The organism is Roseovarius aestuarii (genome assembly GCF_019966515.1).
GTDB lineage: Bacteria > Pseudomonadota > Alphaproteobacteria > Rhodobacterales > Rhodobacteraceae > Roseovarius > Roseovarius aestuarii.
In genome coordinates, this window is the sequence record NZ_JAIMIB010000015.1 from 57,672 (window position 1) to 115,342 (window position 57,671).

Annotated in this window: 53 protein-coding genes and 1 pseudogene (1 of these 54 only partly in view); 28 read left to right on the plus strand and 26 right to left on the minus strand. The window is 53.2% G+C overall.

Translation table 11 applies throughout. The features are described from left to right. Both LC334_RS16595 and LC334_RS16600 read right to left on the minus strand, forming a co-directional pair. Positions 1-172, minus strand: partial view of a cell division protein ZapA gene (locus LC334_RS16595; RefSeq protein WP_085799723.1) — the 5' end (the start) only. Its footprint begins 224 nt before the window's first position; only the first 172 of its 396 coding nucleotides appear in the window; it begins with the start codon at positions 170-172; the stop codon falls past the left edge of the window. Next, a complete protein-coding gene (locus LC334_RS16600) occupies positions 172-675 on the minus strand; it encodes a hypothetical protein (RefSeq protein ID WP_085799724.1) in 504 nt (167 codons plus the stop codon). The genes LC334_RS16595 and LC334_RS16600 overlap by 1 nt, the downstream gene beginning before the upstream one ends. 189 nt (positions 676-864) lie before the next feature. Between LC334_RS16600 and tkt the strand changes: the two genes are divergently transcribed. Beyond that, positions 865-2,913: a transketolase gene (gene tkt, locus LC334_RS16605; RefSeq protein ID WP_085799725.1), complete on the plus strand. Its 2,049-nt coding sequence runs from the start codon at positions 865-867 to the stop codon at positions 2,911-2,913. 77 nt (positions 2,914-2,990) lie between these two features. Here the strand turns inward: tkt and LC334_RS16610 are convergent, their stop codons facing one another. After that, positions 2,991-4,157: an aromatic ring-hydroxylating oxygenase subunit alpha gene (locus tag LC334_RS16610; RefSeq protein WP_085799726.1), complete on the minus strand. Its 1,167-nt coding sequence runs from the start codon at positions 4,155-4,157 to the stop codon at positions 2,991-2,993. Then, the gene (locus tag LC334_RS16615) at positions 4,154-4,933 is read right to left on the minus strand and encodes a sulfotransferase-like domain-containing protein (protein ID WP_085799727.1); all 780 of its coding nucleotides are present in this window, start codon (positions 4,931-4,933) and stop codon (positions 4,154-4,156) included. Before LC334_RS16615 ends, LC334_RS16610 begins: the two co-directional genes overlap by 4 nt. A 67-nt stretch (positions 4,934-5,000) precedes the next feature. On the opposite strand from LC334_RS16615, the gene LC334_RS16620 reads away from it, so the two are divergent. The 3 genes from LC334_RS16620 to LC334_RS16630 are packed head-to-tail and all read left to right on the plus strand — an operon-like array spanning position 5,001 to position 8,650. After that, on the plus strand, positions 5,001-5,624 hold the full coding sequence (locus LC334_RS16620) for a helix-turn-helix domain-containing protein (RefSeq protein WP_085799728.1): 624 nt from the start codon (positions 5,001-5,003) through the stop codon (positions 5,622-5,624). Between the two features lie 3 nt (positions 5,625-5,627). Continuing rightward, complete coding sequence (locus LC334_RS16625) at positions 5,628-8,024, plus strand: GcvT family protein (protein WP_085799729.1); 2,397 nt, start codon at positions 5,628-5,630, stop codon at positions 8,022-8,024. Next, positions 8,021-8,650: a class I SAM-dependent DNA methyltransferase gene (locus LC334_RS16630; protein WP_085799730.1), complete on the plus strand. Its 630-nt coding sequence runs from the start codon at positions 8,021-8,023 to the stop codon at positions 8,648-8,650. The genes LC334_RS16625 and LC334_RS16630 overlap by 4 nt, the downstream gene beginning before the upstream one ends. Positions 8,651-8,798: 148 nt before the next feature. Here the strand turns inward: LC334_RS16630 and LC334_RS16635 are convergent, their stop codons facing one another. Beyond that, positions 8,799-11,195, minus strand: coding sequence for a GcvT family protein (locus LC334_RS16635; RefSeq protein WP_085799731.1), 2,397 nt, complete (start codon positions 11,193-11,195; stop codon positions 8,799-8,801). 83 nt (positions 11,196-11,278) lie between these two features. Here LC334_RS16635 and LC334_RS23205 point away from each other — a divergent pair, with 83 nt between their 5' ends. The 5 genes from LC334_RS23205 to LC334_RS16660 all read left to right on the plus strand — a co-directional run bounded on the left by LC334_RS23205 (position 11,279) and on the right by LC334_RS16660 (position 15,440). After that, positions 11,279-12,166: a MurR/RpiR family transcriptional regulator gene (locus LC334_RS23205; protein ID WP_085799732.1), complete on the plus strand. Its 888-nt coding sequence runs from the start codon at positions 11,279-11,281 to the stop codon at positions 12,164-12,166. Positions 12,167-12,170: 4 nt separating this feature from the next. After that, positions 12,171-13,004 (plus strand): transporter substrate-binding domain-containing protein, encoded by an 834-nt coding sequence (locus LC334_RS16645; protein ID WP_085799733.1) that lies wholly within the window; start codon positions 12,171-12,173, stop codon positions 13,002-13,004. Positions 13,005-13,066: 62 nt separating this feature from the next. Then, positions 13,067-13,813: an amino acid ABC transporter permease gene (locus tag LC334_RS16650; protein WP_085799734.1), complete on the plus strand. Its 747-nt coding sequence runs from the start codon at positions 13,067-13,069 to the stop codon at positions 13,811-13,813. Beyond that, entirely contained in the window at positions 13,810-14,697 is an 888-nt protein-coding gene (locus LC334_RS16655; RefSeq protein ID WP_085799735.1) for an amino acid ABC transporter permease, read from the plus strand. The genes LC334_RS16650 and LC334_RS16655 overlap by 4 nt, the downstream gene beginning before the upstream one ends. After that, positions 14,694-15,440 (plus strand): amino acid ABC transporter ATP-binding protein, encoded by a 747-nt coding sequence (locus LC334_RS16660; protein ID WP_085799736.1) that lies wholly within the window; start codon positions 14,694-14,696, stop codon positions 15,438-15,440. Before LC334_RS16655 ends, LC334_RS16660 begins: the two co-directional genes overlap by 4 nt. A gap of 83 nt (positions 15,441-15,523) precedes the next feature. Here the strand turns inward: LC334_RS16660 and LC334_RS16665 are convergent, their stop codons facing one another. The 3 genes from LC334_RS16665 to LC334_RS16675 all read right to left on the minus strand — a co-directional run bounded on the left by LC334_RS16665 (position 15,524) and on the right by LC334_RS16675 (position 18,605). Continuing rightward, positions 15,524-16,888, minus strand: coding sequence for a DNA-packaging protein (locus LC334_RS16665; RefSeq protein ID WP_085799737.1), 1,365 nt, complete (start codon positions 16,886-16,888; stop codon positions 15,524-15,526). Between the two features lie 517 nt (positions 16,889-17,405). After that, positions 17,406-17,981: a YceI family protein gene (locus LC334_RS16670; protein WP_085799805.1), complete on the minus strand. Its 576-nt coding sequence runs from the start codon at positions 17,979-17,981 to the stop codon at positions 17,406-17,408. A 120-nt stretch (positions 17,982-18,101) separates the two neighbouring features. After that, positions 18,102-18,605 (minus strand): hypothetical protein, encoded by a 504-nt coding sequence (locus tag LC334_RS16675; RefSeq protein ID WP_139836335.1) that lies wholly within the window; start codon positions 18,603-18,605, stop codon positions 18,102-18,104. 245 nt (positions 18,606-18,850) lie between these two features. Between LC334_RS16675 and rpsF the strand changes: the two genes are divergently transcribed. From rpsF to LC334_RS16705, 6 genes are all read left to right on the plus strand, one after another. After that, positions 18,851-19,204 carry a 30S ribosomal protein S6 gene (rpsF, locus tag LC334_RS16680; protein ID WP_085799739.1) on the plus strand — a complete coding sequence of 118 codons (354 nt, stop codon included), beginning with the start codon at positions 18,851-18,853 and terminating at the stop codon, positions 19,202-19,204. A 28-nt stretch (positions 19,205-19,232) separates the two neighbouring features. Further along, entirely contained in the window at positions 19,233-19,460 is a 228-nt protein-coding gene (gene rpsR / locus LC334_RS16685) for a 30S ribosomal protein S18 (RefSeq protein ID WP_013961325.1), read from the plus strand. A gap of 12 nt (positions 19,461-19,472) precedes the next feature. Further along, positions 19,473-20,108: a 50S ribosomal protein L9 gene (gene rplI / locus LC334_RS16690; protein WP_085799740.1), complete on the plus strand. Its 636-nt coding sequence runs from the start codon at positions 19,473-19,475 to the stop codon at positions 20,106-20,108. A 112-nt stretch (positions 20,109-20,220) separates the two neighbouring features. Then, complete coding sequence (locus tag LC334_RS16695; RefSeq protein ID WP_370737939.1) at positions 20,221-20,721, plus strand: helix-turn-helix domain-containing protein; 501 nt, start codon at positions 20,221-20,223, stop codon at positions 20,719-20,721. 34 nt (positions 20,722-20,755) lie between these two features. Then, entirely contained in the window at positions 20,756-21,457 is a 702-nt protein-coding gene (locus LC334_RS16700; RefSeq protein WP_085799742.1) for a LuxR family transcriptional regulator, read from the plus strand. A 118-nt stretch (positions 21,458-21,575) separates the two neighbouring features. After that, on the plus strand, positions 21,576-22,388 hold the full coding sequence (locus tag LC334_RS16705; RefSeq protein WP_085799743.1) for an acyl-homoserine-lactone synthase: 813 nt from the start codon (positions 21,576-21,578) through the stop codon (positions 22,386-22,388). 122 nt (positions 22,389-22,510) lie between these two features. Here the strand turns inward: LC334_RS16705 and tig are convergent, their stop codons facing one another. The 3 genes from tig to LC334_RS16720 form a co-directional block, all read right to left on the minus strand. Beyond that, positions 22,511-23,842: a trigger factor gene (gene tig, locus LC334_RS16710; RefSeq protein WP_085799744.1), complete on the minus strand. Its 1,332-nt coding sequence runs from the start codon at positions 23,840-23,842 to the stop codon at positions 22,511-22,513. A gap of 174 nt (positions 23,843-24,016) precedes the next feature. Beyond that, positions 24,017-24,184: a hypothetical protein gene (locus tag LC334_RS16715; RefSeq protein ID WP_176237651.1), complete on the minus strand. Its 168-nt coding sequence runs from the start codon at positions 24,182-24,184 to the stop codon at positions 24,017-24,019. Between the two features lie 438 nt (positions 24,185-24,622). After that, positions 24,623-25,573, minus strand: coding sequence for an aminotransferase class IV (locus LC334_RS16720; RefSeq protein ID WP_085799746.1), 951 nt, complete (start codon positions 25,571-25,573; stop codon positions 24,623-24,625). Between the two features lie 524 nt (positions 25,574-26,097). On the opposite strand from LC334_RS16720, the gene LC334_RS16725 reads away from it, so the two are divergent. Further along, the gene (locus tag LC334_RS16725; RefSeq protein ID WP_085799747.1) at positions 26,098-27,216 is read left to right on the plus strand and encodes a tyrosine-type recombinase/integrase; all 1,119 of its coding nucleotides are present in this window, start codon (positions 26,098-26,100) and stop codon (positions 27,214-27,216) included. Between the two features lie 405 nt (positions 27,217-27,621). Here LC334_RS16725 and LC334_RS16730 read toward each other — a convergent pair whose 3' ends face one another. Beyond that, a complete protein-coding gene (locus LC334_RS16730; protein WP_085799748.1) occupies positions 27,622-28,026 on the minus strand; it encodes a VOC family protein in 405 nt (134 codons plus the stop codon). A gap of 63 nt (positions 28,027-28,089) precedes the next feature. Here LC334_RS16730 and LC334_RS16735 point away from each other — a divergent pair, with 63 nt between their 5' ends. Together LC334_RS16735 and LC334_RS16740 are read left to right on the plus strand one after the other, a co-directional pair. After that, a complete protein-coding gene (locus LC334_RS16735; protein ID WP_223413040.1) occupies positions 28,090-28,905 on the plus strand; it encodes a hypothetical protein in 816 nt (271 codons plus the stop codon). A 5-nt stretch (positions 28,906-28,910) separates the two neighbouring features. After that, a complete protein-coding gene (locus LC334_RS16740; protein WP_085799751.1) occupies positions 28,911-30,122 on the plus strand; it encodes a cytochrome P450 in 1,212 nt (403 codons plus the stop codon). An 8-nt stretch (positions 30,123-30,130) separates the two neighbouring features. On the opposite strand, the gene LC334_RS16745 is transcribed toward LC334_RS16740, so the two are convergent. The 3 genes from LC334_RS16745 to LC334_RS16755 all read right to left on the minus strand — a co-directional run bounded on the left by LC334_RS16745 (position 30,131) and on the right by LC334_RS16755 (position 34,688). Next, positions 30,131-32,209 carry an SUMF1/EgtB/PvdO family nonheme iron enzyme gene (locus LC334_RS16745; protein ID WP_085799752.1) on the minus strand — a complete coding sequence of 693 codons (2,079 nt, stop codon included), beginning with the start codon at positions 32,207-32,209 and terminating at the stop codon, positions 30,131-30,133. A gap of 375 nt (positions 32,210-32,584) precedes the next feature. After that, on the minus strand, positions 32,585-33,436 hold the full coding sequence (locus tag LC334_RS16750; RefSeq protein WP_085799753.1) for a hypothetical protein: 852 nt from the start codon (positions 33,434-33,436) through the stop codon (positions 32,585-32,587). Position 33,437: 1 nt separating this feature from the next. Next, positions 33,438-34,688 (minus strand): TIR domain-containing protein, encoded by a 1,251-nt coding sequence (locus LC334_RS16755; protein WP_139836336.1) that lies wholly within the window; start codon positions 34,686-34,688, stop codon positions 33,438-33,440. Between the two features lie 98 nt (positions 34,689-34,786). On the opposite strand from LC334_RS16755, the gene LC334_RS16760 reads away from it, so the two are divergent. Genes LC334_RS16760 through LC334_RS16775 form a run of 4 tightly spaced genes read left to right on the plus strand, consistent with a single transcriptional unit; the run spans position 34,787 to position 37,694 of the window. Further along, positions 34,787-35,263, plus strand: coding sequence for a TIR domain-containing protein (locus LC334_RS16760; RefSeq protein WP_085799755.1), 477 nt, complete (start codon positions 34,787-34,789; stop codon positions 35,261-35,263). Continuing rightward, positions 35,250-35,897: an Nmad2 family putative nucleotide modification protein gene (locus LC334_RS16765; RefSeq protein WP_085799756.1), complete on the plus strand. Its 648-nt coding sequence runs from the start codon at positions 35,250-35,252 to the stop codon at positions 35,895-35,897. The genes LC334_RS16760 and LC334_RS16765 overlap by 14 nt, the downstream gene beginning before the upstream one ends. A gap of 7 nt (positions 35,898-35,904) precedes the next feature. Then, positions 35,905-37,023, plus strand: coding sequence for a nucleoside triphosphate pyrophosphohydrolase family protein (locus tag LC334_RS16770; RefSeq protein ID WP_085799757.1), 1,119 nt, complete (start codon positions 35,905-35,907; stop codon positions 37,021-37,023). After that, on the plus strand, positions 37,020-37,694 hold the full coding sequence (locus tag LC334_RS16775) for a uracil-DNA glycosylase (protein ID WP_085799758.1): 675 nt from the start codon (positions 37,020-37,022) through the stop codon (positions 37,692-37,694). Before LC334_RS16770 ends, LC334_RS16775 begins: the two co-directional genes overlap by 4 nt. A gap of 139 nt (positions 37,695-37,833) precedes the next feature. Here the strand turns inward: LC334_RS16775 and LC334_RS16780 are convergent, their stop codons facing one another. From LC334_RS16780 to LC334_RS16795, 4 genes and pseudogenes are all read right to left on the minus strand, one after another. Further along, a complete protein-coding gene (locus LC334_RS16780; protein WP_085799759.1) occupies positions 37,834-41,145 on the minus strand; it encodes a TIR domain-containing protein in 3,312 nt (1,103 codons plus the stop codon). Between the two features lie 48 nt (positions 41,146-41,193). After that, positions 41,194-42,162 (minus strand): CBASS cGAMP-activated phospholipase, encoded by a 969-nt coding sequence (locus LC334_RS16785; protein ID WP_085799760.1) that lies wholly within the window; start codon positions 42,160-42,162, stop codon positions 41,194-41,196. 133 nt (positions 42,163-42,295) lie between these two features. Then, positions 42,296-42,439, minus strand: a pseudogene (locus tag LC334_RS16790) (IS3 family transposase); the annotation flags it as partial. Between the two features lie 172 nt (positions 42,440-42,611). Then, positions 42,612-42,866, minus strand: a complete 255-nt coding sequence (locus LC334_RS16795) for a hypothetical protein (protein ID WP_223413041.1) — start codon at positions 42,864-42,866, stop codon at positions 42,612-42,614. Positions 42,867-42,983: 117 nt separating this feature from the next. On the opposite strand from LC334_RS16795, the gene LC334_RS16800 reads away from it, so the two are divergent. Beyond that, positions 42,984-45,260: a KAP family P-loop NTPase fold protein gene (locus LC334_RS16800; RefSeq protein WP_085799761.1), complete on the plus strand. Its 2,277-nt coding sequence runs from the start codon at positions 42,984-42,986 to the stop codon at positions 45,258-45,260. 13 nt (positions 45,261-45,273) lie between these two features. Here the strand turns inward: LC334_RS16800 and LC334_RS16805 are convergent, their stop codons facing one another. The 6 genes from LC334_RS16805 to LC334_RS16830 form a co-directional block, all read right to left on the minus strand. Next, a complete protein-coding gene (locus LC334_RS16805; protein WP_085799762.1) occupies positions 45,274-46,821 on the minus strand; it encodes a recombinase family protein in 1,548 nt (515 codons plus the stop codon). Between the two features lie 195 nt (positions 46,822-47,016). Continuing rightward, positions 47,017-48,183 (minus strand): type IV secretory system conjugative DNA transfer family protein, encoded by a 1,167-nt coding sequence (locus LC334_RS16810; protein WP_085799763.1) that lies wholly within the window; start codon positions 48,181-48,183, stop codon positions 47,017-47,019. Positions 48,184-48,450: 267 nt separating this feature from the next. After that, entirely contained in the window at positions 48,451-48,834 is a 384-nt protein-coding gene (locus tag LC334_RS16815) for a hypothetical protein (protein ID WP_223413042.1), read from the minus strand. Positions 48,835-48,875: 41 nt separating this feature from the next. After that, complete coding sequence (locus LC334_RS23300; RefSeq protein ID WP_085799806.1) at positions 48,876-49,196, minus strand: pentapeptide repeat-containing protein; 321 nt, start codon at positions 49,194-49,196, stop codon at positions 48,876-48,878. A gap of 410 nt (positions 49,197-49,606) precedes the next feature. Then, entirely contained in the window at positions 49,607-51,232 is a 1,626-nt protein-coding gene (locus LC334_RS16825) for a DUF6531 domain-containing protein (protein ID WP_263286543.1), read from the minus strand. Between the two features lie 131 nt (positions 51,233-51,363). Next, positions 51,364-54,300, minus strand: a complete 2,937-nt coding sequence (locus LC334_RS16830; RefSeq protein ID WP_085799767.1) for a WD40 repeat domain-containing protein — start codon at positions 54,298-54,300, stop codon at positions 51,364-51,366. Positions 54,301-54,814: 514 nt separating this feature from the next. Here LC334_RS16830 and LC334_RS16835 point away from each other — a divergent pair. From LC334_RS16835 to LC334_RS16850, 4 genes are all read left to right on the plus strand, one after another. Continuing rightward, on the plus strand, positions 54,815-55,345 hold the full coding sequence (locus tag LC334_RS16835) for a DUF3768 domain-containing protein (protein WP_085799768.1): 531 nt from the start codon (positions 54,815-54,817) through the stop codon (positions 55,343-55,345). Positions 55,346-55,347: 2 nt separating this feature from the next. Next, the gene (locus tag LC334_RS16840; protein WP_085799769.1) at positions 55,348-55,635 is read left to right on the plus strand and encodes a hypothetical protein; all 288 of its coding nucleotides are present in this window, start codon (positions 55,348-55,350) and stop codon (positions 55,633-55,635) included. A 399-nt stretch (positions 55,636-56,034) separates the two neighbouring features. Beyond that, positions 56,035-56,382, plus strand: coding sequence for a helix-turn-helix transcriptional regulator (locus LC334_RS16845; RefSeq protein ID WP_176237654.1), 348 nt, complete (start codon positions 56,035-56,037; stop codon positions 56,380-56,382). Next, complete coding sequence (locus LC334_RS16850) at positions 56,369-56,854, plus strand: hypothetical protein (RefSeq protein ID WP_085799771.1); 486 nt, start codon at positions 56,369-56,371, stop codon at positions 56,852-56,854. Before LC334_RS16845 ends, LC334_RS16850 begins: the two co-directional genes overlap by 14 nt. Positions 56,855-56,946: 92 nt before the next feature. On the opposite strand, the gene LC334_RS16855 is transcribed toward LC334_RS16850, so the two are convergent. Further along, positions 56,947-57,207 carry a hypothetical protein gene (locus tag LC334_RS16855; RefSeq protein WP_139836339.1) on the minus strand — a complete coding sequence of 87 codons (261 nt, stop codon included), beginning with the start codon at positions 57,205-57,207 and terminating at the stop codon, positions 56,947-56,949. 119 nt (positions 57,208-57,326) lie between these two features. Here LC334_RS16855 and LC334_RS16860 point away from each other — a divergent pair, with 119 nt between their 5' ends. Then, a complete protein-coding gene (locus LC334_RS16860; RefSeq protein WP_085799773.1) occupies positions 57,327-57,512 on the plus strand; it encodes a hypothetical protein in 186 nt (61 codons plus the stop codon). Positions 57,513-57,671: the final 159 nt, after the last annotated feature.

The following is a 57,671-nucleotide window of genomic DNA, read 5'->3' on the forward strand; positions in this document are numbered from 1 at the left end:
TCAGCCCGGCCATCAGCAGCATTCGCGCTTCGGGAATGCGCCCGATTTGCGCTGTGAGCACCGAAGCCTCCTCATCGAGCATCTTGGCTGCAGCCTTCAGATAGTGCTCTTCGCCTTCCTGACAGGCCACTTCAAAGCTTCGGCCACCAATTTCAACAGATACTTCGGGCATCAGGCATCCTCCGCTTCGCTGGTCTCAACGCCGGCCGCCCCGGCAATCAGACGGCTGAGATCGGCCATCACCAGATCAGCCTCGGCACGGTCGGCGGCCCGGGCGGCGCGCAGCCCCTCAAGCTCGGCCAGCATGGATTTGTTGATCAGATGCGGCTCGGTCACACCGGCCTCATTTGCTTCTCGCAGCGCCTTGTTGTTGTCGCGCAATTGCTGGTTGGCCTTGCGCAGCGATTGCAGCTCGTGATCGAGCTTGCGCATGGCATTGGCCTGTTCAGCGCGCGCGCCCTCTTCTGCCGCCGCACGCTCTTTCTGTTTTTGGCTCAGCGCTTTCAGCCGTTCCTCAAGCTGCAAGCTGACCAGCTTTTCATCTTCCAGCTCTTTGGTCAGCGCCTCCAACGCCTGCGCATCGCCACTGCCGGCCGAGCCCACCCCGTCCAGCCCCTGTCCAATCCGGTCCAGCGCTGCGGTGATCCGCCGCTGAAGCTCGTCTATCTGGCTCATTGCCCCACCCCCTTCAACTCATGTTTCCACACCGATGCGAATCGCGACCGGGTTTGACTAACCTTAAGTCTATTCATTTGCCGGGTAAAATGCGCCCCCATAACGTGTTGATCGTCAGGCCGGGTTGATCTTTGGGCACGGGCTGATATTCACCCGATATCTGTTGCCACTGCCAAAGGAAAACGCCCCGTGGACATCGCCGCCCTGCGCCAAGCCAATCCCGATCACTGGAACAAGGCCGCCGCCATCCGCGCGCTGACCCTTGATGCCGTTCACGCCGCCAATTCCGGCCATTCCGGGATGCCGATGGGCATGGCGGACGTCGCCACGGTTCTGTTCGAGAAACATCTGAAATTCGATGCCGCAGCGCCCAACTGGCCGGACCGTGACAGGTTCATTCTGTCGGCGGGCCACGGCTCGATGCTGCTGTATTCGCTGCTGCATCTGACCGGCTACGAAGGGATGGAGCTGGATCAGATCAAGAGCTTCCGCCAATGGGGTGCGCGAACGGCGGGGCACCCGGAAAACTTTCTGCATGACGGGATCGAGACCACCACCGGCCCGCTGGGTCAGGGCATTTCCAATGCGGTCGGCTTTGCCATGGCCGAGGAGATCCTGCGCGCGCGCTACGGTCGCAAGCTGGTCGATCACTACACCTATGCCATCGCCGGTGACGGCTGCCTGATGGAGGGCGTCAGCCACGAGGCGATCGGTCTGGCCGGTCGTCATTCCTTAGGCAAGCTGATCGTGCTGTGGGACAACAACGACATCACAATCGACGGCAAGGTATCGCTGTCGGACAAGACCGATCAGGTCAAACGCTTCCGGGCGGCGGGCTGGCAGGTTCTGGAAATCGACGGCCATAACCCGACCGAGATCGACGCGGCGCTGACGGCGGCGAAGAAAACCAAGAAGCCGACAATGATCGCCTGCAAAACCCATATCGCCATCGGGCACGCGGCGCAGGACACCTCTAAGGGCCACGGCGCGCTGACCGATGAGGCGCAGATGGCCGCCGCCAAAGCCGCCTATGGCTGGACCACCGGGCCGTTCGAGGTGCCCGATGACATCAAATCCGCCTGGGAAGCGATCGGCAGTCGCGGTGCCAGCGATCACGCAGACTGGAAAGCGCGCTTTGCCGAGGTGTCCGAACGGCGGCAGGCCGAGTTCACCCGCATTTTCGCAGGCGATGCTCCGGCCAAGCTCTCGGCCCGAATCAAGGCATTGAAAAAACAGATTTCCGAGGAAAAACCGAAAGTTGCGACCCGTAAGTCATCTGAAATGGTGCTGGAAGTGGTCAACCCGATCATGCCCGAAACCGTTGGTGGCTCTGCCGACCTGACCGGTTCGAACAACACCAAGACCGGCGATCTGGGCGTTTTCGACACCGATAACCGCAAGGGCCGCTATATCTACTGGGGCATCCGTGAACATGGCATGGCCGCGGCCATGAACGGCATGGCGCTGCATGGCGGTATCCGCCCCTATGGCGGCACCTTCATGTGCTTCACCGACTACGCCCGCCCGGCCATGCGTCTGGCGGCGCTAATGAAGGTGCCAACGGTGTTCGTGATGACCCATGACAGCATCGGTCTGGGTGAAGACGGCCCCACGCACCAGCCGGTCGAGCATCTGGCGATCAGCCGCGCCACTCCCAACACGATGGTCTTCCGGCCTTGCGATACGGTCGAGACCGCCGAGGCGTGGGAACTGGCCCTCAGTTCGAAATCCACACCGTCGGTGCTGTCACTGACCCGCCAGGGTCTGCCGACACTGCGGCATGAGCACAAGAACAAGAACCTCTCGGCCCAGGGCGCTTATGTGCTGGCCGATGCGGACGGCAAACGCCAGGCCATCCTGATCGCCACCGGTTCCGAGGTCGAGATAGCGATGAAGGCCCGCGACATGTTGCAGGCCGCAGGCATCGGCACGCGGGTTGTCTCTATGCCCTGCATGGAGCTTTTTGCCGATCAGGACGAGGCCTATCGCAAGCGCGTCCTGCCCGGCGGGCCGGTCCGCGTGGGCGTCGAGGCCGCAGTGCAGCAAGGCTGGGATCGCTGGCTTCTGGGCGAACGTGGCCGCGAGGCCAAGGCCGGGTTTGTGGGCATGGACAGTTTCGGTGCCTCCGCGCCGGCGGGCACCTTGTTCGAAAAATTCGGCATCACCGCCGAGGCCGTCGCCGAGAAGGTGAAATCACTGCTCTGTTCCACATCTCCAGAAGGCGTTCTTGCCGGTTGATCCGGCGAGAACGTCACCTGATCGTCACGACAGAGCTACGCCCGCGCCGACCGGTCCCGGAAAACGGCAGAATTTGCTCAGGACAATATCCGCTCGATCACGCGCCGCCCAAAATCATGGGTTGGCCCTTCCCAATGCGGGCTCAGACGGCCCCCGTCATAGGCGGGTGACAAGCGCCCCTGCTGTAGCAGTTCCAACATGCCCAGATCCTCGCGGTTCAGGTCGTCCCACATTTTCAGGGTCGCTTCGCGCGCCTGCTTGTAGTCGTCCGATGTCGCCGCCTCCCCGATCAGGAAGACATGCAGCTCTTCGCGGGTTTTGTCCGGCGCCACCGGATAGCTGACCAGAACCGAAAACTGATCGGGAAATACTTCGGCAGCAAAATGGGGAAAGCACAGGAACCAGAGGCCGCGTTTGGCATCTTCTTCCGACAGGCCGGGATAATGCGGCAGACCTTCGCCGCGACCTTCTTCGAGTTCGGGAAAGATATAGTCGTTGTAAAACACATGCCGGTCCCATTCGCCTGACCACCTTACATTCATCGGGGCGAATTTCAGCAGCTTTGGATGGACACAGAAGACGTGATAGCCTTCCATGTAATTCTCATAGACCAGCTTCCAGTTGGCATTCACTTCGAAGTCGAGCTTTCCCGCCCAGCTTATGGACGAGAAATCATACTGGCCGGTCCGTTCAAGCAGCGGCTTGAGCCACTGCACCAGAGGCTCGGCATCACCCGAGACATTGACGAAGATACAGCCGTTCCACGTCTCGCACCGCACCTCCATCAGGTCCAGCTTGTCACCACCACCATCCTCGAACTTATCCACCACATTGGGACCGCTGAAATGCGGGCGCGAGCGCAGCTTACCGTTCAGCCCATAGCTCCACGCATGGTAGGGGCAGGTCAGTGTCGGTTTCCTGCAGGGTTCGGTCACAAGTTTGGCGCCGCGATGCCTGCAAACATTGTGAAAGCCCCTGATCGTGCCGTCCCGGTCGCGCAGGATAATCAGGGGCACACCGCCGATCTCGATCGGCTTCATGTCGCCCGGCTCAGGCAATTCCGCCTCGGCCCCGGCAAAGACCCAGGCGCGGCGAAAGCAATGCTCCTGTTCCAGCTTCAGCCATTCATCCGACCAATAGGCCGCATTCGGCAACCCGCTGGCCTCTTCAATCGGTGCAAACGCCTGTGCCAGACCGTCTTCGCCGATAAGTTCTACTACTTTCTGTCGAATATCTGTCGTCATCCGGTCACCACCTCGGGGCGCAGCCTGTGGGTGTGAAGCGCGCGATAGTGCGCCATGAATACGTCGTAATGTCGCGAGAGGTTCTCGGGCAGATCACCAGGGTCCACGTGTTTGCGCGGGATCGGTTTCAGCCCGTCACTGTCACGCAGCGAGGCATGCCAGATCTCGTCATTGCCATCATACCACAGCACATCATCCCGCGCGCCCGGTTCCCATGACAGGGCGTCGCGGAGGAAAGGAATGCCGATGGCATCACAATAGCTGCGCACCATCCTATCAGGGTTTTCAAGCAAATCGTCGCTGTCCAGAACCGGCGGTTTTTGCCCCTGTCCGCGCAGCAGATCAAAAAGCGCTTGCTGTGGCCCAAAACCGATTTCATGCGCTTCGAACCCGTCACCCATACCGGCTTTCTCGTAAGAGCGGTGCAAAGACGCCAGCACCTTGGCCGGATCGCGAATAAGAAAACTGTGGGTGATCCGGCTCAGGAACCCATCATCCCACAGGTGGTCGGTATGATGCGGCATGTCCTTGACGAAGACCGGGCGCTTCTTGGCCGCCTCCTGAATATCATCCCAGATCTTTTCAAATGTCGCCTCGGGGCGCTGCCGCTCCGGCGGCGCGGGTCGCGGCGCGCGGGCCTCGGGGCCCTGATACCACGCCATCCCGAAAGGTTCATGGAAACAGGCCAGATCACCGCGCTGGCGCATCATCCACTCGAACGCGGTCGAGGTCGAGCGCGGCGTCGCCCAGAGAAAGTAGATCGGATGTACCTTCATGCTGCAATGATCCAACAAAATCGGCTCACTTATTGCCCTATAGGAAAATTTCTGGCAGAAAATTCTCATGAGCGTCAAGAAAAATGCGATCACACCTCAAAATTCCGCCCTGACGCAATTGGGCGACGACCTGCGCGGCTTACGTAAGGCGCAGGGGCTGACATTGGAGGATCTGGCTGCAACCAGTGGCAAATCCGTCTCGTTCATCTCCAAGATTGAACGCGGGCAGGCCAAGCCATCCGTCACCACCTTGCAGGAGCTTGCCGGGGCATTGGGCGTCCCCGTGGGGTGGTTTTTTGAAACTGACGGCCCCGCGCCTGCCGATGAACGCCCCTATATCGTGCGCGCCAACAGACGCCGCAAGCTAAGTTACTCGGGCCTGACATCAACAGATTACATGGGGTTCGAAGATCATCTGCTTTCGGCCAGTCTCGACGGGCAGCTCGCGCTTGGCATCTCGACCTACCAGCCGGGCGGAAACACCGGTGATGAGCTTTACACGCATACAGGCGAGGAGGCCGGGCTGATACTCAAAGGCCAGATCGACCTGCATATCGAGGACAAGGTTTTCCGGCTCGAGGCCGGTGACAGCTTTTCCTTCGCCGCCAGCCTGCCCCATCGCTACTCCAATCCCGGCGACAGCAAGGCGCAGATCGTCTGGGCCAATACGCCAGTCAATCTGCGAAGGTAGCCCATGCAAAGCCACGCGCGCGTCGTCGTCATCGGGGGTGGCAACATGGGGGCCGGGGTACTCTATCACCTCGCCCATATGCGCTGGACCGATTGTGTGCTGATCGAAAAGGCCGAGCTGACCAGCGGCGCCACCTGGCACGCCGCCGGTCTGGTCAGCCGGATGATTGGCGGGCAGGCCCTGGGTACGATGCATGACTACGCCGTTGATCTTTACAAACGGATCGAGGCCGAGACCGAAGTAGGCGTCAGCTGGCACGGGTGCGGCTCGCTCAGGGTAGCGACCAGCCCCGAGCATATGGACTGGATCAACCACATTCGCGATGCCGTTCTGGCCCGAGGACAGGCGGCCGAAATCATCGACGCCGCCGAAGTGGCCCGCCTGAACCCGCTTTACGACGTCAAGGCGGCCGGTGTTCTGGGCGCGATCCGCACCACCGACGATGGCCATGTGGACCCCTCCGGCACCTGCCAGGCGATGGCCAAAGGCGCGCGGCAACTGGGGGCCAAAGTGATCCGCAATTGTCGCGTTACGAATACGCGGCAGCTAGCGTCGGGCGAGTGGGAGGTGGTGACCGAGCAAGGCACGATCATCACCGAGCATGTGGTCAACGCGGGCGGCTATCATGCCCGGCAGCTTGGGGCGATGGCCGGGCTGGACCTGCCAATCACGACGATGCTGCACCATTACGTTGTCACCGATGCCGTACCCGAATTCGACGGCATGGAGCATGAAATTCCGGTCACCCGCGATGATTACTTCTGTGGCTATGTCCGTCGCGAGCAGGGATCGGTGCTCATCGGTCTCTATGACAAACAGGACCCGCAAGCTGTCTGGCTGGAGGGTTGCCCGTGGGACAGCTGCAATGAGCTTTTCGACCCCAACTGGGACGGGATCACGCCCTGGCTCGAGAACTGTTTCGAACGGATGCCCGCGCTGACGCAACGCGGCATCAAACGGGTTGTGAATGGCGGCATCACCTATACGCCGGACGGCGCGATGATGCTGGGGCCCGCGCCGGGTTTGCGAAATTACTGGCTCGCCTGCGGCGCAACCGTGGGCATTGCCTGGGGCCCGGGCGCGGGCCGCGCGCTGGCACAATGGATGATCGACGGCTCTGCCGAAATCTCCACCCGCGCCTTTGATCCGCGCCGCTTTGGTTTTTGGGCCGATGCGGATTATGCCAAATCGCGTGCGACAGAGGATTACACGCTGCGGCAAGCTATGCCCTATCCACAGCATCAGCGTGAAAGTTGCCGGGGGATCAAAACCTCTGGCGCGCATGGCCGCACGACGGCCCTAGGCGCAACATTCGAAGAGGCCGGAGGATGGGAACGCCCGCGCCTTTATGCGCAAGAACCACTGGGGTGGCGGCGCACATCCGCCTTTGATCAGGTCGCCGCCGAGTGCCGCGCCGTGCGGCAGCATGTCAGTTTGGCCGATCTTTCCGCCTTTGCCAAATTTCGTATCGACGGACCGGGGGCCGAGGGCTGGCTCAACGCCGTCTGTGCCAACCGGATGCCACCGGTGGGACGTACCTGCCTCACGCTGCTACTGAACCGCAAGGGCACAATCGAAGGCGAGGCGACGATTGCCCGCACCGGTCCCGAGAGTTTCTATTTCGTCACCGGCGCCCCATCTGAGCGGCGGGTCTGGGACTGGCTGACCCTGCACTGCGGCGTGCCGATGGACGCGGTCACGATGACAAATGCCACTGACGAGATCGGCATTCTGTGCCTCGCCGGGCCAAAGGCACGCGAGGTATTAAGCGATTGTACAGCTGATGATGTCTCTGACACGGCGTTGCGCTGGCTGAGCTGTGCGGCGCTGACGGTGTCAGGTGTGCCGCTGCTGGCCCTGCGGCTCAGTTTTACCGGCGAGCTGGCATACGAGCTGCACGCGCCAAATGAACATCTGGGCGCGCTGTGGGATACGCTGTGGGAGGCGGGGCAACCGCATGGAATCGCGGCATTTGGTTCAAAGGCGCTGGATAGTCTGCGGCTGGAAAAGTTCTATCGCGGCGGACATGAACTGGCCAATGACGCAAGCCACAAGGATGTCGCGCAGGAGCGGTTTGCCGCGACAGACAAGAATTTCGTGGGCCGCGACGGCATGCTGGTCCGCCGCCCGCGCAAACGCATTGCCCTGCTGGCTCTGGAGGGCGAAGAAACCGACGCCCTGACTGGAGAGGCCGTGTTCCAAGCTGATAAACTTGTGGGGTCGGTCACCTCGGCGGCCTATGGGCACACGATCGGACGCTCCCTCGCCATCGCCTTTTTGACCGAGGGCGCGCGAGAGCCCGGAACCGTGCTGGAGGTGAACATACTCGGCAGGCGGATCAAGGCAAAGGTGCTGCCCGATGCTCCCTGGGACGCCAAAAATGAAAGGCTGAAAGCATGAGCGACAACAAGGTTCTCAAATCCTATGCCGCCTCAAGCCCCGAGGAACAGCAGGCCAGCTATGACACATGGGCCGACAGCTACGAACGCGACCTCTGCGCGATGGGATATCGCCTGCCCGCCCTTGCCGCCGGGGTCTTTGCGCGTTTTGTCCCACCTGATACCGGCCCTATTCTGGACGCAGGCTGCGGCGGCGGCATTCAGGCCGAGGTGCTGGCGCTTTTGGGCTACGGCCCACTGATCGGGCTGGACCTTTCCGAGGGGATGCTGAATGTCGCGCGGCAAAAAGGCATCTATGCCGAACTGCACCAGGGTGCCTTGGGCCCTCAATTGGACCTGCCTGATAACAGCATGGGGGCGGTTCTTTGTATTGGGACGATCACGCCGAACCATGCCCCACCCGAAAGCTTCGACGGGTTAATCCGCGTGGCCCGCCCCGGTGCGCCCATCGTGTTCAGCCTGCGTGATGATCGGGGCCAGGACCCCGAATACCCTACCCGCGTTTCAGCACTAATCCAGTCCGGAGCCTGGCACGAGGTCTGGACCAGCGACAGCTACCGCTCCATGCCCTATGGCGCCGAGACGGTCACACACCGCCTGCATGTATACCGAAAGACCGATGCCTGACGTTCCAGGCCAGAAGCCTCAGTGTTTCAGATAAGGGCACGGGTCAGGTTTTCCTATCGGTCCAATAGTCGTTCATGCGTTGACGATCTGCCGCGCTCCGCTCTACCCGAGGCAGCGTTTCGCCGGGCAGTCAATGATGGCACCTCTTTCATCCGCGCATCAAACGTCCATCGGGATCATAGAGCGGGCCGTTGGTGATCGTGGCGCCATGCATCATCCCGGCAATGTTAGCCTCAACCCGCATCCCGTCCCTGAGCGGTTCGGAAACGCTCCCCAGTGCGACGGGCCTGCCGACCCGATAGCCAAACGCGCATGAAGAGGTCTGGCCGATTATCCTACTGTTCAGATAAATTGGCTCATGACCGATAGGCGTTACGGATATCTCATCAAAGCAGAGCGAGACGATTTTCCGGATGACACCGGAGGCTGCCCGCTCCTGCAAGGCCTCAAAGCCGATAAATCCGCCGGATTTGCGCGTAGCAAAAGACAGCCCGGCCTCGGGCGGCGAGATATCGCTGTCAAGCTCGTGACCCATGGCGCAGAAACCCTTCTCGATCCGCATGGAGGTCTGCGCATAAAGGCCGGCGGCGGATGCACCGGCCCGGGTGAGCGCGGCATAGATCGCCTTGGTATCCCGGGCCTTGCAGGTGATCTCCCACCCCGCCTCGCCCACATAGGACATGCGCGCCGCCCGCGCTTGCACACCAGCGAGCTGTACGGTCCTGTGCTGGAAATATGTCAGCTCATTCAACTCGGTAGCCCCCAGCTCCGATGCGATCCGCGCCGCATCCGGACCCATCAGGCCAAGCACGGCATATTTCTCGGTGCTGTCTTCCAGCGCCACCTCAAACTCCTCGGCATGGCTTCGAAACCAGGCCAGGTCGCGCTTGATCGCATTTGTCCCGGTGAACAGGCGATAGTGATCCTGCGCAATCCGCTGCGCTGTCAGATCGCTTTCAAATGTGCCGCGATCGTTCAGCACCGCGGAGTAGATGACCGACCCCGGCCCGCGATTCATATGACTGGCGCAGGTCTTCAGCAGGAACGCTTCGGCGTCCGGCCCCGTCACCTCAATCTTGCCAAAGGAAGAGGCGTCGAAAACAGCAGCGTGCCGGCTTGCCGCCGCCACCTCGGCCTGAACGTTTTCAAACCAATCTGGTCGGTCAAAGCGCAATTGAGGTTCAGCTATCTTGCTGAAATAAAGCGGCCGCTCCCAGCCATAGAACTGGCCCATATGCGCGCCTGCCTGACGATATTCCTGATCCAGCGGCAGGGTTCGCAGGTTACGTGCCGTCTTTAGCTGCTTGCCGGGGTAGGCGATATCATAATGCGTGCCCAGTATCTCGGGCGCGCGGGCCATCAGGTGGTCGATATTGTTAAAGACCGGCGCAAAACGCTTGGCGTCAGCTTCGGTCAGATCATAGGCGGTGTGACCATACACGATGCAATGGGCCAGGTTCATCCCTGCCCCGCCGCCCGAGGCCATGCCGACCGAATTCATCCCGCACCCCAGGAACAGCCCACGGGTTTCGGCAACCTCCCCCAGCATGAACGTACCATCCGGGGTGAAACTTTCCGGCCCGTTCAGAAGCATCTTGACCTCCGCCGTCTCCAGCGGTGGCAGGCGGTGCAGCGCCAGCTCCATCATCGGTTCGAAATGATCCCAATCCTCGGGTAAGAGGCCGAATTCAAAACCCTCATCCAGAACACCCGGTGCGATTGGTTTGCCCATCGGCTCGAAACACCCGACCAACAGCCCGCCGCTGTCATCGCGGATATAGAGGTGGCTGTCATGGTCGCTGAGCGTGGGCATGTTACCGGTAATGCCGTCAATCGGCTTGGTCAGCAGATAGAAATGTTCGCAGGCCAGTGCAGGCACTTCGGCGCCTGTCATCGCGCCCAGTTCACGCGACCAGAGACCCGAACAGAGCGCGATCGCGTCGCACATCACCGTACCTTGTGTCGTTTCCACGCCTCTGATGCGCCCGTTTTCCGTGAGTATTCCAGTCACACCAATCTGTTCGAAAATCCCTGCACCCAGACCTCTGGCCGCCTTGACCAGCGCGGCACAAACATCACTGGGCGACACCCGTCCGTCATCCGGCGACCACACCGCGCCCAGCACGTCATTGGCATTCATCAACGGCCAGCGTTCTTTTGCTTCTGCCGCAGTAACCGACGTGGCATCAATCCCGTAGGCATGGGCCAAAGCCTCCTGCCGCTTGATATGGATCAGCCGGTCGGGATTGGTGGCGATCGATAATGAGCCCTTCTGAATCCAGCCCACGGATTGGCCGGTTTCCCTTTCCAGTTGACTATAGAGATCGACCGAATACTGGATCATCCGGGTCAGGTTGCGCGAATGCCGCAGCGCTCGGACCTGCGCTGCCGAATGCCAGGTTGTGCCCGAAGTCAGGCGATTGCGCTCCAGCAGCACCGCATCCCCCACCCCCATCTTGGCGAGGTGATAGAGCGTCGAACACCCCATGATCCCGCCGCCAATCACGACAACGCTGGCATGGTCGGGTGGAGCGGGTTGGGACATGGCAGCCTCGGCTTGACGATTCTTGTATCGTATGTTTCATTCATACCCATGATTGAAATGAATGCAACAAACCTGCCCGCGCCGTGTCTCAGTCGAAGCTGAAAGAACTGACACCGGGCAAACTCCAGACGCTCAGCCCGCAATTGCGCAAGGCTGCGCGGTATGTCGTCGAACACCCGGATGAAATCGCGACCCGGTCACAGCGTTTTGTTGCCGATACCGCCAAACTGCCCGCACCCACCTTCACCCGGCTGGCCCATGCCATCGGCTATGAAAGCTATGACGGTCTGCGCGAAACCTGCCGGATCGAGGTTTTGCAAAACCGCACCGTGCTGGCGGAAAAAGCGCGCAAACTCGTCGATACCAACAAGGAAGACGCGGGTTTCACCGTGCGCCATGCCGCTGCGACCATTCGCAACACCGAGGCGCTGATCGCCAGCCTCGATCCAACCACGCTCGACGCCGCCGCCCAGATGCTTTCGCGGGCGCGACGCGTGGCTCTGCTTGGTGTCATGAGCGCCCGGCCAATCATGGACTACGCCATGTATCTGGCCAACATGTCTCTGCCGGGTTGGCGGATACCGGGGCGCAGCGGTCATGGGCTGGCCAGCGATCTTGCCGACCTGAACGAACGGGATGTCGCCATCGTGTTCAGCATCGAGCCCTATGCCGCGCAAGCCGTCGATCTTGCCCGGAATGTGACTGAACAGGGCGTACCGCTGCTGACACTGACCGACAACCCCCTGTCGCCAGTCGCCGAACACGCGCGCCATTGCTTCTATATCGGGACGGAAAGTCCGCAATTTTTCCCCTCCCATGTCGCCGCAATGGTTTTTTTCGAGGCGATTATCGGTATGGTCATTCAGATGAAGGGAAACGAGGCGCAGCAACGCATTGCCGCAGTCGAACGGCAAAATCACAGATTAGGAGAATACTGGCAGGACAAACCCGCCAGAACAAAGGGAGTGTAAAGGAATGAAAAAGCTTATTAATTCAACGGTCAGTGGTTTGGCCCTTGCGGCAATGGCCGCGGGCAGCGTCAGCGCGCAATGCACCAATGACGTCTGGAACAAGGTGATGGAGCGCGGCAAGGTCGTGATCGGCGTCAAGGCTGATTACAAGCCTTGGGGGTTCCGCGACGAAAACGGCAATCTCGTGGGCATGGAAATCGACATGGCCAATGACGTCGCCGCCAAGATGGGTGTCGAGGTCGAATTGGTGCCGGTTCAATCGTCAAACCGGATGCAGTTCCTGGAGCAGGGCAAGATCGATATGATGATCGCCACGATGTCCGACCGTGCGGACCGCCGCGAAATCGTCGGTATTCCGGGGCCGAACTATTACACCTCGGGCACCAATGTGATGGCGCCCAAGGCGCTTGAATTCAGCAAGTGGGAAGATCTGGGCGGCAAGAAAGTTTGCGGCAAGCAAGGCGCCTTCTACAACCAGATCGTCGAAGAGCGGTATGGCGTGGAAATCGTGGCCTTCACGGGTAATGCCGAAGCCAAGCAGGCCCTGCGCGACAAGAAATGCGTGGCCTGGGTCTATGATGACAGTTCCATCGGGTCGGACCTCAGCTCTGGCAACTGGGAAGATTTCGAGATGCCGCTGGCGTCCGAAGATGACAACCCCTGGGGCTTGGCGGTACCTTTGGCCGAAGTGAACTGCGTCTTCGGCAACTTCATGTCCGGCTTGCAGTATAACTGGCACCGCGACGGCACGCTGATCGAGCTTGAGGCGAAATGGGGGATCAAGCCCACGGCCTATCTTGCAAAGGAAAATGAGCGCTACAGCGACTGGCTCAAATAATCCTGTCCACGTCAAAGCGCCCTCCCATCGTCGGGCGGGCGCAAACCTTACGGGACGGCTGAATGGAAGATTTCTTTCGCGAGCTGGCGGCGGACTATCCGCGCTGGAATTTCATCTGGATGTATGAAGACCGCCAGCAGGGCAAGGTGTTGGCCGGACTGTGGATGACGATCAAGCTCAGCGTGCTGTGCCTGATCTTCTCGGTTGTGATCGGCCTCGTAGGCGCGTGGATGCAAGGCGCGCGCTCGGCCGTGACCCGCGCCATCGTGCAGGGCTATATCCAGTTCTTCCGCAACACACCGCCGCTTGTGCAACTATTGTTCTTCTACTTTGCATTGGGTCAGTTCACCCCCGTCGTCGCCGGAGAAGACGGATGGACGGTCGAGCCGATCATCTCGAATGTGGGCTGGGCGGTCATCTCGCTCAGCTTTTTTGCCGGGGCGTTCAATGTCGAGATTTTCCGCGCCGGGATCGAAGCCGTGCCCGAATCCACCGTCGAGGCATCGGAATCGCTCGGCTTCAACCGGCTGCAGACATATCTCTACGTGGTGCTGCCTCTGGCCTTCCGGGTCTGTCTGCCCGCGCTCAACAACAATCTGGTCAATCTGGTCAAGACAACCACGCAGGCTTATGCCATCGCCGTGCCAGAGCTACTCTATCACTCGGTATCGATCTGGAATGATTACCCGTCGGCGCAATACCCGACCATGCTGATGTTGTTCGTCACCTATATCCTGCTGGTGGGTATTCTCGTCTTCGGGATGAGCCGCTGGGAACGCAGCATGAAAATTCTGGGGTATGGCACATGAAACGTATTGCTGGCATCAATTCCCCTGCCCGCAGCGATATGGCGGTGCTCAAACCCTTCGATGTGGCCGCACATGTGCCTGACGGGTTCCTCTTTACCCGCTGGATGGCGGCATTACCGTGGTGGACGCCTTTCGCACTAATGATGGCAATGGTTGTCTACCCGCAGATTGCCTATGCGCAAAGCAACTTCAGCACAGCAGAGGCGTTTGATGCTCTGTGGCGCTGGATGCCGTTCCTGCTGAAATCAGGTTTTTTCTTTAATGTGCTGATCTCGGTGCTGGCGATGACTATCGGCACGCTGGCCGGGGCCGCTTTGGGGCTGGCGCAAATCTCATTGCTGCGGCCGGTGCGGGCCGGGTCATGGTTCGTCACCCAGCTTTTCCGGAATTCGCCCTGGCTGGTGCTTCTCTTTATCGTCCTGCTGGCCTTTCCGTTCGAGATAAGGGCCTTCGGCGGCGTGATACGTATTCCGGACTGGATCAAGGGCGTCATCGGCCTCAGCCTGCCGGTGATGGCCAATATCTCCGAGGTGGTACGCGGCGCGGTGCAATCGGTTCCGACGGCACAGTGGGAGGCGGCCGAAAGCCTGGCCTTTACCCGCCGCCAGATCCTGTGGCAGATCATCCTGCCGCAATGTTACAAACGCATGCTGCCTCCCTGGATGAACTGGTATGCGATCCTGACAATGGCCACGCCACTGTGCAGCCTGCTGGGCATCGAAGAACTGATCACCCTCAGCCGTCAGGCGATGGAATCCGAAGACAACCATCCCGAATTGCTAGTCCCGTTCTTCGGCTTCGCGCTGCTGCTTTTCTTTGCCTATTGTTATCCCATTGCTCGCCTGACCATGCGGCTTGAGCGTAAATTCGCGGTGAAACTATGACCTGGACTGCTGACCAACCGATCGTTTCCATCAAGAAAGTGCACAAATCCTTCGGCACGCTCGAGGTGCTCAAAGGGGTTTCGCTGGATGTGATGAAGGGCGAGGTGATCTGTATCATCGGCCCGTCAGGCTCGGGTAAATCCACACTCATTCGCTGCATAAACGGGCTAAACGACATTCAGGGCGGGTCGATCACCGTAGAGGGGCAGGAAGTGCATACACCTGACCTCGACAAGCTGGCACTACGCAGGAAGGTCGGCATGGTGTTTCAGCAATATAACCTCTTTCCGCATAAGACGGCGCTTGAAAATGTAATGATGGCACCCGTCAAGGTGCTGCGACAGAACAAGGCCGATGTGGAGGCCCGAGCCCGTGCCCTGATGAAAAAGGTCAGGCTGGAAGGCAAAGAAGACAGCTACCCCGGTGAGTTGTCAGGCGGCCAGCAGCAACGGGTGGCTATCGCCCGGTCGCTGGCGATGAACCCCGATGTGATGCTGTTTGACGAGGTTACCGCCGCGCTCGACCCCGAAACGGTCAAAGAGGTTCTGGTCACGATCAAGGATCTTGCCGCCGAAGGCATGACCTGCATTCTTGTGACCCACGAGATGGGATTTGCCCGCGAGGTTGCGGACCATATCTATTTCACCGATCGCGGTGTCATCGTCGAACATGGCCCTCCTGCCACCTTCTTCGATGAAGCAAGCGACCCGAGAACCCAGGAATTCCTGGGGCAGATTCTATAGATATCCCGGCAGAAGAACCGGATGACCAGACGCAAGAAAGGGCCCCAAGGAGCCCTTTCTGATAACTTCCATGTCCCTGAACTTTAGATCGCCCGGACCTGCGGTCGCCGCCATTTTGCGGCAGGTTCGATCATCAGCTCGGTCAGCGCCCAGACAAGGGCATCCACCCGGTCGGGGCTGCCCTTGCCCTCAAAACCCTGCGCTGTCATTGCGCACATCTGGTCCTCCAGCTCACCAAGCCCTTTCAGGTGGGATATGCGTCCCTGCTCGTAAAGCGCCGCCACCGGCTCTGCCCGGGCTACTTTCCCACGGCTGGCGTGGACGGCCTTTATCGGCACCATGGGATCGACCTGTCGGATCACGGAAGAGACCAGATCTCCCCCCTGATTGACCTCGGCCACCAACCGGTCGGCGCCATATTCGACCATCGCATTGATCGCCGCATTGGCCCAGGTATTGGGACTTGCAGCACCGATGCTGCAATCGGCCAGAACATATGCCCGCCAGTCCTGTACCGGCCCTTGGGTGCAGGCCCCCACAACGACAATCCCACATTCATCCGAGCTTGATTTGCCCGTCACCGGCGGATCCACCGCCACCACGACGCGGTCGACCTCGGGCATCTCATCGATCTGGATCTTCTCGATCAGATTCGAAGTCCACAATGCACCCTCGGCCTCTTCCATCATGATGCCGTCCAGCTCCTGACGCCCCAGCCGCGTGCCGGAATACCGCGCGCGAACCTCGTCTAGGAAGCTTTCGGCCAGAAACGCCCGGTTGGCCTCGGTGGGTGCGCTGGTCACTACCGTGGTGGGACTGTCCAGCAGCTCTTTCAGAACGCCCACGTTTCGCGGCGTCGTGGTGATGCAGACCCGCGGATCGTCGCCAAGGCGTAACGCGAATTGCAACATGTCCCAGGTCTCGCGTGACTTTCGCCACTTGGCCAGTTCATCCACCCAGGCACTGTCGAATTGCGGCCCGCGCAGCCCTTCCGGATCATGCGCCGAAAATGCCTGCCATTCCGGTCGGCGGTCAGGCGGTGAACAGGCCAGTATGCCGCTTTCACCGAATATCATCACTTCGCGCACCTGATCAATGGTCTCACCCACCAGAGCCATGCGCCGGCATGGGCCAGGATCAAGCGGCCGCGCACCTTCCATCTGGGTGCGCACCCACTCGGCTCCGGCCCGGGTCTTGCCGGCACCTCGTCCGCCCATGATGATCCAACTGCGCCAACTGCCCTCTGGTGGTAGTTGATGCTCTAGCGCCCAGAACTCAAAGAGATAAGGCAGCGCCAGCAGTTCACCGTCATCCAGTGCATCTAGAAACTCGTCCTGGGCATCGGGCCCTTCTGAGACGATCCAGGCGGCACCCGATTGAAGCTCGGGCCGAATCGAAGTCGAGGGCGTAGTCGTGGACGATACCCTTTTCGCGTTTGTTTCGTTCATTGAGATTAGCCTCCGCTTCAATTGCAATTCTCAACCATTGACGGATGTCGGAAATCGCACGGGTCGAGTTCTTCAACTCAACCAGATCCTCCGCCCGTATCTTCTCCTGGAGAATCTCCAGGTCGGTTCTCATGTCATTAAGTTGTCGCTCAAGCGACGTTATCGATGTGCTTAGCCCTGTTGGGGCTTCATCTAATGTTATCAAAGTCATGCCCGTTCGTTGCCCCAAATGGATTGCGATGCCTTGCCCCCGCATTCTGTGGTGAAGGCCGTCACCCGAAATCGTCCCCGGGGCTGGTCTTCACCTCAGCCAGCATTGCTTGCCCTTGCTCTGGAAAGCCCGACCAATTGACGTCAAACTCACTATGGAAAGGTATCCGGCAAGGCCCGCGCGCTAACACTCTGTTAAGGCCGGTCTTGAATGCCCGACCCATCGTTGGCTCCGGTGCGCTGATTCAAAAAAACAAAGGCCGCCCACCTCTCGGCGGGCGGCTCTTTCATGGTAATAGTCCTGGGGTCAGCCGTCCTTGCCCGCCTCGATCGAGATCATCACTTCGACCTCGTCGCTGACAAAGGGCGCGAACTTATCGACACCGAAATCCGAACGCTTCAACGTGGTCGTCGCGTCGAAACCGGCCCAGGGCTGCCCGTCTTTCATCGGATGTGCCATCGCCTGATTCAGCCTGGCATCCAGAACCACTGATTGCGTGATACCGTTCATCGCCAAATCGCCGGTAATTTTCGCGGTATTTTCGCCGGTCACTTCAATGCCAGTCGACACAAATGTCACCATGTCCCCCTCAGATGCATCAAAGAAGTCCTCAGCCATGAAATGCGCCTCGCGCTTTTCCCAGCCGGTAAACATCGACATCAGCGGCATCGACACGCTGACACTCGAATTCGCGGGGTCTTCCTGATCGAACATGATCTGGCCCTCAAATCCCGAGAACATGCCGTAGGTGGTGGAATAACCCAGATGGTTATACGTGAACACAACCTGGCTGTGGCTGGGATCCAGTGTGTATTTTTCAGGGGCGGCAAAAGCAGCGGTCGCGCTAAACGCCAACGCCGCTGCAAACAGGGTCGATTTCATATTTTTCTCCATCGAAGGTCACAAAAACATCAACAGAGCAAAAGTTAAGCTGCCAAGCCGGTAAGGCAATTAGCGGTTATTCAACAACTTGTGTGGATTAGCGAACACTTACCAACCGGCTCAAGCCGCCTGGGTCAGCATCTTCCGGATCGCCATTTCGGCGGCGGCACTGTACACCGCGACAGAAACGACCTGGGTACCTTTGGCATCCCGGGCGGTCAGATGGCGGTCCCGCAGGGTAATGTCGGAAAGCTCGTCCAGGTTGTAGTCACCCGACACGAAGGCTTCGCCGCGGCTGTCCACCTCGACAATCCGCAACTGCCGCGACGCCGGATCGATCTGAATTTCCGGCTCGGCGTGCCGCCGGTCCAACGCGCTGACAAACAGCATGCCCAGCACCAACATCAGGATCGAAAAGATCAGCTTGACCAGTTGCATTGCCGTATCGCCCTGATCGACGGGCACAATCCAGACACCAAGCGCCGAAAGAAGTGCCGCAACGCCAAATCCCGCCAGCAGGGCACGTTTCACCGGATTTGTCTCGGGCTGTCCTTCAATCACCTGCCGAGCGCCTGCGCGTTTGATCGGGGTGTCGGGCATGTGGGTGTCGGGAAGTGCTACCATGATCTGATCCTCGCCTCTTGTCCGCGTCTATTTTCGGAGCCAAAAAAGACCACAATGGGGCGTGAGAAAGACGATTTTCTGCCATATCAGTTACCGCGCGCTTCGTCCTTGCGCATAAGGGCAAAGCGTCGTATACGCGCCCATCCTTTCGCAAGAAAATACTGAACCGCGCAGTCTCTCGTGGACGGGCAGCGATTGGATTATGGCCCGCCTTTGAAATGCGCCTTGATAGAAGTGGAGCGACCATGCCGCTGTATGAGCATGTAATGATCGCGCGTCAGGACCTGTCCAACGCGCAAGCCGAAGGGCTGATCGAACATTTTGGCACCGTCCTGTCCGACAATGGCGGCAAACTCGTCGAGAACGAGTATTGGGGTGTCAAGACAATGGCGTACAAGATCAACAAGAACCGCAAAGGCCACTACGCCTTCCTGAAGACCGACGCACCCGCCGAGGCGATTCAGGAAATGGAACGCCTGATGCGCCTGCATGATGACGTGATGCGCGTCCTGACCATCAAGGTCGACGGGCATGACGAGGGCCCCTCGGTCCAGATGCAGAAACGCGAAGAACGTGGCGATCGCCGCGAACGTCGCTGATCAACGCCTGAAGAAAGGACGATAACCCATGGCTACGAAACCATTTTTCCGCCGTCGCAAAGTCTGCCCCTTCTCGGGCGACAACGCACCCAAGATCGACTACAAGGACACTCGCCTGCTGCAGCGCTATATCAGCGAACGCGGTAAGATCGTGCCCTCGCGCATCACCGCCGTTTCGGCCAAGAAGCAACGTGAACTGGCCCGCGCCATCAAACGCGCCCGCTTTCTCGCGCTGCTGCCCTATGCTGTGAAGTAAGGAGAGAGCGATATGCAAGTTATCCTACTGGAACGCGTGGCCAAGCTTGGTCAGATGGGCGATGTGGTCGATGTGAAACCCGGCTACGCCCGCAACTACCTCCTGCGGCAGGGCAAGGCGCTGACGGCCTCAAAGGAGAACATCGCCGACTTCGAAGGGCAAAAAGCCCAGCTTGAAGCGCGCAACCTGGAGACCAAGAAAGAAGCTGAAGATCTGGCATCGAGACTCGAAGGACAACAGTTCATCGTGATTCGTCAGGCCTCGGACGGCGGCAGCCTCTATGGCTCCGTCAGCACCCGTGACGCGGCAATCGTTGCCACCGAAGAAGGCTTCTCACTGGACCGGAAACAGATTGTGATCCGTCAGCCGATCAAGGAGCTGGGCCTTCACGACGTGGAAGTGCATCTGCACCCCGAGGTTGACGCGACAATCACCCTCAATGTCGCCCGTTCACCGGAAGAAGCTGAACTTCAGGCATCTGGCAAGACCATCCAGGAAGCTGCCGCCGAGGAGGAAGAAGCCGCCGACTACGAGATCGCGGAACTGTTCGACGATATCGGTGCCGCGGCATCGGACGACGACGAACTGGCGGAAGCGGTCGAAGAAGTCCTGCCCGAAGCGGACAGCAGCGAAGACGAAGACAGCTAAACTTATTCGGGTAACACCGCAAAAAATTGGACCGCGCGAAAAGAATATTTCGCGCGGTCTTTCATTTGTTGCGCCCCAACACGCCTTTCATTCAAATTTTTTGCAGTGACGAATGCAACTCTGGGTCGACAAGCCAGATATGGGCGTGCTAGCTTTCTACTATAACGGTATCTACTCAGCGAAAATCCACGTAAAAGCGGAATGCGGTACCGTTGGAACTGGAAGGAACCTGGGGAACATGAACGGAATTGATTCTGCCGTCGGCAAACGAATCCGCCAGCGTCGTAAAATGCTTGGCCTGTCTCAAACTGAACTGGCGGTACGCGTCGGTGTGAAATTTCAGCAAGTGCAAAAATATGAAACCGGTGTAAATCGGGTTGCAGCGTCGCGACTGTGGAAGATCGCGGAGACCCTGAAAGTTCCAATCACCTACTTCTTTGAAGACATTGCGGTACCGGGCCTGCCCGAAGAATCGACCAAGGTCGACGATACCTCGATACCCGAAACGTCGGAAATGGTACGAATACTCAACCGCCTGCCCCCTGCTCAAAAACAAGCGATGAGCTCGTTCCTGCAGTCGTTGGATCACGTCGGCGAACAAGAACACAGCTAAAAGGGGCTTGGCCACATTGGCAAACACGGACCTGATGGATCATTTCGATCTCAGCTTTGTTCCGGAACGCGAAGATCCGTTCAAAGATCTTTTGCTGAAAATGCGAGAAAAATTCGGCCTTGATCATGTCGCCTATGCTGGCTTCAATCCGATCAGCGGCACGACGCACGGACACGTCACTTACGATGATGAGTGGACAAGACATTATGCCAAAAAAGGGTTTTTCAAGGTCGATCCGACTCTGAACGAGGCCCGCCGCAGCGTCGCTCCGGTTGACTGGTCGAGGCTGGAGCATAACAAGAACTTCACGGCAGTCTTTCGGGACGCCCATGATTTTGGCATCACCGATACCGGTATGACCATTCCGATACGCGGCCCCTTCGGTGATATGGGCGGCCTTAGCGTGAACAGCAGGTTGTCACAACCAGAGTGGCGCAAACTGAAGCAGCATATCATCACCGACCTGCAACAGGTTGCTGCCAACGTCCACGACCTGGTCATGCAGTCCAACCCGCTGATGCGGGCGCTGTCAGCGCCGCATCTGTCAACCCGCGAGGTCGAAATCCTGCAATGGACGGCGGCAGGCAAATCGCAGCAGGACATCGGTGATATCCTGTCGATCTCTCACCGCACGGTCGAGGTGCACCTGCGTTCGTCCCGCAAGAAACTGCAGGCGCTTACCACGGTGCAGGCGGTAGGTCGTGCCATCGCACTGGGTCTTGTCTATCCGGGCTGAGAAAAACATCGGCCCGGCAACACCCTGGCGAACGCCCCTACGGGATTCCCCTAATAGATAAACCAAATATTCATTTTTAACCTTGTGACATCGGTAACACCACTCACGAGGTACTAAAATGATCCTGGTCATAGATGCGCTGAACAAGCATAAGTTCCCTGAAATCATGAGAGAAATGTTCGAACTCCGGGCGCGCGTCTTTGGCGACCGGATGGGTTGGGACGTCACGATCAAAGATGGCATGGAGCGTGATAAGTTCGATGACATGGACCCGTCCTATGCCGTCGGCCTCAACGATGAGGGCCAGGTTGTCTCTTGCGTACGGGCGCTGCAGACAACCGGGCCGCACATGTTGGCAGATGTCTTCTCGGCGATTCTGAACGGTGAGCCACCGTTGCGCAGTGCGACACTGTGGGAATCCACCCGATTTTGCGTCGACACCAAGCGGCTGGCACGCGGCAAGGGGCGCAGCTCGGTCTCATATGCAACCTGCGAGCTGATGATCGCCTCACTGGAAGCCGCCAAAGAGGCTGGCGTGACTGATATCGTCACCGTCATCGATCCGCTGATGGATCGCATCCTCAAGCGGTCGGGCAACACGCCTTACGGCTACGTCGGCAAACAGGCGGATATGGGTAAAGTTCCCGCGTTGGCCGCCCTGCTCGATTGCACCGAGGAACGCATCGCCCGGATCAGGGCCTTCGCCGACATCCACCACGATGTCTTTATCGCCGAAGACGAAATCGTCGCCGCCGAGAATTATCAGCCAGCAGCCCAGCCGGTGGATGCGTCGGAGCGGGTGATCGACCTGAAAGGTTATTGCGCCGAACAGATCGATGCAGCCACGACCGATCATGAGCGAGGAGCGGCGCTGGCCCTGCAACAGGTGCTGTTTGACAAGTTTCATTCGACGCGGGCCTGCAACGCCTAACCCCCAGGGGCGAGTGCAGAAAACAGGTGACTGCAGACTGTAGCTACAACCTCGCGCCAGAATGAATGAAGGGCCGCTCTCCCGGGCGGCCCTTCTCTATCATACCGATTGTCACGCAGAGATTACATCTCTTCGAGTGACTCGATCTCTTTTTCCAGCTTGGCTTTGGTGGTTTCTTTTTCGCTGACCTTGGCCAGTTCAACGACGTAATCCACAACCTTGTCTTCAAAGATCGGCGCACGCAGCTGCTGGCGCATCTGTGGGTTTTTCTGCACGAATTCAAAAAACTCGCGCTCCTGACCCGGATATTGCCGCGCCTGTGTCATGACTGCCTGGGTCATCTCGGCATCACTCACCTCGACCTCGGCCTTCTGTCCCAGCTCGGCCAGCAAGAGGCCCAGACGGACCCGGCGTTCAGCCAGTTTATTATGTTCGTCAGTCGGCTCGACCTCGGGGTGGTCATGACCCTGAACATCAGGATTTTCGTCGTGCCAAAGCTGATGCGCAATTTGCTTTGCCTCGGCTTCGACCATGCTGGGCGGCAGTTCAAAGCTCACCTTCTTGTCCAGCTCGTCCAGCAACCTGCGCTTCAGCACCGCGCGCGACGCGCCCGCATATTCCTCGTCCAGACGCTCGCGAATCTGAGTCTTAAGACCTTCCAGATCCTCGGCACCGAATTTCTGCGCCAGCTCGTCATTGATTTCGGCGGGGGCGGGTGCCTTTACCGCTTTAATCGTGCAGTCGAATACGGCTTCTTTGCCCGCCAGATGTTCGGCCTGATAATCTTCGGGGAAGCTGACTGTCACGGCCTTTTCTTCACCGGTTTTCACACCAACCAGCTGCTCTTCGAAACCGGGGATGAAACTGTTTGACCCAAGTGCCAGCGGATAGTCCTCGGCGCTGCCGCCTTCAAACGCCTCGCCATCGACCTTGCCAACGAAATCCATCACCACCTGATCGCCGTCCTTGGCCTTTGAGCCCTTCTTGCGATCTTTGAAGTCCTGCGCGCTTTCAGCCAGATTACCCAGAGCCTCATCCACGGCCTTGTCGTCAGCCTTGGCGACCAGACGTTCCAGCTTGATCGACTTCAGATCAACTTCCGGGATATCCGGCAGTGCCTCATAGGCCATCTCAATTTCGACATCATCACCCTCTTTCCAATCCTCGTTCGCCATCTTGACGTTCGGTTCGGCTGCGGGGCGCTCACCCTTTTCTTCAAAATGCTTACTCATGGCGCCATCGACGGCTTCCTGCATCGCTTCACCGAGCACGCGCTGGCCAAAGTTCTTCTTGAGCAGAGCCAGAGGCACCTTACCCTTGCGGAAGCCTTTCAGCTCCACATCAGGTTGCGCTTCTTTCAGCTTGTCCATTACCTTGTCGTCCAGCTCTTTGGCCGACAGGATCATCTTGTAGCCTCGCTTGAGACCTTCGTTCAGGGTTTCGGTGACCTGCATGTTCGTCCTCATCCATTGCATTGGGCCACGGAGGCGTCCGCAGCGGTCAAAATCAGGGGCCCTTCTATTGGCCCCCCTGCCCGCGCGCAAGAGAAAAGCCGAATGAAACCGCACGCAAATGGGCTGCACGGGACGAATCTGGTCCTGTGCAGCCCTGAAAGCAGTCTGCTTAAATCAATTGATCAAAGAGAGGACGATGTAGCTCGCAACAAGATAGAACGTACTGCCGACACACAGCCAATGACGCTGGCGCTCGCGCTCCTCTATCGCATCCTGAGACAACGGCGATAGAAAATCGCCCACTCGACACTCTGCCATTCCGGCATGCACCAGAAAATTCATAGTAACCCCCATTCACAAAACAGCCTGCCGGGCGCGACACCACCCGAAATGTGAGACGATGACGGTCGCGCTCACAGCATTCCGGGATCTGGTTTTCGGGTAGATGTCGTTGACCCGTCAGGCAGATACTTGTTACTCACAACGCTCTTTTCGCCACCGTAATGTGGCGGAAAAAAGGCACAATCTTGGCAGAAATACGGCGCAGCTTCGTCAGAATTGCGTTCCGGCCAAGGGGTGGGACGCGCGCTGTTTCGAATTTCGTTTCAAAATGCACAAATATAGGACCAACCTGCGGTTGCGCGGCGCTAACAGTCAGCTTTTGTTTCCAATTGGGCAATGCGGTACCTCTTAGCGATGCAGGAACCGCAACTGGGTTTCCAGCGTAGAAACAGTCCGTTTTTTCTAAAAGTTTAATGATCTGGCCGAACCGCGCTGCATTTATCTTCGCATAGCCCGTTGCAAGGCGACATTCTGCGCCACCAGATTTTTGTAAAGCTCGCGGATTCGACGCGTCATCGGTCCGGCCCCCTCGTGGTCGCCGATCGGCTTGCCGTCAATCTCCGCCACAGGCGTCTGTGCGCCAAACGTACCCGTCAGAAATGCCTCGTCCGCACCTATCGCCTCATAAAGAGAATAGTTCTTTTCGCGCACCGGGATGTCATTCGCCAGGCACAGGTCGATCACGTTCTGACGGGTGACCCCGTTCATGCAATAGTCGCCGGTCGAGGTCCAAACCTCGCCCCGACGGACGATAAAGAAATTGCAGGCATTGGTGGTGTTCACAAAGCCCTGTGGATCGAGCATCAGCGCCTCATCCGCGCCCGCCTGTTCGGCCTGAAGGCAGGCAATCACGCAGTTCAGCTTGGAATGACTGTTGTACTTCGCATCCTGGCTCATCGGCAGGCCGCGCACCTGCGGTACGGTGGCCAGACGGATGCCCCGTTGCTGCAGGCTCTCCAACGGTCTGGAATGCTCAAGAACCGCCACCACGGTCGGTCCCGACCGGCTGAGTTGCGGGTGCTGAAACGGCTTCGCCTTGGGGCCACGGGTGATCATCAGACGGCAATGCGCGTCTGTCGTCATGTCATTGGCGGCGGCCGTGGCATTGAGCGCCGCGTGGATTTCGCCCTTGCTCATACCGATATCGAGCGACACCGCTTTACAGGAATTGAACAGCCGATCCATATGCGCATCGAAAAACGCCCATTCACCATCATAAAGCCGCATGCCTTCCCACATGCCGTCCCCAAGCATGAAGCCCGAGTCGTAGACCGACACAAGCGCTTCACTCCGCGGGACAATCTTGCCGTTCAGGAAAATCTTGATGTCCCTGTTGCGCAGATCTTCTTCCGAGTCGTGCGTCGAATGGGATGTGCTTTGCTGGCTCATGATGCGCGTACCTCTGCTCTCCCGACTTACTTACCGCGTGATAACAACAATCCGCAATTGCCGAATTCACGTCTCGCGAGGTCAAGCATTCACAACCTGTGAGCCAATATGACGTAGGTTTTCAAAGGATAACTACTCGAAAAAGAATGAGTGAACCGAGTACCGGCATCTGGTACCATCTGAAGTTAATTTCCCGCACCCCGGAAAAAGCGCTCCAACGATGCTGCAATTCAGAAGAGCCACCTCATCCCGCCTACGGCGAGCGTTGACTATAAGGTGTCCGTCCAACAATTGGAGTTTACCAGCCTTATCACCGGGTATGGTGCGGTCGAGAAGCATAAGTGGGTATTTTCATAGATGTACGTAGGCTCTCATAGAGTATTGATAAATATACCATATTTTAGGATACGAGATTCTTAGTTGATCATCGCGAAACATAGTTTCACAATACAAAGGGTGGACTAAGGGGTGGTCCCGAGTTCAGTTTGGAAAGGTAGACTGTGCTTTACAACTCACTCAACCAAATGAAAGCTAAGAACCTTGACGTTGGCAAGTATGCGGACGGTCAAGGTCTTTGGCTGTTTAAGCGCAATAGGATATTCGGCAAGTGGGTGCTGCGTATCGCAATCAACGGAAAGCGCCGGGAGATGGGGCTTGGACCCTGGCCGGACGTGTCAATTGTAGAAGCACGAGAACGGGCCAGCGAGGCCCGCCGAAAGGTCCGCGATGGCATTGACCCTATTGAAGAACGCGCCAAGCGGAAACGGAAAATAGAGCGGCTGACGATATCGAAAGCGATTGAGAGCTGCTTTGTCGCCCGCCAAGCAGAGTTGAAAAATGAGGGACACGCCGGCCGCTGGATGTCGCCACTCAACACACACGTCCTGCCGAAGTACAGTAATCTGGCGATTGAAGATGTCGATCAGCACATACTCAAAGAGATGCTGGAACCCATCTGGCATAAAAAGGCTGAGACCGCGAGTAAGACGCTTAATCGATTGAATTTGACATTGCAACACGCCGCTGCACTCGGCTTGGACGTTGATTTGCAGGCGACTATGAAGGCACGTGCCCTACTAGGCAAACAGCGCCACACAGTGACTCACATCCCCTCCATGCCATACCAAGATATGCCAAAGTTCTACAAATGGCTTTCAGGTAAATCATTGAGCGCCACTCTTGCGCTTCAGTATCTTATTCTCACAGCAACCCGGACTAGTGAGGTTCGTTTCGCTACGAAAGACGAGATCGAAGGTGATGTGTGGACCTTACCCGCAGACCGGACCAAAACGCGCAAAGAGCGTAGAATACCTCTCACCAATGAAGCGTTGAAAGTGCTCAACATAGCCAAAACGGGAAACAGCTTCTCATATTTGTTCCGCTCTCCTCAAGGCAAACCGCTGTCAGATGCCGCCATGGCAACTTTTATGAAACGTGAAGGTTACGACGCACGACCCCATGGATTTCGTGCGACTTTCCGAACGTGGGTGGAGGACCAAACGGATACACCGATTGAGGTCAAGGAGAGTGCGCTCGGACACGCAGTTGATGTCGGCGTTGTTGGCGCCTATCAACGTTCTGATCGGTTGGCGAAGCGTCGTGTGTTAATGGAACAATGGGCAATCTTTCTTTGTGGTTGTTAGCGCAGCTCGGATCGGCAACGACCCAATATTGACTAAGTCTTCCAGTCTATCGCGCAGGCTTTCAGCGACATCACCACGTTGATAGATGAGGAAGAACCCGATTCTGCTGCCGGCGTCCTGCCAGGCGAAGTTGTGAAGTTAGATGAATTTTCCAGTACCAGTCTGCCCGATCATGTGCAGATGCATTAGGCGGTCTTTTTGGAAGATGCCGAACGGCGCAGGCTCTTCATAACCGCTATGGACAAGTCCCAATATGGAAACAGCATTTAGCATCACACTATTGCAGTTGACGCAGGTGTCACTGCGCTAGCAGGTAAGACATCAGCTGGAACGATGTTGTGATTGTTTCCAATTGAATTTCCGGAAATTCACCCGAGCAAAGCTCATCGTGCAGCCTGTATTCAGCTATTTTGAATCGATTGACAAAATGTTTCCCTCCGAGTCTCTAAACCAAGCTACGAGTGATCCTCTTATTTTAGCTATTCCACCTTTGGTTTCGATACTTTGACCTGACACCTCGACACCATCATCGAGGCTGTATTCTATAAATTCTATCCCTGCGTCTTTTAATTTCTGTACTTCCATTTGGACGTTGTCCACATCAAAACCCAATACCGTATGCTCGTGTTGCGCATCTGGATCGTCTGGAAACTCAACTAAGCCGACCCTGGAGCCATCGGCGCACTCCAATATGGTCCCATGTTTGCTAGGCCCTACTTCTTTTAATCCTAGGTTGTCTCGATAGAATTTGGTTGCTCTGCTGATGTCTTGTACGTTTATGTGGGGAGTTACCCGCCAATCGCCCAGCATTTATTTCTCCATAAAGTTGTGTAAGTTAGAATTCTAACATATCGTTAAATGGGGAGCACAACTATGCCGTTTTTTAGAGATGTCATTGGAAATCTATATGAAATACCAGAGGAGATTTTAGAGCAGTTTCGGGTTGATGCAGAAGTCGATTCAATTTCTGAACTGCCAGGAGAAGAGGTCGAACTGAAACCGCGCATTGGCGCCGCGCACAACTACCCAGGTGTTCAGGGCGCCGCGCACAACTACCCAGGTGTTCAGGGCGCCGCGCACAACTACCAAGGCGTTCAGGGTGCCGCGCACAACTACCAAGGCGTTCAGGGTGCCGCGCACAACTACCCAGGCGTTCAGGGTGCCGCGCACAACTACCCAGGCGTTCAGGGCGCCGCGCACAACTACCTAGGCGTTCAGGGCGCCGCGCATGACTACCCAGGCGTTCAGGGCGCCGCGCACAACTACCCAGGCGTTCAGGGCGCCGCGCACAACTACCTAGGCGTTCAGGGCGCCGCGCACAACTACCCAGGCGTTCAGGGCGCCGCGCACAACTACCCAGGCGTTCAGGGCGCCGCGCACAACTACCAAGGCGTTCAGGGTGCCGCGCACAACTACCCAGGCGTTCAGGGTGCCGCGCACAACTACCAAGGCGTTCAGGGTGCCGCGCATGACTACCCAGGTGTTCAGGGTGCCGCGCATGACTACCCAGGTGTTCAGGGCGCCGCGCATGAAAATGAAAACCGCATACTTGAAGAAATGGGTTCAGAGAATTCCGACCACCAGCGCGATTTGAAGATCACCGAAGCCGGTGACGGTGACGGTGACGGTGACGGAGATACTGAAATCGGCTCAAATCATCCAGAAGCTAGCAATTCAGCGGATGATTGAATTTGATGCCGAAACCAACAGAAATAACTCCAGCGTTCCTGGCTAATTTAAGCCAAATTGGCCAGGAAGTCTGTCCTTATAGAGTCGGTGGACGTCAAGCTATTTTAGTGAATGATATAGACTTGGCAAAAGCCGTACTTAACGATGAATCTACTTATAAAAATTACTATCATCCGTATACAGAACTCTCGTCTGCATTTGAACGTCGAGCGGAATTTGTCTTTTCCAAAGCTGGCTCAAAGAAAAAATCCACAAGCATTGAAATTTCAAAAATCATTGATGCCAACACTGACAAATTAGTTTCTTCTATATTGGGGAACTCCAGTAATAGCGGTGTCTGTATTACTGATGCTGTGCGGGCTTCCTTGTTGGATATTATGCTCGAAATTCTGTTTGATTGTAAGATTGGTAAACACTCCGCTGAATTGACTCGCGCTTTAGCATGTATCGAGAAGCATCACGCAACAAAAAACAGTTTAAACTTCACGAGGTTTAGCAAGACGGAGATATTCGAAGTCGAAATGGCAAATAGTGTGTCTAGAGCTGCAATTGACATTTTGGTATCAAAATCCAGACATTTAAAACGAGTAAGAACGACACTCGGAGATCACCGCTTTTTGATTGCGATTACTCGCACTCTCCAAAAGGCATACAATACACCGGCAATGGTGTTGTCTTGGTCGCTTTGGCTATTGTCCCGTCACACGCTGGAACAGGAAAAACTCAGAGGAGAGATTTTGATCCATTCTGAGGTTGGCGAGTTTCTTGAACTCAGTAAGATTAGGCGGTTAAACCTAGCCAGATCGATAATACTTGAAACACTTAGGTTGCTCCCCGGCGCTTGGGCGCTAGGAAGGGAAGCGGTAAGGAACTCCAAACTAGCGGGCAGAGACATCCCGTGTGAGACAATCGTTACAGTTTCACCTTATGCAATGCAAAGGAACGAACGATTTTGGAACCGCGCAAAAGTATTTGATCCTTCAAGATTTGATGAATCCAGATCGAATAGCAAGAAACCAGAACCATTTTTCCCGTTCGGGCTGGGACCAAGGCAGTGTCCAGCGCAAAGTTTCGCGATGTTAATGCTACAGTACATCGTCGGAAAGATCGTGAGAGAATATCACATCGAAAAAATTGATAGTGATGATTTGCTCCCGACAGGGTATGTGGCGTTGCGCCCAAGCCGTCCTATTAAGTTGAGTTTAAGGCACATTTAGCGACTATGTTATTCAAGTGATCTCGCAGGACGAACACCAAGGTAACTAGCGCGGTCAGATGGGTTGTGTACAAATCGATACGCTAGGCGCGCAGTCAATGGTGGAGAATCAAAACTGCCACCGCGATTGACTCTCAAAATTGTATCGCTGGTTGGATCCTCCTTGGAGTAAGATGAGTATTCATCCTGACACCACTCCCACACGTTGCCGTGTACATCGTGAAGCCCCCACGGGTTAGCTCGGAACGACCCAACTGGCGCGTGTACTACGAACCCATCATTAAGCAATACATCCGCATTGAGGATCGCTGGCCAGGCCACACCAGCAGATTTGGCAGCTAGATCTGCCAAATTAGCCGCGCCTTGGAGCGATAGTGAAGTCTGACCGGTCCACCAAGGCGAACTCTCGCCAGCACGGGCAGTATATTCCCACTCCTTTTCTGTAGGTAAACGAAGACCCAACTGTGACATGGTTCGTGAAGCTTGATGCCAGCTAATGCGTTCAACAGGATGGGTGAGCAAAATAACATAACCATCTGAAATACTTTGTCCTGCTGAATAACGACTGGGCAGACTTCCTTCCGATCGTAGCCACTGGGCCTGTGTCATTTCAAATTTTGAGATGAAGAATGGTTTAAACTTCGTGGAATGCACAGGTCCCTCTCGTGCATGAGCATTTGGATCAACGTTTGCGGTGCCCGATTGGGACGCTCCGATTGTACCGATACCACCGGGGATCAAAATGAAAACCAGTCCCATTTCTGACTGAATTTCTATATTTCCATTTTGCATTCTAGTTGCAATTGAACCAGATTGAAGATGAGAGAACTCCCAAAGCCCTGACTTTGGATCCTTGCCAATAGGGACCAATCCTATCTGCGGCTCGATTTTCAACCCTCCATAAACCTGGCTCTGAGAAATGGAACTAATCGCCTCTTTCCACTTTGCTTCTGCATCGGTTCCTGTGATGGAAGCCTCTCGGATTTTCTGAGAAAAATTTAATCGTTCTCGGACGTTTGCTAACATTCCAATAAATGGATCCTCGTTACCAAATTCCTCCAAATCACTCACTAGAGCAACAAGAGTGTCGTGCATCCACTGGTTCTCAGTGCTGGGAAAGCGCCAGTTAATTTCCTCACTCAGGAGCTCGATTTTTTTAATCCTTTCATCCAATATCAGCAAACTTCGTTCAAGTGATCTGATCAGATTTGAGCTAGCATCAGTGTCTTCCTTTCGAGCAGAAATTCTGCGTTCTAGCGCATCACGTTCTGTCACGAACGGCTCTAATTCAATCCCTGCGGATAAATCGCTGCTTGTAGGCGCCTCTATCGTTCCTGACTCCCGAAGTTTGGCGATGGTGGCAGAATGCGCTTTCTTTCGTTCTAGTAGGTTTTCCGCACTTGCGATCCACTGTTCAAACGAAGCGATATTTTCCGGAACAGCCGGATAGAGCGCTTCGGCTTCCGTCCTTAAGTCCGTTAGTCGACGCACGTCAGAAGCTGCTAGGAAGTTGTTCAAATTTAATCGAGCGATGGAAAATTGCCAAAATGCAGTTATCGCAATAATTAGAAAAATCAGACTAACGCCAGAAAAAAACCTGACGCGAATGCTATCTTGCCTGGTCGACTTAAATCCCTTGAATAGACCACTCAAAACATATTCGCTGGGCTGATCAATATTCGCAGAATTTTCAGCTATATATAGCCTTTTGCTAAGTAGTCTCTTTATTTCCAAATTTTCGGCGGCCTTAGAGAAGTTCCCGTCAAAGTCAATCAGAATTGGATCTTTGCCGTGCTCAATAGACAGAGCGACCTCCTTAATAACCCAACTTGAGGTGAGGGCATTTGGGCCTGCAAGTACAACAAGGTACTTGCTCATCTTTACTCGCCTTACAGTTGCTCTTTGAAGATCAGTGCCAGGTGAATAGATTTTTTTGTCCAAAAACACTCTGAAGCCGCGTTTTTCTAACGACTCTGCAAGTTTGACTGTGTATCTAGGAAAATCTGCGTGTGCATAAGACAAAAAAAAGTCATAACCAAATAGGTAGTCAGTCAACCTTAGAAGAACATCGCTTAAAAATTTTAGCAAACCAGATTCTCCAATGATAAAATTGGGATATTTCCTATATTATGGCGGCTCGATCAATTTTTGAGCTTAGCTTCACACAGGTTCCGGCTCAATGTCGATCGCAAATAACTGAGTTTTCCGGCAAATAGCAGGCGAAGAATTCAACTGGCCAAATACTCTTTCACTTTCGCACTTGAATACGATGCATAAGCGTTCACATGAAAAGGCCAGGTTCGCGCTCCGAAACAAAATCGGCACACAATCCCTTCAAACTTTCCAGAAAATCACTCTCCATTTCGAATTAAAATATAGGAAGAATGTTTGATCACGACCGATCTTCAACAAGAAAGGCATGCTGCCTTCCTTTGCATCCTCCCCACTTCAAGATATGCAAATTTACTTATTCAATTTACCAAGCCCATGACCAACCAGCGCAGAAATTTCGCTCGGTCTATATGTGGCGGCAAGAATAGCATTCTCTTCCGCTGAGAGGCCGTTCTTGCTCCAGTCTTGCGACCTGGTAGCCGCCTCTTGCAAGGCGTCTAATCCCGCGAGAACCTTTTGGTAGTCGTCTTGTTCTGTCTCGTATCTACGGAACCAAGCTGCATTATCAGGTGCCAATATGGAAATTGCGTCAAGCGTCGCCCCACCGAACCCACCCGCCAAATACAACGGTTTTCCCGCATCGACCGATACTAGAATTTCTTCGATTATGCCGGGGTATCTGCCAAAAAAACCGGTGCGCTTTCCGCCTAAAACGACACGTGCATCGGTGGTTCTTACTAGGAAATTTCTAAGACCCGAAAGCGATCTCTCGAGCAACTCACACGATGGCGCAAAAGATAATGGGTCTTCCTGCGGGGAGTAATCTGTGGGTACTCCATCTTCGTCCAAAAAAATTATCTCTCCGAATAGCCCCAAATGCTCTTCTTGTTTACTAATCTCTTCCGCCGATAACCTTTGATGTTCGGTGTAGGCAAGACACACTTTGAATGGGCTGTTTCTGTTACCGTAGCGTTGAAGCTCATCAACTATGAACTGAGTGTAACCATCATCTCTGAGGTGTCCGCCGTAGTAGAGTTGTCCTCCTGCGAACAAGATCGTTCTTGCGATTTCCCCCAATGCTAATCTGAAATGATCTTCAAACAGGCCAAGTTGCGGTAAGTCAGCGCTGTCCGATACCGAGATACCCAAAGATAGACCATTCAGTGCATCAGAAGGCAAAAATTCATTAGCATCATTAGGCATTTTATCCGCCCCGCATCGCCAGCAATCGGGGCGTCATTACATCAATTTCAAAATCTAGTTTGGAACTCTTAGCCATGGATTTAAGCACTCCGAGTTCATCACGACCTAAAGGCGGGTCAGGGTGCAAAATTCGCACAGGTCGCGAATTTGGAATCTTGTCCCCATTGTCTAACACGTGCTCAATCCATGCAAGAAGCGTCAGTGGTTCCGGTGCGTGCGAGGACCACCAATCCACCGCAAGTGCGGCGCCTTCTTCCGCGACTCGTTTTTGTACGCGCCAAATCTCGCGCTTTAAGCATTCATCTGTAAGTAAGTTCAGAGCTCGCGATATATCCGTTTGTTGCCAGTGGCCTTCGTCCTTGTGGGTAGGAATTCGTGGAACATGATCCATAAGAAATGAACCTCTTTCCTCACCAAGACCGAGCGCGTCCAGTGTTACGACTGGCATACCTGTAACTTTCGCAACTGCGACTTCTTTTTGGCACCATGCTCGACTGGCATACAAATCTGTTCGCACGGCTAAAAGCGCACTGTTCTTTGCGTTTTTTATGAGTTCGGCTTCCCAATCTTTTCCCGGTTGAAGGTCGTGCGCGTCGAAAAACTCATCCAACCTTGTTGCAGCGATGAACTTCCTAACCCCGTCTACCAACTCATCGACGTCCTTTCCCTCGCTGAGGTTGCTTCTTTTAGTGTGGGATAGAAAGACTGTAAGACGCGCATCATCTTCATCTGCTAGAAACTGTGCCAGACCTTGGCTCAGGTCTCGGCAGCGCAGACCCACTTCGGTGTCACCATCGGCTAATTTGGGCGATGCGCCAATCTGTTGAAACGAGCCAAAAACCTCACCTAACTTGGTCTGGTCGGTTGCGCTCTTGTTCAGTGCGAATGGAAAAGTTGCTATCTGCTTCGGTTTTTTTTTCTGACTCTCAACCAAACCGACCACAAATTCGTTCCAAGATGATCCATCTTCCTGGACTGCCCAAGCCATGTGACGTCCAAGCAAGGGGACAAACGCGACAAATTCAGCTGACGCTAGGCCATTTGGTCCTGACGTCTCGACTGAGTAGCATGGCTGAGGGCAACCCCCATCGCAATCCCATCCTTTGCTCCTAGCGGCGACATGAATTCCGCCGCCGATTATACCTGAAAACGATACACCGCGAAAATGATCAACAAACTCACGTGCGATCTGTTCACCCTCGATATCAAGCGGATGCCAAATCACAAAGACTTCAAGGACTGGTGGTAACATCAAAAGTTCCCGCAAGGGTTGAGAGTTGATATTGGATACTCCATATAGTACCGTAAGATTCAGAAATCTCAACATTTATGCATAAGAGACGCCCAACTATGTCGAAAGAAGTAAAGAACGTTTTCATCAGTCACATCCATGAAGATGACGCTGGACTTGGCGACTTGAAGAACTTGCTGAAGACAAACGGCATGGAAATTCGCGATAGCTCTGTGAATTCAGATAAACCAAACAACGCCAAGAATCCCGACTATATCAAGTCACAAATATTGGCGCCAAAAATTGACTGGGCAAGCATAATGATCGTCTACATCACCCCTGAAACTAAAAACAGTGACTGGGTGAATTGGGAGATTGAACGAGCGTTCAAGCAGGAAAAAACCATTGTCGGCGTTTGGGAGCAAGGCAGCAACGGATGCGAGCTCCCCGAGGCATTGGAAAAGTTTGGGGATGCCGTTGTTGGCTGGGACGGCGGTCACATAATAGATGCGGTTAACGGCGACTATAAGGGTTTCAACAACCCTGACGGAACGCCTTGCAAGCCGCAGCCGATAAAACGACATGCCTGCAGCTAAGAAGGCGGACAGGCAAAGCCTTTATTCGTATGTCGTTCGCTATGACAGCGGATTTGCACCGAACCCTTTCGGCGGGTACTGCACACTGGCGACATGCAAGCCTGGAATTCGCAAATCTGCTCAAATTGGCGATTGGTTGCTTGGGACAGGCAGCTCGAACAAAAAGGTTAACCGTGGCGGTCACATTGTCTACGCGATGCGTGTGGAAGAAGCTGTAGAAACGTGCGACTATTGGCGGGACGAGCGATTTCAAATGAAGAAACCCGTCATTCCCGGAAGTTGGAAAACAGCGTGTGGCGACAATATCTATCAACCGCTGAAAGATGGCAGTTGGCATCAGTTAAATTCCTATCACAGTCGCGATGATGGCTCACCCAAGAAACCGCATATTGCTCGTGACACGGCTGTACAGAGAATTTTGATTTCCCAACAGTTCGTCTATTTTGGCGCAGAAGGTCCGTTGCTCCCCAGTCCGTTTCGTGAGGGTGGAGCGTGGGACTTATTGCGATCGAAACGAGGGTATTCAAGAATCCAGGATACTCAAATAATCGATGAATTCGAATTCTGGTTTGAGTCTCTCGAACTTACAGGGTTTCATGGCCAGCCTTGGGACTGGTTGCAATATTACAAGTGAGAATTTTATGGCACTTACTATTTCGGAATACGAAGAACGAATTGCTCCGACTGATCGCCTGACCGCCGAGAACTTGTCGCCAGTTCTATTAGGTCTTTTTGGTGAAGTGGGAAGTATCATGGCCACGTCGAAAAAATTGCACCGTGAAGGCGAAGCCTTCATTGCGTACCTCGATGCTGTTGAAGAGGAATTCGGCGATGCTCTCTGGTATTTATGCGCTTTATGCCGCCGAGTAGAAGAACCGCTGGATCAGATAATCAGCGACGCTTGCAACGGCGAAGATACCATTTCATTAACCGTCGCCAGCCTGCATCTTGCCGCTCCTGTCGCAAAAGTCCAAAAGTTCCAGAACCTTGAAGTTATAGATGTTTTACTAAAGGAGCTCGGGATAAAGGCCGCGGACCTCTTGAATGCCGAGGTCGGGCAAGTGGGATTACGTGAACAGATCGTTGATTTTACTGCCGCCTACCTCAAGGCCGTGCAGGCTTCGAATGTGCCGTTTGGCAAAGTTGTGCGTTCAAACTTGGATAAAGCAACTGGAAGATTTATCGCGGCAGATCAATCCACACTACCTCGCTTTGATGAGAAATTTTCCGACGATGAAAGCCTTCCTGACAAATTTGAGATTGAAATTCAGGAGCGTCCGAACGGAAAGAGTTATCTACGCTGGAAGGGCGTTTTCATCGGAGATCCGCTAACGGATAATATCGGTGATCCAGATGGATACCGTTTTCATGATGTGTTTCATTTTTCTCACGCAGCGATTCTGCATTGGTCTCCAACATTTCGTGCGCTTATTAAACATAAAAGAAAGAGCCGACCCGATGTCGATGAAGCGCAAGATAGCGGGCGCGCAATCGTCATAGAAGAAGGCCTATCTGCATACATTTTTTCTTGCGCAAAAGAACTGAATTTCTTTGAGGAGCAGTCCACGATTTCATTCGATATCCTAAAAACCGTCAGCCACTTTGTGCGTGGATATGAAGTCGAGCAGTGCCCGCTCTATCTGTGGGAAAAAGCCATTCTGCAAGGGTATGAGGTATTCAGAAAAATCAAGAAGAACAATGGTGGCTTAGTGGTGTGTGACAAAGTAAAACGCGAAATTTCTTACAGGGCATTGCTATGATAGATTCGAATAGCGCAAACGACATTGTCGGCGTTTTACAAAGTTACCGTTTCAAGAACGCATTTAACCCATACCAAGATGTGTGCGAAATACACGACCATGAGAAATCTGCTGATATTAGAGCGGACATACTACGCTGCATGTTGGAGCGTGCAGAAGCGGAAGTAGTTGATGCAATTTGGATCGGTCGGGATTTGGGCTACCGTGGAGGGCGAAGAACTGGTCTTGCACTCACCGATGATATTCGATTCTCCAATCATTTAGAGCGGTGGAAGCTTGAAGCCGTGCGTCCAACCAATGGACCACCTGTAGCGGAAAGAACCGCACCAATGGTCTGGGATTTTCTCGATCAGATACCTGCAAACATTTTTTTGTGGAATGTGTTCCCATTCCATCCTCATTCACCAAGAGATGCGTTTTCAAATCGAACGCACAACGCTGAGGAACGTCGATTTGGAGAAGCGATACTCAAAAGCATTCAAGAATTGATTGAACCTAGAAGAGTTATTGCGATTGGAAATGATGCTACGAAGGTGGCTCAGCAACTTTTTCCTGAGTTAAACGTCCATGCAGTCAGGCATCCAAGTTATGGTGGTCAGGCAGAATTTGCAGCTGGAATTGAGGAAATCTATTCTGTGAGTAAGCCCGTCAAGCAACCCCGCTTGATCTAATTCGGCTATGCCGCACAAAACCTTAGAGGTTAGTCAATTCCCAGGCGATACCTAGTTCATCCCGCACCAAACGGAAAAAGAACTTAAGTACGATCTTAATGTACAGGAAACTGCCGTTGATGTATCAACTTTGCTCGTACTAATTGCACGCGTTCACATATTTGATGCTGCTCGAAACATTTTCTTTCCAATATTGGCGACTGATACCGCCCCCCAAAAAGGAGCATACTCCCGCAATCAACTCGGTTGGACGCCAAACGAAATCTTGGATCGTTTTGCTGTCCATATGAGCGAGACCGGTGACGCGAAAACTCATTTCATTAGGCAAAAAGAATGCACTTTCGAACCCGTTAGGAAATTCTCGCGAATAGACTCGCCTACCATCGCTCAACCGAACAATGTCGATCTCAGTTCCGCCCTTTAAGAATTTCAATTTGTTTCTAATGCTGGGCCCATTTGCCCAATCAGGGGAACTCAAAATCATCAGGTGTGACTTCGAGCTGTTCAACTCTACAGATACAACATTATTTTTGGATGCGATTTCCTTTGTTGCACCAGAACCTATGTCAAACGCTTGAATTTGAAACCTTACGTTTCGATCATCAATTATCACGGTAGGTATAGCTAGCAGAATTTTTCCTTCGTACGTGCTACTGGCAATCACGGGAAGCATACTCAAAGAGCGATCACCGGCCGTAACGCGTCCTAAATCGAAAATTTTTAGTTCTTCCGACTCAGATGTCAGGTCAATTTTCCACAAGGAAAGTGAACCAAGCCGCTCGTGATCGCGGTCCTCGTCAAGGACAGCCGAAACAACTATCACACTATTGTCGTCTACCAAAGATGCACCTAGGATGTTTTGCCCCGCGGGCACAGCGAGCTTCCGAACCCAAAATTCCTTACCTTCAATACGATGAACAACTGTAATTCGGTCTCGAACGTCGGCGTCATCTTCAAATGACCAATCCCCTTCCGCTGTGTAGTATGCGTAGCGCCCGTCAGAACTAATTCTCTTTCCAATCGACCTTTCTAGCGTAAAATCAGTTCTTCGAAATTTTTCGGTATGAATACACGCTCGATCAGGGATCGACGCCAGACAAATCACATCGTCAAAGCTGCGAGAATCGAACGAGATAAGTGCAAACTTGCCCTTTTCGTCGAATTCAACACCCACGACCTCTCCAGGGCCCGATTTCAAGTGTATCTGGTACCACTCCGATGTGTCAAAATCCCATAGCGTAGCTCCCAGCTGATCCTTAAATGGCGTCAATTCAAGATCTTCATTAGCCGAGACGAAAAGAGGTGGTTTGTTTTCATCCGCAATGAAAATCGTCGTTCCATAGGATCTCTTGGATTCCACGAGACCTGGTGTGGTCGACGCGTCGACTTCGTGAAGTTCGAGTGGTGTATGGTATAACAGTGCCCCTTGATTGAAATTGAGAACCCCGCCTCTTATGCTGGCTTCGCTGATCGCAAAAGCATCTTGTTTTGATGTTGTATCCCTGAGACGAAGACCTTTTCCTTGCTCCAACGCAAGTATCAACGTTCCATCATCAGACACCGACAATATACTCGGGTTAGGGTCGTCGCCAATTAAGTCATTGCCAACATAGGTAATTCCGTCTTTTTGCACACCGTATATCCCAATGCGGATAAATCCGAACTCCGTGTCGCGCTCAACTATGGCAAAGTACTTGGAATTCGTGCTCCATGTGATGCTACCTAAAATGTTTTCGATACGGCCTTCCGGTTTTGGTAAAACTGAATCTGTGGTTGGAGGGTTGAAAGTGCTACCCGACAACGAGTATTTACCCAGGATTTCAAATTGCCCATTGTTCGAGCGACGAAAATTAAGAACGTGAGCACCGTTAGCGTCTTGCAGGGTTGCCATGACGAATTGACCGTCTGGAGACAAGGCACTTGATGAAATAAAACCGTCACTGTCGGCGACCGTGATTTGAGAAAGCTTGTCGCCAGTGGCAACAATTATTGTGCGATTTTCTGTGCCAAACGTTCGTAGGTGGAATGTATTGGTAGCAAATGAAAAGTCACATTCATCGTAGAATCCCGCTAGTTCGTGTTTTGCTTGGTCAATCACCTGTTGTTCTGGAGCTAATTCAACGAAAATGAGGTGTACGAAATCTTTCTCGTCTTCGAAGTCAGGTTCCTCCGCAATACACAATGCAAGCGATTTACCATCATTCGCCAAATGTGCTCTTGTTTTGCCTGTGAGCGGCGAAAATAGGCCGGGGATACTTCCGAAACTTACAAATTGCGAGAGGTTTTCTGTAAGATCAAACTCTTGCCAGTCACCGCTGGCCATGTTTGCAAGCTGCAACGCTACATGGATTTCACTTTTCTGGGCATCTACCTGATTATTAACAATCAGCTTGCCAACTCTCCCGCCATCCGTCGAATAGAATATGGCGGGGCGCTGTCCTAGCGCAAATGGCGTGCCCGGTTCCAATAAACGTATGGTCTTTCTCAAATCCTCCCTTTCAGGAGCGACAAAATACATCGATTGATTTATCAGGCTGGCCGCCTCTGGTGTCTGCGAAAGGAAATGGGAAGTTGCTGCCAACTTCGCAGTAGTCGCGGCACCATATAGCCTGTCTTTTTGCCAACTGAATTGGGCTTGATTCAATAGATAAGCTGCAAGGGCCTCTTTCGCCTGCCGTTGTGCTTCGACTTCGTTCGCAATCGCATTATCTCGTTGTTTTTTTGCCTCAGCTTCATTGTCCCTTGCCAACTCAGCTTGTTTAACGGCCTCCACCTCATTTTTTTTTGCGAGCTCCGCGTTATCTCTAGCTAGTGAAGAGAAGTAATATAAGCTCACCGAAAGCAAGATTAATCCAAGCGACGTCAGGCTTGCTACACCAAAAGCAGTTTGCCGGTATCTGATGTCAGCCCCAAATACTTCGTCTTTTTCAACACCTTCTAACCGCGCAACAATTCCCGCTACAGAAGATAGAAAATCTTGGTTCTCCTTTCGAGATAACTTTCGTTTTCCAACCATCCAGCGCAGATCAACATAAAGTGGTTCTGAATCGAGGCGATCTTGCAGAATTTGCGGTAACGCATTTCCCTTAAAGGCGTGCCTTTCGCCTCTCTCTGCCGGCTGCCAAGCGAGTTCACCTTCCAACAGTACGATTATTATGTCTTCTAGCGTTTTTCCGGAGTTCAGAAAGTACTCCACCTCCCGCTGAACCCAATCCGATTGAGCCGCGTCCGGGGTAGCGCAGAGTATAAGGAAGTCAGAGTCTGAAAGCGCGGTGGCGATGGAATTCCAAAGGTTAGGTTGCGCCTTGAGCGCTGTACGATCTCGAAATATTGGTCGCCCACGAACCCTATAGGCCGGAATCGCTAAACGAGCCATTCCGCGATGAAGTCGATCGATTGCATTACTGTTGTCGCTATGTACATACGATATAAAAGCGCGATAGCGAGACATAAGCCTTCATCCTTGTTTGCTATCAATTGCTTTCAGCGGCCTCAGTCATTATCCGCCAACTTGCAAGGTTGGCCCAAATTTTGGAGCCGCAACTCCATTCAAGAATTGCTCTTTCACCACTTTCTTGTGTTCAATCTTTCTGGCCTGATTTCGCCCCAATGCTACAAGTCTCTCGATCTTTTCAAGGCGTCCGTCATCCATGCTGAATTCATTTGCAGGTACAATGTGATCAATACGATGATATCGATCTTTTAGAAGCAGTTTGGCCTGAGCCGATGCAGATTCTGCTTGTCCGCGCATCAGTAGGTCAATTAGCCCGATATTCCAACGTAGCGCACCCGAGTGTTCGTGTTGAGCTATTGTGTGGGCAGAATATGTTGTGCCGATACTAAGAATTGCTATTTCCGAAATAGGCTGATCTAGAAACGCTACTGCCTCCACCAAACCTATCATGCTTGGGTTGTTTGCCCATACGCCTCCGTCGACATATTGTGATCCTTTGAAATCCACCGTCCTGGCGGCCTTGAAGTAGGTAGGAGCTGCAGACGTTGCCAAGGCAACATCTATTGCCGAAAGATCAATGTCGTGCACGAAATCAGGTGTGTGAGCTGTTTTGAATAGGTATATTCTGCCCTCGACTGCATCATATGCTGGTATAACCAACCTGTTAGTAGCGTTTCCAATTCTCAATTCACCTAAGATGGCGGAGAGTTCAGATCTCAAAGGAGCTTGCGAAAGTTTTGGCGCCAAAAGTTGACGAAGGGAGGCTCGAGCTCGAGCGAACCGACTTGTGTGAGGAAAGATATTTGGCCCTTTGTCTTGATAAAAACTCAGAAGATCAGAGGAAGAGAATCCCAAACCAAGCCCTAGTGCAAGAATGCCTCCGGTAGATGTACCGACAATAAGGTCAAAGTGGGAGGAAACAGGTTCGCCAATTTGCTCTTCAAGTTCGCAAAGAACAGATGCGGTGAAAGCACCTAGAATTCCACCTCCATCAAGGCAAAGTATTCTGAACATATATTTTTTCCAATGTACTAGATCACCACTAACCTTAACGCATCTGTCAAGAGTAGACTAGACTCGCGACGACGCAGCGATTGCAAACTTCTAAGTGGACCTGTCGCGTTTCTGTGCCGTCCCGAGTGCTCGTTTAGGCCGCTTTCCCTTCGAATGCGACAGGGCTTTTCCAGCCCAGTGCTGAGTGCCGTCTGTGCGGACTTTAGGAGCCGTTGATGTATTCGAAAATTGCCGGTTCTGCGGCCCTGCGGGTTGGCCACGAACTTCGCCAGATCAGCAAGGGGTCGGACATTGAAAGCTCGCAAAAAACGAAAGCTGGAAAACTGGTAGACGTCTTGGCATGCGTGACGCGCTCAAGAATGTAGATGTCATCCTCTACGATGAATTTGCTGATTGCCTAAAGAACCTAGAAGGCCGCTTGTCTGAAACGGGTTAGCAAACTCTCGAAATCAAGCAGCATCTCGAAAATCAGGTGGATCCTGGTTGTTGAGAATGTATTGCCGTTTTTCAGGCGGCTTAGGTAGTGGCTCTGATTTATCGAATTTTTCGATAAGTTGGCTTTGGTTCTTGAGGTTTAGTCTCCACAACTCAGGCCTCTCGCGAAATGGTTCTGAATTATCGAAATGCTCGATAAGTTCGATAACTGGGCCGTTTTGGTTCACCAAAGGGGACACCTTTCCCAAAATCGCAAAACCACCGCTCAATTGAGCGGTGGTTTTGGTTCGAGATGGGGTAGAAAAGTTCTACGCAGTTAAGCCATATTTTGAGAAGCCCAAGGGGGTATCGAACCATAGAAAAATCCACATGGTATCATTAGTGAAATGCGCGATAATCTGCAGGCAAACCAACTAGAAAGAACTGATTTGGATCACTTGATCGACAAGCCCATTGATTCACAAGATGCTGACATACTCGGTTTTCGAAATGTCGCCAAATCCTTGCTTGAAGCTATTACTGCTCAACCCAATACTACCAGTCTCACCCTAGGTCTTGATGGATCTTGGGGGTCCGGAAAATCCAGCATTCTAAAAATGCTCGAAACATCGATTGAGAAACAAGACAACGATGATGAAATAGGTCTCGTTGTGATACCTTTTTCGCCCTGGTTGGTGACAAACCGTACAGCGTTAGTTGCTTCGTTCTTCGCTCAACTTGGTTCTGCGATTGATGAAGCAGAGCATAGAATTCCTAAAGATTGGGGCATATTCAAAAAGAGGGCAGCAAAATCACTGCGGAAAGCACGGAGAAAGCTGAATAGGTTTAGCAGTCTAATTTCTATCGCCTCTTCCGTGACCGCCTCTTTTGACCCCACCATGATATCGACGGTCGCTGCCGGTAGTTCTAAAGCCGCTGAAAAAATCACACGCGAAAGTGAGAAAAATCAAAAAACACTAGAGGCGATAAAGGACGAACTAACTGCTAGCTTATTGCAAATAGCCAAAGCTGACCCATCGTTCAGGATTATTGTTCTAGTTGATGATTTAGACAGGCTTGACCCTGATGACGCATTGGAGGTGCTCCGCCTAGTTAAGGCAGTGGGCGATTTTCCCGCGACAACATACTTGTTAGCCTACGACCGTGGGGCAATCGCTCATGCTATTGAACATAGCGCAAAGGTAGAAAACGGAGATCTTTACCTTGAGAAAATAATTCAATTTTCCTTCAAGGTACCACCTCTTGAGCCATTCCAACTGCGAAATTGGCTTAGATCTGAGCTCGACGAGTTATTCCCTAATTGTATTGACCCTAACACCACCCACGCATCGTCAGTATTGGATCATTGGTCAGGGAGATTGCTTCACACACCGCGAGACGTGAAAAGGCTTTTGTTTTCGTTGCGGGCAATCTGGCCTAATATCAAAGGGAAAGCTGATCTGTTAGATCTTGTCTGGCTACAGCTATTAGCTCAAAAGGCTTCAGAAAACGATAAAGATCTCTACTCTTGGGTAGTTAGGTATCTTCAGGCGATCGAAGCCATCGCGATTGGTGGCAGTATCACTGGCGAAAAGCAAGATCGAGAACAGCTTGAAGTAATACTGACAAATCTTGGTTGGAAAAAATACGTTCATGGCGAGAATGGAAATTCCATGGATTTCCATCATCTAGATGAATTGCTGATTGGCGTGACATCAAGTTTTTTGGGTGCGAACGAAGATGATTGGACGCATAAACTTGATGATGCATCTCTCCAAAGATTTAGAGACGGCAAGAGACTATCATCGCCTTGGCACTGGAGGTTGTATTTTGCATTCGATGAGCCTTCCCACGCAGTTACTGATGATGAGTGGAATGCGTTAGTCGACGCATCAAAGGAATCCGTCGAGAAATTGGCTGCGGCTATTTCGATGGTACTCGATTTTCGGGGAGGGCAGCGAAGGGACGCGGCCGATCAGATTATTAGCCGTGCCACTCATGCCGCGACTAAATCAAATCTGGAGCATCCTAACAGGTGGTTAGTTGCGATCACCAAGCAAGCAGCGTCATTGGAAGGGCATTCAAAAATGGACCGGTTTTTTGGTCTGACCAACATATTTGAAATGCAGTATAAATTATTCGCTCGGACAATAATGAACCAACTTCAAAACGGTGTGCGCTCCGATACCATCAAGGAAATTTTTGAACAAAAGTCGAATATTTGCCCTGCTTCAATTTTGCTTCGCGACCAATTTCATCTTTCAAAAAAGGACGAACACGAAAAACAAGAGAAATACTTTCTGACGGATAAGGAGTTAGAAGAGGTTTCGCAGAAGCAACTAAATATCTACGATAAACTTGATCCCAGCAGCTTTCGAGAATTGTGGTCACCTTATGATGTCCTTTACGCATGGAGAGATGTCAGCGGATCAAACACCGGCCCCAAGAAACTCCTAGATAAAGCATTTTCTGATGAAGAAGGACTAGTGAGTACACTTGAGATCTTGAAGTATGTCAGCAGCAGTTCGCAAAATGGTATCCCACGTGTACCTGAAGGGTTTTTGAAGAATTTTGTAGATACCGAGTTTCTCAAGAAGAAATTGGACTCTTATGCTGGCGGCACCGGTGCGCTGGCAGATAGGGCTGCTGATTTATCCAAGTTGTGGTGGCCAGAGGAAAAATAGGTTCTCCAAGCAGCTATGCCGCGTTTTTAAGATTATCGGGCCGTTGATTTTTAAGATTTCGTCGCCATTGTTCTGACTTCTCGGGAATGGGTTCTGATCTATCGAAATGCTCGATAAGTTCGATAACTGGGCCGTTGTTGTTCACCAAAGGGGTCAGTTCGGAAAAATTACGGCTCTGGAGCCACGAATATGGCTTAAGGCAAAGCTCTCTTCCGATCACCGCTCGGTTCGAGAAGCAATTTTCAATCATCCAACGTTTTTCCGCTGGCTTTGCTGATCTATGAAGCTCTGCAAGGTTTTTCATGAGTTCGAGGAACTTTTTCATTTGCGCGCCTGTCGGGTGAAATTGGGTCGATTTTCCCTGTTCTTCTTTCAGAGCAGCGAGTTCTAACTTCAACGTTCGTTTACGCTCAAAGAAGTCATCCTGGCTGATTGCATTGTCGACCAACAAGTCGGTCAGTCGAGATAAGCGAGCCATTGCCTGGTCCATGCGTAACTCAACAGAGCGAATACCTTCGTCACGCTCGTCACTGTCAATCCACGCCATCCAATCTTTTTGAAGTTGCGCCGCTTGATCGTCTGATATTTCGTACCGAGTAAATGCAGTGGATATTGCGTTCGCCAAACGATCCTCTCTGATAGTCATGGTCGGACAGGAAGAAACCTGACAGCGGTAATAAACGCGTCCTTTCTGCAGTTCCGGGGTCATTGGTCCATCGCAATGCCCGCAACGGAACAGTCCTCGGTAGAGATGATTGTGCCGGGTGATTTTCTTGCCTGCTTTGCCCGCCTTCACATCCTGCACCCTCTGAAACATTTGAGTATCAATTATCGGCTCATGAATGCCCTGATACACCGCACCTGTCCGTTTGATTACAATGAGGCCGGTGTAAAAGGGGTTGCCGAGAATGGTTTCAATACCGTGTTGGCTGATTGGCTTTCCCGCTAGGTTTCTCAAGCCAAGATCTTCAAGGACGGGCATCAACGATCGCATCGAATATTGACCAGAAGAATAGAGCCTAAACGCTTCTTTGATGAGTGGTGCTTTTTGCGGGCAAGGCGTTTTAGGATTACCCCGTCCATTATCTAAATACCCAATTGGCGCACGAAACGGATACAGCCCTTGCTTGAGACGACCATTGAGGCCTTTGATACATTCTTCGCGCAGGTTATGGACGTAGTGTTCGGCGATGACAGCCTGGAGATTGGCAGCCAGACGCCCGCCTTGTGATTTGAAATCCAGGCTCTCGGTGGCGAAGAAGATGTCGATGCCAAGACTAGGTAATTCAGATACCAGTGCCCAATCGCGTAAATTGCGAGCGCTACGGTCGATCTTGTGCATGATGAGACCTTGGGCCTCGCCTCGCTTTAGTTTTCGAAGCACCTGATTAAAGATCGGCCGACCCCTCTTGGCAGCGGTCTCCTTTTCCTCAAACCAAGCGGTGACTGTGAGATTGTGCTGACTCGCAAAAGCCGTGATGGCATCTTTCTGTGCTTCGAGGGACACCCCTTCACCTTGCTTCTGGGTGGACACTCGAATGTATCCAAAGCACGGTTTCATATATCGTCTGTTTTGTGATCAGACTCTACCAAATCTTCAGAATTTTGCGAATCCGGCTCATCTCTCCAGGGCCATGACCCGTCTTCAAGCATGCGCAAATAGATGCGTTTGCAAAGTTCGAGATGTTGCCGCAGATGGTCGTCATTAGTCATGCCCCCATGGTATATCTGGCACCAAAATTCGCTAGCAGTCATTTTATCGACCGCGATGATGCGGTGGATACATGGAGGCCGAAAATGGTTTCAGACGCTCACCCTTGTTCATAAGCCAGACAGCCGAGCGATGGTTGGGCTGGTTTTGCAGGTCCTGCGCGGAAAATGGCGGCAGAAGCCTCTCGAAGAGTGGCGCATCATTCGCACCGACGCGGTAGACAATCATCGTGCCCATATTGCCCAGAATGGCGTCCTGCACCTCGGTGTCGGTCTGTGAAAGGTGCTGGTGGGCGAGAACAAGCCCAAGGCCATATTTCCGCGCTTCTGAGAGCAGTCCAGCGAATGATTTTGTCGTCAGATTGTGGAATTCATCGACATAGAGAAAAAACGGGCGGCGGGCCATCTCTGGGAGCCCATACCGGGTAAAAGCTGCCTGCATGATGCGGGAGGTTATCAGGCCGCCCATGATGTTCGAGATATCTGCACCAAGCCGCCCCTTAGCCAGGTTCACAATCAGAATTTCTCCGTGATCCATCAGCATACGAAACCGTAGCGGCTCCTTCGGTTCACAGAGTGCTGTCCGAACCGCCGGATGTGCCAGAAACGCGCCGATTTTATTGGCGATGGGCGAGACCCCGTCAGCGCTGCTCTGGTAGTTCATCGCCGTATATTCATGTTTCCAGAAGAATCGTACCTGCGGATCGTTCAGGTTTTCCGTCACTTGCCGTCGAAACCCTTTGTACACGAACAGCTCTAGGATATCGCGCAGATCGGCCGACGGTTGTTCCAACAGCGCCAGCACTGCATATCGCAAAACATGCTCCATGCGCGCACCCCAGGCATCCGGCCACTGCTTCTTCAGGGTCTCGATGAGGGCGGACGCTACCAATGGTCGGTATCGCGCCGACACGTTCTTGAGTGGGTTGTATCCAAGCGGACAGCCCGGATCGGCTACATCCCAGTAGTGGTGTCTGACATCGAGGCTCTGATGCAATCGCTCCGCCAGATCGCCATGTGGGTCAATGAGGCATAAACCTCGTCCAAATGAAGCATCTTGCCATGCAAGGTTCTGAAGGAGCGTAGATTTCCCGGTGCCCGTCTGACCAATTAAATACAAATGCAGCAGCCGGTCTTTTTGTGCAATGCCAAACGGCGCCGAGTTTTCATAACGGCGGTAGGCAAGTCCTAAAACGGAAACAGCACCCTGCATCGCGCCATTGTCTATGATTGCGCTACCGTCATACTAGCAGACAAGAGATCGGCAGAAACGATGCGGTGAATGGTTCTATGAGGCGTCCCAGACATTCACCCGTGCCAATCTCGCCAGGTTTTAAACAGATCATTCGCTGTGGCCAGCTTCGACCATCAAACAGTGGACGGAGCTGCCGTTCAGTTCAGTAGTGGCAATGTCTGCTAATGGGCTGCTGGTCAAAAACGGTCGTTTGCGCCGGTGACAAAAACGTATGAGTTTTGTCCTTTAAGGAGCGACAACCGCCCTTATCGCCTCAGCGGCGACGACGGCACCTCCGGCAGTGAGCATCCACTTGATAGCTGGTCCAACTTGGTCAGCGACACTGTCAGAGCTTCTTCGAAGAAATCTGGCCAGCGATCTACTTGCTTCGACCTTAGCCGCATCGAGCTCTAATTGAAGCGCTTCATTAGTCTTTTGCTTCTTTTCTAATTTCTCTTGAAGGTCTTTGACCGTGTCCAGCAGAAGCTTGTTGATTGCTTGTATCTCTTGACTGTCCCGGTCATTTGGTCGTTCCGGCAGAGCCAGTCGCACCATTTCGCAAACAGCGAAAATCTCGACCAAGGCAGCATCAAATTGCGCTTCCGATCCAGCGTCACTCGATGCAGTCAAGGCACGTTTGGCGAAGTCTTTCCGCCGGACACCAAGCTGTCTTATCTTCTGGCGCTATCAGGAAGCTGAACGTGAGAAGGCCATTTGGTCTGAGCGTTGTATTCTATGAACTGGAGCTCAGCACCTCGCAGGTCACACTCGGATAAGTCTGAACCACAAACATTTGCGCAGGAAAGGTTTGCACCGGATAGGTCAGCGTTCCCGAGAATGCGATCTTGTAGGTCGGCGTGGGAAAGATCGATCTGGAAATCGGTATCCCTGACTGCATGAGAAGCACGGCTATCGTCGTCTCTCTGTCCTGAGCGCCGGCCGTTCCACTCGTCGATACTCCTAATCAGACGATCAACCTGTTTTTGCTTAATAAGACCGCTTTAAGTGCCTCTATCTCTTATACTGTGGCTATAGATCGGCGACTTCCGATCGGGAAGCAACTTAACCCAAGAATCCCGCGTCGCTTGAAATCAAATGTGCGAAATATATTTCACAGTAGCCTTCCGTCTTCGAAACCGTCGGAGAAATCTGCGACATGTATGGGCCGCAAGAGTGCTGGAATTACTTTCACGCTGCCGGATATGTCGCAGGTTAATTTAGAAATGCTTTAGCTTTGCCATGCAGATTGCCCGTGGGCTTGTTAGGGTCTGATGCCGGAGGGGGCAGGTCACGATCGACTTATTGTTCGCCTCAAATCATTTGATCTGTATCACCGGCAATATGTCACGTGTGATGACTAATTTGACCATCTCGTTCGGGCTGCGTTAGTCAGCACGTGGTACTACTCCGCATCGGCACCAAACCAATTGTCATTTGACAGTGCGATGACGTCCAAAAAGTCATTAAATGTTCGCGTTATCTTGCCAGCCAAAATTTCGCCTTCCTCGCTGGTTAGCTTTTCAATGTCCCCAGCTTCATTGTAAGCGATGGTAATTGATCCTTCCCCAACTAATGATACACGATGGAGTTTACCAAACGTGTCGCTGTATTCAATTTTTAATGTCTGGCCTGTGGCATCGGAAATCCATTTATAGCGTCCAATCGGATCATAACCAATTTTCAAGGATAGGCTATTGCTGCTGTGTGCAGCCGTTATGTTACCAGCATGGTCGTATTCGTAAGTCCACATGACACCAGAGCCTGATTTTTCTTTATCGCTTGTGTCGAACCAGTCGAAAACAGAGGTGTATTTTCCTCTTTCATCGAACTCCAAGTGTTCTCGATAACCTTCGGCCGTGATTTTCTTCTTTGGGTTTCCGGCACTATCATATTCATAATGTGTAACGTCACCATTTACGTTCACTGTCGACGGTCTAGCTAAATACGGATGGTAAATGGTATCAGAGAAATCGTCGCCAAGATAAGACAATACACGTTTCAGATAATGTTGACCATCATCGCCCACTTCATGCCAAAACTCATAGCTCGCTTCGAGACTCAACTTACCATCACATGACTTGGTTACACTTGATTTATAGTGGTTTTCGGGGTCGTCTTCTTGCGGCACATAATTGTACACTTCAAGGCAGCCATCTCGTTCCTTGAAACTTGTAACCCAATCTTTTTCTTGATTGTAAGTAAGAACTTTGTCCGTATCATCTGGATATCGAATTCGTGTGAGATTGTGTGCTTCGTCGTATTCATAAAAGTACGTGTTTCCCCATGCATTTTGCATCTCCACGAGGTCTTCGCCCTTATAGTGATATGTGGATTCAAATCCTTCAGAAGACAGGATTGAGACAATTCTTCCACTAGCCTTGTCGATCTCAATCTCTAGCCATCGACTTTGATCGTCGCGAATTCGTCGAAGCACGCCATCTTTATAAGAAAAATGCGCAAAATTATTTTCGGAATCTCTCGCGAATACCAATTTCCCAGATCGGTCAAATCGTTGCAGACCACCTTCGGAAGTATGTCGCACGAAGTTGAAACCATCAAATTCTATGAAATTAGATGTGTCCCGGCCACTTACGTATCTTTCCAATAATAGAAGTGGCGGTCGCCATGATGCGTAAATATTGTACTTTGAAATTAATACAGCCCGCAAGTCTGGGTTATTCAAGGACCTTTCGAATTCTCTTCGTAGTTTCTCCAACTCTGCTTCTGAAGTAGACTTGCGAGATGCTGCAATTTGCCTGACCGCCTCCTCATTCGCAGCCCGCATCTGCGTTCGATTCAAGGTCGCAGAAGAAGTGTACAAAGTCTCAAGACCGGCGCCGCACTCTTTATGTAATAATCCACCAGAATCAGTGGTGACGAGTCTCGACTCAAAATCGGAGCACCAACCAAAACCAAATAGCCCGTTGAACAAGGACCGACTTTTGTAGCCTCGACGAACCACTAAATCGAAACCTTCTCCCGGAACGATCAAATCCGTCCAAACGATCAGGTAACTTCCGTCTTTCATGTCAACTTCTGCACGCACCGGCCCAACATTCGACGCGATTAGCATCAGTGCGACTAGGAAACTGCTCCAAGCTCGTGCGGTGCGGCTAAAAAATGTACGGCTGATCGCAAACATAAATCCCTAGTCTTCCCTTAATGTAATCTTGCACGAATGCTCGGTGCGCCTGCCAGCTCAAGTAGTTCTTCCATAGTTCCGAAGGTCCGCCATAGGTGCGCATCAAGCCCTTTCCCAATTGTTAGAAATGTTTCGGAACTCGGACTGACAACTACTCTAAAAATTGAATTCAAAGGCTGGTCAAAGACGCCAAGCAAGGTTCCGGAACTGCGATCCCAGATACGTACTATGCCTTCAGTTGATGTGGTGATCAGTTTCGAGTCGTCTGAGCTAAATACGGCGCTAGTAATGGATTTGGAACGAAAGCCTAGCTCCAACTGCAGTCTTCCGTCTGAGGCGTCCCAAACTACGGTTTTTCCATCAGTCGACGCCGAAAGAATAACAGTTCCATCTCTGTTGAATGAACAACCAATAATTTCAGCACCGTGAGAAATACGAAACTGTTCTAGTCCAGTGGCTTCGAACCAAACTAGCAACTTACCTCCGGTTGTGCACGTCAGTAGTCGTTGAGAATTCGCAGCAATGTCTATGCCGACAATCTGATCTTCATGCTTCAATATTTTGAGACTGGACTGTTCTCCATACACGTCGACAATTGCAACGTTGCGGTTTTCGAGCCGGGCAACTAGTCGATCTCCTTTGGCATTGAACTGAATCTCCAAAATCGGCGCCCCCAATTCCCACCGTGAGGTCTCGGCACCTGACTGTGTGTTCCAAAAGATGATTGATCCATCAGTGGAAGCCGTCGCGAGCAACTCGCCGTTGGGAGAGTAGTCTAGATCGCTAACTAAGGAAGTTCCGTGAGTAAGTTCGTACCGTTTAGTCCGTGAACTGAAATCCCAAACTTCCACGATCGAGTCGAAGCTCACGGTGCTAAAACGGCTCCAACTACGGTCAAACGCGAACTTTTTAACCGGTCTCCCGACATTGATCGGCTCAAGTTCAGCGGCACCATTGGTGGAATTCCAGAAACGAACCATTCCATCCCAGGCACCGGTGGCTACTAGCGGCTGGCTGGGATGAAATGCGCCGTCTCTGATTAACCCGTCGTGTCCGACAAGTGACGCTAAGTAAGAAGGATTGGCACGCGAAAACACCTCGAGCCCACCGTCTATCTTGGATACGGCGAAAGTCAATTCGTCTGGATGCACCGCCAATGACCAGGTGGAAGCACTTCTTTGGCTGGCCAAACCAGTGATTAGTCCGGAATTTCGATCCCAAACACGTACTGATCGATCGATGGAGGTTGTAACCACGGCCGCATCTTCAGCAATAAATCTTGCCGAAACCACTCGGTCATTATGCCCAGAATATACCTGCAGCTCTCGGCCGCTTCTTGCATCCCATAGCCGCGCGGTTCCGTCGGATGATGCCGTCAAAAGGAGCTCGCCCTGTGAATCGAAGTTCACGTCGTTAACTATGTCCTGGTGGCCAACGAGCTTGTAAAGTCGTTCCCCGCTGGACATGTCCCAAATGATAGCTGAATTATCGCTCGACGCAGTCGCCAGCAGCTTCCCATCGTCGCTAATTTCTGCGCTCCAAATCTCGTCTATATGTCCCTCAAATTTTTTCACAGCGTTGCGTAATTTTAGAGACCAAAGTGTCGCTGTGTGATCGCGGGAAGTGCTCACTAGAAACTCGTCATTGCCGTGAAATGACAGGGACGTTATGCTTTCATTGTGTCCGAGAAGATTATAGGCTAGCTCACCTGTATCTACGCGCCAGATTTTCACATTGCCGCCCGAATCTGAACTCGCTAGAAGTTCACCGGACGGCGAGTAAACAACATCAGTGACTTGTCTTTGGCCGTGTGGCAACTCGAAAACGATTTCACCTAATTCGACATCCCACACACGAGCAGTACCGTCGAAAGAGGCCGTAGCAAGTTGAAGTCCGCTTGGACTGAAATCGAGAGCTTCTATTTCGGCGCGGTGCCCGGCGAACGTTTGAATTAGGCGGCCGGTGCTTACATCCCAGATTCGGGCAATGCCATCAAAAGAGGCCGACGCGAGTTTTTTTCCGGCGGCGTCAAAGGCTATGTCAGAAATATGCCCCTCGTGTGCTTTCTCCCTGAATATCAATGACAGGCTAGTAACTACTTTATACAATGCAACTTTGGCCTCATCCGACCACGGCCTCAGGTAAGCACTAATCATGTTTGATTGAACTGGTGCAGACCTAAGCGCGAGTTGTAGAGCCCTTTCTGGCGCTCCCCTGTTCAGCTCGCGAATCGATGATTCAGCCAATTCCCTGGACTGTATTTTCGACACCTCACGCGTTTGCTCAATTGCAAAAAAACCGACAAGTGTTGATATTGCTGCTAAAACGCTTACCGCGATCGACAATTGTTTTTGCTTGCGAAAGGCTATTCGGAGTTTGGCTTCGCGGTCTTTCGATTCGGTCAATTCCTGTTCGAGAAATTTCGCTCTACTTTGAGTAACTGCCAGTGCGAGAAGTTTCGACATCCGAGAATGTTCGGCTCTGAGCTGATGACTATTGAAATTGTCCCATTCAGACGCGATCAACACTGTTCTTTGAGCGTTTGGCCATCTCGTTAAGATAGATTCCGGCACACTACGGTCTTGAGCTCCATATGCATCGATTAAGATTGGCGCGATTTCTGGTCGGTTTTCGAGCCACCAGTCGATTTCATGATGCACCCAGTCAGTTTTTCCGTTCTTTCGTTCGTCGATCCGGGCACCGGCCGTACAGATCATTATGAAGGCGCGAGCTCTCTCCAAGTTCAGCTTGTGGACTTTTTTCCAATCACCAGCCGTCGGCTCATGCTTGTCTTGATAGACTTTCAGCGTAAATTGCTTTTTTAGACCAGTCTTGGGGTCGTGTGCTTGAACAGGCTGACCCTCAAGAAGCGCGGCAACTTTGTTCGCGGCTTCCGTACCATCATACTGTCGGTAGCATAAAAAAACTGGCCATAACTCTTGTGATTCAGCCATTAGTATACCTTACTGAAGAATTTGTGATATTCAATTTACCACTGTAAATCCCAGCTGCCAAATGGGGTAACCCGGTACTCAATTATACATTTGACGGAGCTCATTTGGAACCAGACGTTTTTCGGGAACGTGTTTTGGTGGGTCCAACGAAATTCATCATTCAGACAATCAATGTCTGCTTCACACGCAAATGTGACATTCGTGCTGATTGCGGCATCATGAACTTTGGCTCTTCAAGTCTTTTCGCCGCTCGATGCACGAACGCCCGTTGTCGGAGAACGCTGTCATTCGCATCACAATCCGCTAGTTTCACGCGGTCTCGCCCGGACGGGCAATTTCCTCGACACCGCGAGAACCGTTGCCATCAGCCATATCGCCTCATCCGATATGGTGACTGCTATCGCTATCCACAGATCCGCTGCATTATGATCCCGGGTCGTTCTTTCCACGGCATCGCCTGCCGTGGAGCGTGTGGGAAATCCCTCCCGCGCGCTCCATCGGAAGGAGATGTATCATGGGTAATTTGCAAGACGATGTTGAGGGTGATGTGGGCGCGGTTCCGCGCTGTCAGTGCTGTGGATCAGAACGGGTAGCTAGGGATGCCTGGGCCTGCTGGAACCCTGAAAGCGGGTTATGGGAGCTAGAGAATGTGTTCGACGACGCGCATTGCCACAAATGCGAAGGCGAAACAAAACTTGTCTGGGCACGGCAGGAAATCCCACCAAACCAACGCATCCGCGAGCTGAACGACAGGTTCCGTCGGGGTGGTCTTGGCAACGGGTCGGTCATGCTGACCAGCGGCATTCAGGAACGCGGTGGCGTATTTGTAGCGGCCGCTGTCAAGGCGGTTCGGAGTTTCGACAACTTCTCGAACCAAAACGATCCCTGGGGCGAGCACGATTTCGGCGCCGTTGAGGTCGAGGACGAAAAGGTATTCTGGAAGATCGACTATTTTTCGCCCGATCTGACCGCCGGAAGCGAGAACCCGGCCAATGAAGGTGTCACCCACCGGGTGCTCACTATCATGCTTTCGTCGGAGTATTGACCATGGCCAAGGATGACTATGAGCGTTTCAACCTCGTCTGGCAGGATCGCATCATCGAGGTGTCCTATCAGGCCAATTGGCTCAATTCCGGCCACTGGCACCTCGAGCTTCGCTGCGACGATCCGCTGCCGGTAACGGGTACAGGATATCGTTCATGTTTTGTTCCTGCGCACTGCTTAGAAGGCGCTGAAGCAATCGAGGTGTATATCCTCAACTGGCTTGATCACTCTGCAGAAGACCCAGAGTGGCTGAAATTGCTCGAAGAAAACCGCCAACTCTCGCTCTTCTGAGCCCCTATCACCGGGCCCGATACGCTGCCTGCTAGCCAGGCAGCGTTTTTTATGTGCGAATGCCAATTCTTGTAAGAAACGGGGGGGGAATTTCGTCTTCGCGGTGGCAGCTCCGGCAGTCACAGCCGTCTCACCGGGGCTCATCCCAGCGTCAGTCAAGGATGTAGCTCCACCGCCTTTTGTCAGCATTTGCAGGGACGAACGCGCCCGAACGGGATGGGCGTTATGTGCCGGACCCTATGAGGGGTCCGGATCATGCGCACCCGCCCAGGCGTATCCCGCGGCACCGCGAAGACCGATACCCAGTCACCATATCACCGCACACCATACCGTGCCTGCTAGGACAGGCCGCCTTGGCGCTCTAGACTGATGCTCTATCAGTTTAAGCACATGAGACTTATGAGTACACAATTCGCCCACGACCTGCGCACGGCGCGCAGGAAGGCTGGCCTCACCCAGGATGACCTTGCCCATCTTCTGGATACCCATCAATCGGCGGTATCAGATCTGGAAACGGGCAAACAGCGCCCTGGTCTTTATGAGATCATCGAGCTTTCGCTCATCTATGGCCGATCCTTCGAGAGCTTTTTCGAGGAGGTGCTGGCGGAACGGCGCAAGCTTCTGCGGCGGCGGCTGAAGACGCTGCCCGATCTCAAAAAACCTACCGCCGACACATTTAACCGCGCCAGCTCGCTTGAGAGAATGAAAGAGCGGCTGAAACCCCCGCAGGATCATGGCGGCGCTTAGGGTCCTGTCGATTGCAGTTGCATCGGGCCGCGCCGGTTATGTCTTCATGCAGGGCACGCAACTGCTGGATTGGGGCATCACCGTCAAGGGGGTAAAGACCGGCAATGATCTCGTCGGGTTCGTGCAGAAACTCGTCAACGATCTGAAACCCGATGTGGTCGTCACCGAAAAATGTGACGACCGATGCCGGAAAGGCGGTCATTCCCGGGAGCTAATAGCCAGCATCGCGGAACTTGCCAGCCACAATGAGGTGCTGGATGTCTCGGTCCCGCGCCCGCGCAATTTCACATCAAAATACGAAGAGGCCACGCATTTGGTGAAGAGATATCCCGATGTCGCGGGATATCTGCCCGAGTGCAAGCGCCGTATTTTCGAGTTTGAACCGCGCGGCATGATCATCTTCGAAGCCGTCGCCCTGGCGGAGGCGGTTATTCTGGGGCCGCCGGATGCTCTGGCAGCGGCGATGGGTTAGACCAGCTGCTTCAGTTCTTTTTAAACCGTCCCGGTTCCGGGGCGGTTTTTTTCCTGCGAGGATCGGAAGCGCGAGCGGTTCACATCAGACCCTCACCGCCACGTGCGATCCGCGATGGCCAATTCGTCTCCGCCGTTGGCGTTGGCGTTAATGGCGGTTGTGGTCATCGACGCGCGCCCGGTCCATAGTTGCAGAAGATTGAGCAGAACACCGTTCATGGTTGCCTCGATGCAGTAGCAGTTTCTGAGACCTTTGGAACAGGCGTAGCCATCACTCATTACCGAAACCGGCTGCGATGCGACAAAGTGAATGTCCGCGCCGGGCGACATCTTGAACTCAGGACAGTGCGTCATTCCATCTTTCGTTTCTGCGAGTAGCATTGGCAAGCAGATATCCTTGACAGCTTCCAAGATATGTCGTGTAACCATCTGATTTCTTGTAAACTTTGTGATTTCATGTACACTGTAGACATATGAACAAGACAAAAACGATCCGCGTGAGCCAGGACACTTACGAGCAGCTCATCGCATACAAAGCGCAGATAGAGATCGAAAATCGGCAAACAGTTTCCTTTGATGAAACCATTGATCTGCTCCTCGGGGAAATTGCTGGTCTTGAATATGAATTGGCCTCAGAGCGCCTGCGACAGTCAAATTAAAGATTTCAGGCTGATCAGACCTGGATTGCCGAGACCTCCGCCATACACGCTCGCTCAATCAAGAATTGACCCATATCTGCTCATATCCAACCTTCCTCTCAGATGGCAGCTTTGGTTGCGGTTGGCAGGAGGCTGCACTGAAATGACCATTTCGATAGA

Coding starts and splice junctions, on each gene's coding strand:
- LC334_RS16600 (WP_085799724.1), bottom strand. CDS start 675: ATGAGCCAGATAGACGAGCTTCAGCGGCGGATCACCGCAGCGCTGGAC.
- LC334_RS16610 (WP_085799726.1), bottom strand. CDS start 4,157: ATGACGACAGATATTCGACAGAAAGTAGTAGAACTTATCGGCGAAGAC.
- LC334_RS16615 (WP_085799727.1), bottom strand. CDS start 4,933: ATGAAGGTACATCCGATCTACTTTCTCTGGGCGACGCCGCGCTCGACC.
- LC334_RS16620 (WP_085799728.1), top strand. CDS start 5,001: ATGAGCGTCAAGAAAAATGCGATCACACCTCAAAATTCCGCCCTGACG.
- LC334_RS16625 (WP_085799729.1), top strand. CDS start 5,628: ATGCAAAGCCACGCGCGCGTCGTCGTCATCGGGGGTGGCAACATGGGG.
- LC334_RS16630 (WP_085799730.1), top strand. CDS start 8,021: ATGAGCGACAACAAGGTTCTCAAATCCTATGCCGCCTCAAGCCCCGAG.
- LC334_RS16635 (WP_085799731.1), bottom strand. CDS start 11,195: ATGTCCCAACCCGCTCCACCCGACCATGCCAGCGTTGTCGTGATTGGC.
- LC334_RS16645 (WP_085799733.1), top strand. CDS start 12,171: ATGAAAAAGCTTATTAATTCAACGGTCAGTGGTTTGGCCCTTGCGGCA.
- LC334_RS16650 (WP_085799734.1), top strand. CDS start 13,067: ATGGAAGATTTCTTTCGCGAGCTGGCGGCGGACTATCCGCGCTGGAAT.
- LC334_RS16655 (WP_085799735.1), top strand. CDS start 13,810: ATGAAACGTATTGCTGGCATCAATTCCCCTGCCCGCAGCGATATGGCG.
- LC334_RS16660 (WP_085799736.1), top strand. CDS start 14,694: ATGACCTGGACTGCTGACCAACCGATCGTTTCCATCAAGAAAGTGCAC.
- LC334_RS16665 (WP_085799737.1), bottom strand. CDS start 16,888: ATGAACGAAACAAACGCGAAAAGGGTATCGTCCACGACTACGCCCTCG.
- LC334_RS16670 (WP_085799805.1), bottom strand. CDS start 17,981: ATGAAATCGACCCTGTTTGCAGCGGCGTTGGCGTTTAGCGCGACCGCT.
- LC334_RS16675 (WP_139836335.1), bottom strand. CDS start 18,605: ATGGTAGCACTTCCCGACACCCACATGCCCGACACCCCGATCAAACGC.
- rpsF (WP_085799739.1), top strand. CDS start 18,851: ATGCCGCTGTATGAGCATGTAATGATCGCGCGTCAGGACCTGTCCAAC.
- rpsR (WP_013961325.1), top strand. CDS start 19,233: ATGGCTACGAAACCATTTTTCCGCCGTCGCAAAGTCTGCCCCTTCTCG.
- rplI (WP_085799740.1), top strand. CDS start 19,473: ATGCAAGTTATCCTACTGGAACGCGTGGCCAAGCTTGGTCAGATGGGC.
- LC334_RS16695 (WP_370737939.1), top strand. CDS start 20,221: ATGCAACTCTGGGTCGACAAGCCAGATATGGGCGTGCTAGCTTTCTAC.
- LC334_RS16700 (WP_085799742.1), top strand. CDS start 20,756: ATGGATCATTTCGATCTCAGCTTTGTTCCGGAACGCGAAGATCCGTTC.
- LC334_RS16705 (WP_085799743.1), top strand. CDS start 21,576: ATGATCCTGGTCATAGATGCGCTGAACAAGCATAAGTTCCCTGAAATC.
- tig (WP_085799744.1), bottom strand. CDS start 23,842: ATGCAGGTCACCGAAACCCTGAACGAAGGTCTCAAGCGAGGCTACAAG.
- LC334_RS16715 (WP_176237651.1), bottom strand. CDS start 24,184: ATGAATTTTCTGGTGCATGCCGGAATGGCAGAGTGTCGAGTGGGCGAT.
- LC334_RS16720 (WP_085799746.1), bottom strand. CDS start 25,573: ATGAGCCAGCAAAGCACATCCCATTCGACGCACGACTCGGAAGAAGAT.
- LC334_RS16725 (WP_085799747.1), top strand. CDS start 26,098: ATGAAAGCTAAGAACCTTGACGTTGGCAAGTATGCGGACGGTCAAGGT.
- LC334_RS16730 (WP_085799748.1), bottom strand. CDS start 28,026: ATGCTGGGCGATTGGCGGGTAACTCCCCACATAAACGTACAAGACATC.
- LC334_RS16735 (WP_223413040.1), top strand. CDS start 28,090: ATGCCGTTTTTTAGAGATGTCATTGGAAATCTATATGAAATACCAGAG.
- LC334_RS16740 (WP_085799751.1), top strand. CDS start 28,911: ATGCCGAAACCAACAGAAATAACTCCAGCGTTCCTGGCTAATTTAAGC.
- LC334_RS16750 (WP_085799753.1), bottom strand. CDS start 33,436: ATGCCTAATGATGCTAATGAATTTTTGCCTTCTGATGCACTGAATGGT.
- LC334_RS16755 (WP_139836336.1), bottom strand. CDS start 34,688: ATGTTACCACCAGTCCTTGAAGTCTTTGTGATTTGGCATCCGCTTGAT.
- LC334_RS16760 (WP_085799755.1), top strand. CDS start 34,787: ATGTCGAAAGAAGTAAAGAACGTTTTCATCAGTCACATCCATGAAGAT.
- LC334_RS16765 (WP_085799756.1), top strand. CDS start 35,250: ATGCCTGCAGCTAAGAAGGCGGACAGGCAAAGCCTTTATTCGTATGTC.
- LC334_RS16770 (WP_085799757.1), top strand. CDS start 35,905: ATGGCACTTACTATTTCGGAATACGAAGAACGAATTGCTCCGACTGAT.
- LC334_RS16775 (WP_085799758.1), top strand. CDS start 37,020: ATGATAGATTCGAATAGCGCAAACGACATTGTCGGCGTTTTACAAAGT.
- LC334_RS16780 (WP_085799759.1), bottom strand. CDS start 41,145: ATGTCTCGCTATCGCGCTTTTATATCGTATGTACATAGCGACAACAGT.
- LC334_RS16785 (WP_085799760.1), bottom strand. CDS start 42,162: ATGTTCAGAATACTTTGCCTTGATGGAGGTGGAATTCTAGGTGCTTTC.
- LC334_RS16800 (WP_085799761.1), top strand. CDS start 42,984: ATGCGCGATAATCTGCAGGCAAACCAACTAGAAAGAACTGATTTGGAT.
- LC334_RS16805 (WP_085799762.1), bottom strand. CDS start 46,821: ATGAAACCGTGCTTTGGATACATTCGAGTGTCCACCCAGAAGCAAGGT.
- LC334_RS16810 (WP_085799763.1), bottom strand. CDS start 48,183: ATGCAGGGTGCTGTTTCCGTTTTAGGACTTGCCTACCGCCGTTATGAA.
- LC334_RS16825 (WP_263286543.1), bottom strand. CDS start 51,232: ATGAAAGACGGAAGTTACCTGATCGTTTGGACGGATTTGATCGTTCCG.
- LC334_RS16830 (WP_085799767.1), bottom strand. CDS start 54,300: ATGGCTGAATCACAAGAGTTATGGCCAGTTTTTTTATGCTACCGACAG.
- LC334_RS16835 (WP_085799768.1), top strand. CDS start 54,815: ATGGGTAATTTGCAAGACGATGTTGAGGGTGATGTGGGCGCGGTTCCG.
- LC334_RS16840 (WP_085799769.1), top strand. CDS start 55,348: ATGGCCAAGGATGACTATGAGCGTTTCAACCTCGTCTGGCAGGATCGC.
- LC334_RS16845 (WP_176237654.1), top strand. CDS start 56,035: ATGAGTACACAATTCGCCCACGACCTGCGCACGGCGCGCAGGAAGGCT.
- LC334_RS16850 (WP_085799771.1), top strand. CDS start 56,369: ATGGCGGCGCTTAGGGTCCTGTCGATTGCAGTTGCATCGGGCCGCGCC.
- LC334_RS16855 (WP_139836339.1), bottom strand. CDS start 57,207: ATGACGCACTGTCCTGAGTTCAAGATGTCGCCCGGCGCGGACATTCAC.
- LC334_RS16860 (WP_085799773.1), top strand. CDS start 57,327: ATGAACAAGACAAAAACGATCCGCGTGAGCCAGGACACTTACGAGCAG.